54 protein-coding genes and 3 pseudogenes (1 of these 57 only partly in view) are annotated in these 56,040 nt (G+C 63.7%); 29 read left to right on the forward strand and 28 right to left on the reverse strand.

Annotated elements, in window-relative coordinates; genetic code table 11:
- Positions 1-92: 92 nt before the first annotated feature.
- A pseudogene (locus tag FJ943_RS09625) lies at positions 93-359 on the forward strand (TOBE domain-containing protein); the annotation flags it as partial.
- A 7-nt stretch (positions 360-366) separates the two neighbouring features.
- Here FJ943_RS09625 and FJ943_RS09630 read toward each other — a convergent pair.
- Positions 367-666, reverse strand: a pseudogene (locus FJ943_RS09630) (DUF4437 domain-containing protein); the annotation flags it as partial.
- On the opposite strand from FJ943_RS09630, the pseudogene FJ943_RS09635 reads away from it, so the two are divergent.
- Positions 663-890, forward strand: a pseudogene (locus tag FJ943_RS09635) (MFS transporter); the annotation flags it as partial. The pseudogenes FJ943_RS09630 and FJ943_RS09635 sit on opposite strands and share 4 nt — an antisense overlap.
- 38 nt (positions 891-928) lie before the next feature.
- On the opposite strand, the gene FJ943_RS09640 reads toward FJ943_RS09635, so the two are convergent.
- Positions 929-1,276, reverse strand: a complete 348-nt coding sequence (locus FJ943_RS09640) for a GFA family protein (RefSeq protein ID WP_140721045.1) — start codon at positions 1,274-1,276, stop codon at positions 929-931.
- A 115-nt stretch (positions 1,277-1,391) separates the two neighbouring features.
- On the opposite strand from FJ943_RS09640, the gene FJ943_RS09645 reads away from it, so the two are divergent.
- Positions 1,392-2,696: an amidase gene (locus FJ943_RS09645; RefSeq protein ID WP_140721048.1), complete on the forward strand. Its 1,305-nt coding sequence runs from the start codon at positions 1,392-1,394 to the stop codon at positions 2,694-2,696.
- 15 nt (positions 2,697-2,711) lie between these two features.
- Here FJ943_RS09645 and FJ943_RS09650 read toward each other — a convergent pair whose 3' ends face one another.
- The 5 genes from FJ943_RS09650 to FJ943_RS09670 are packed head-to-tail and all read right to left on the reverse strand — an operon-like array spanning position 2,712 to position 6,976.
- Positions 2,712-3,101, reverse strand: a complete 390-nt coding sequence (locus FJ943_RS09650) for a hypothetical protein (RefSeq protein WP_140721051.1) — start codon at positions 3,099-3,101, stop codon at positions 2,712-2,714.
- Positions 3,102-3,141: 40 nt separating this feature from the next.
- Positions 3,142-4,122 carry a hydroxyacid dehydrogenase gene (locus tag FJ943_RS09655; RefSeq protein ID WP_041163666.1) on the reverse strand — a complete coding sequence of 327 codons (981 nt, stop codon included), beginning with the start codon at positions 4,120-4,122 and terminating at the stop codon, positions 3,142-3,144.
- Between the two features lie 14 nt (positions 4,123-4,136).
- Positions 4,137-4,856, reverse strand: coding sequence for a FadR/GntR family transcriptional regulator (locus tag FJ943_RS09660; RefSeq protein WP_015315641.1), 720 nt, complete (start codon positions 4,854-4,856; stop codon positions 4,137-4,139).
- Positions 4,857-4,858: 2 nt separating this feature from the next.
- Complete coding sequence (locus FJ943_RS09665; RefSeq protein ID WP_140721054.1) at positions 4,859-6,028, reverse strand: mandelate racemase/muconate lactonizing enzyme family protein; 1,170 nt, start codon at positions 6,026-6,028, stop codon at positions 4,859-4,861.
- Positions 6,029-6,088: 60 nt separating this feature from the next.
- The gene (locus tag FJ943_RS09670; RefSeq protein WP_140721057.1) at positions 6,089-6,976 is read right to left on the reverse strand and encodes a sugar phosphate isomerase/epimerase; all 888 of its coding nucleotides are present in this window, start codon (positions 6,974-6,976) and stop codon (positions 6,089-6,091) included.
- 400 nt (positions 6,977-7,376) lie between these two features.
- Here FJ943_RS09670 and FJ943_RS09675 point away from each other — a divergent pair, with 400 nt between their 5' ends.
- From FJ943_RS09675 to FJ943_RS09685, 3 genes are all read left to right on the forward strand, one after another.
- Positions 7,377-8,432 carry a sugar phosphate isomerase/epimerase gene (locus FJ943_RS09675; protein WP_140721060.1) on the forward strand — a complete coding sequence of 352 codons (1,056 nt, stop codon included), beginning with the start codon at positions 7,377-7,379 and terminating at the stop codon, positions 8,430-8,432.
- 53 nt (positions 8,433-8,485) lie between these two features.
- Complete coding sequence (locus tag FJ943_RS09680; RefSeq protein WP_140721062.1) at positions 8,486-9,673, forward strand: Gfo/Idh/MocA family oxidoreductase; 1,188 nt, start codon at positions 8,486-8,488, stop codon at positions 9,671-9,673.
- Positions 9,674-9,885: 212 nt separating this feature from the next.
- Complete coding sequence (locus tag FJ943_RS09685; RefSeq protein WP_140721065.1) at positions 9,886-10,737, forward strand: sugar phosphate isomerase/epimerase; 852 nt, start codon at positions 9,886-9,888, stop codon at positions 10,735-10,737.
- A 293-nt stretch (positions 10,738-11,030) separates the two neighbouring features.
- Here FJ943_RS09685 and phnE (FJ943_RS09690) read toward each other — a convergent pair whose 3' ends face one another.
- From phnE (FJ943_RS09690) to phnG, 12 genes are all read right to left on the reverse strand, one after another.
- Complete coding sequence (gene phnE / locus FJ943_RS09690) at positions 11,031-12,398, reverse strand: phosphonate ABC transporter, permease protein PhnE (protein ID WP_140713165.1); 1,368 nt, start codon at positions 12,396-12,398, stop codon at positions 11,031-11,033.
- A 3-nt stretch (positions 12,399-12,401) separates the two neighbouring features.
- A complete protein-coding gene (gene phnE, locus FJ943_RS09695) occupies positions 12,402-13,358 on the reverse strand; it encodes a phosphonate ABC transporter, permease protein PhnE (protein ID WP_140721068.1) in 957 nt (318 codons plus the stop codon).
- 59 nt (positions 13,359-13,417) lie between these two features.
- A complete protein-coding gene (gene phnD, locus FJ943_RS09700) occupies positions 13,418-14,326 on the reverse strand; it encodes a phosphonate ABC transporter substrate-binding protein (protein WP_140721071.1) in 909 nt (302 codons plus the stop codon).
- Between the two features lie 111 nt (positions 14,327-14,437).
- On the reverse strand, positions 14,438-15,295 hold the full coding sequence (gene phnC, locus FJ943_RS09705) for a phosphonate ABC transporter ATP-binding protein (protein WP_015315650.1): 858 nt from the start codon (positions 15,293-15,295) through the stop codon (positions 14,438-14,440).
- A 130-nt stretch (positions 15,296-15,425) separates the two neighbouring features.
- Positions 15,426-16,136, reverse strand: coding sequence for a DUF1868 domain-containing protein (locus tag FJ943_RS09710; RefSeq protein ID WP_140721074.1), 711 nt, complete (start codon positions 16,134-16,136; stop codon positions 15,426-15,428).
- 86 nt (positions 16,137-16,222) lie between these two features.
- Complete coding sequence (locus tag FJ943_RS09715; protein WP_140721077.1) at positions 16,223-16,861, reverse strand: acetyltransferase; 639 nt, start codon at positions 16,859-16,861, stop codon at positions 16,223-16,225.
- Entirely contained in the window at positions 16,858-17,565 is a 708-nt protein-coding gene (phnL, locus tag FJ943_RS09720; RefSeq protein WP_015315653.1) for a phosphonate C-P lyase system protein PhnL, read from the reverse strand. The genes FJ943_RS09715 and phnL overlap by 4 nt, the downstream gene beginning before the upstream one ends.
- Before the next feature lie 319 nt (positions 17,566-17,884).
- A complete protein-coding gene (gene phnK / locus FJ943_RS09725; RefSeq protein WP_015315654.1) occupies positions 17,885-18,661 on the reverse strand; it encodes a phosphonate C-P lyase system protein PhnK in 777 nt (258 codons plus the stop codon).
- The gene (locus tag FJ943_RS09730) at positions 18,658-19,569 is read right to left on the reverse strand and encodes an alpha-D-ribose 1-methylphosphonate 5-phosphate C-P-lyase PhnJ (RefSeq protein ID WP_015315655.1); all 912 of its coding nucleotides are present in this window, start codon (positions 19,567-19,569) and stop codon (positions 18,658-18,660) included. Before FJ943_RS09730 ends, phnK begins: the two co-directional genes overlap by 4 nt.
- Entirely contained in the window at positions 19,566-20,678 is a 1,113-nt protein-coding gene (locus FJ943_RS09735; protein ID WP_140618940.1) for a carbon-phosphorus lyase complex subunit PhnI, read from the reverse strand. The genes FJ943_RS09730 and FJ943_RS09735 overlap by 4 nt, the downstream gene beginning before the upstream one ends.
- Position 20,679: 1 nt before the next feature.
- On the reverse strand, positions 20,680-21,291 hold the full coding sequence (gene phnH / locus FJ943_RS09740) for a phosphonate C-P lyase system protein PhnH (RefSeq protein WP_140721080.1): 612 nt from the start codon (positions 21,289-21,291) through the stop codon (positions 20,680-20,682).
- Positions 21,291-21,752, reverse strand: a complete 462-nt coding sequence (gene phnG / locus FJ943_RS09745; RefSeq protein WP_140721083.1) for a phosphonate C-P lyase system protein PhnG — start codon at positions 21,750-21,752, stop codon at positions 21,291-21,293. The genes phnH and phnG overlap by 1 nt, the downstream gene beginning before the upstream one ends.
- A gap of 111 nt (positions 21,753-21,863) precedes the next feature.
- Here phnG and phnF point away from each other — a divergent pair, with 111 nt between their 5' ends.
- Positions 21,864-22,613, forward strand: a complete 750-nt coding sequence (gene phnF, locus FJ943_RS09750; RefSeq protein WP_140661676.1) for a phosphonate metabolism transcriptional regulator PhnF — start codon at positions 21,864-21,866, stop codon at positions 22,611-22,613.
- 2 nt (positions 22,614-22,615) lie between these two features.
- Here the strand turns inward: phnF and FJ943_RS09755 are convergent, their stop codons facing one another.
- The 6 genes from FJ943_RS09755 to FJ943_RS09780 form a co-directional block, all read right to left on the reverse strand.
- The gene (locus tag FJ943_RS09755; RefSeq protein WP_140721086.1) at positions 22,616-23,632 is read right to left on the reverse strand and encodes a zinc-binding alcohol dehydrogenase family protein; all 1,017 of its coding nucleotides are present in this window, start codon (positions 23,630-23,632) and stop codon (positions 22,616-22,618) included.
- A gap of 64 nt (positions 23,633-23,696) precedes the next feature.
- Positions 23,697-24,662, reverse strand: a complete 966-nt coding sequence (locus FJ943_RS09760; protein ID WP_015315661.1) for an ABC transporter permease — start codon at positions 24,660-24,662, stop codon at positions 23,697-23,699.
- Complete coding sequence (locus FJ943_RS09765; protein ID WP_140721089.1) at positions 24,659-26,212, reverse strand: sugar ABC transporter ATP-binding protein; 1,554 nt, start codon at positions 26,210-26,212, stop codon at positions 24,659-24,661. Before FJ943_RS09765 ends, FJ943_RS09760 begins: the two co-directional genes overlap by 4 nt.
- Positions 26,213-26,363: 151 nt before the next feature.
- On the reverse strand, positions 26,364-27,356 hold the full coding sequence (locus FJ943_RS09770; protein ID WP_015315663.1) for an ABC transporter substrate-binding protein: 993 nt from the start codon (positions 27,354-27,356) through the stop codon (positions 26,364-26,366).
- A gap of 336 nt (positions 27,357-27,692) precedes the next feature.
- On the reverse strand, positions 27,693-28,691 hold the full coding sequence (locus tag FJ943_RS09775) for an aldo/keto reductase (RefSeq protein WP_140721092.1): 999 nt from the start codon (positions 28,689-28,691) through the stop codon (positions 27,693-27,695).
- 61 nt (positions 28,692-28,752) lie between these two features.
- On the reverse strand, positions 28,753-30,258 hold the full coding sequence (locus tag FJ943_RS09780; RefSeq protein ID WP_015315665.1) for an altronate dehydratase family protein: 1,506 nt from the start codon (positions 30,256-30,258) through the stop codon (positions 28,753-28,755).
- A 206-nt stretch (positions 30,259-30,464) separates the two neighbouring features.
- Between FJ943_RS09780 and FJ943_RS09785 the strand changes: the two genes are divergently transcribed.
- From FJ943_RS09785 to gndA, 6 genes are all read left to right on the forward strand, one after another.
- Positions 30,465-31,367, forward strand: a complete 903-nt coding sequence (locus FJ943_RS09785) for a GntR family transcriptional regulator (protein ID WP_140618928.1) — start codon at positions 30,465-30,467, stop codon at positions 31,365-31,367.
- A gap of 115 nt (positions 31,368-31,482) precedes the next feature.
- Positions 31,483-31,839: a DUF2946 family protein gene (locus tag FJ943_RS09790; protein ID WP_140721095.1), complete on the forward strand. Its 357-nt coding sequence runs from the start codon at positions 31,483-31,485 to the stop codon at positions 31,837-31,839.
- 94 nt (positions 31,840-31,933) lie between these two features.
- Positions 31,934-32,476: a copper chaperone PCu(A)C gene (locus FJ943_RS09795; RefSeq protein ID WP_140721098.1), complete on the forward strand. Its 543-nt coding sequence runs from the start codon at positions 31,934-31,936 to the stop codon at positions 32,474-32,476.
- A 37-nt stretch (positions 32,477-32,513) separates the two neighbouring features.
- The gene (locus FJ943_RS09800; protein WP_140721101.1) at positions 32,514-33,032 is read left to right on the forward strand and encodes a YcnI family protein; all 519 of its coding nucleotides are present in this window, start codon (positions 32,514-32,516) and stop codon (positions 33,030-33,032) included.
- Between the two features lie 52 nt (positions 33,033-33,084).
- The gene (locus tag FJ943_RS09805) at positions 33,085-34,719 is read left to right on the forward strand and encodes a copper resistance CopC/CopD family protein (protein ID WP_140721104.1); all 1,635 of its coding nucleotides are present in this window, start codon (positions 33,085-33,087) and stop codon (positions 34,717-34,719) included.
- A 116-nt stretch (positions 34,720-34,835) separates the two neighbouring features.
- Complete coding sequence (gene gndA, locus FJ943_RS09810) at positions 34,836-36,260, forward strand: NADP-dependent phosphogluconate dehydrogenase (protein WP_140721107.1); 1,425 nt, start codon at positions 34,836-34,838, stop codon at positions 36,258-36,260.
- A 50-nt stretch (positions 36,261-36,310) separates the two neighbouring features.
- On the opposite strand, the gene FJ943_RS09815 is transcribed toward gndA, so the two are convergent.
- Positions 36,311-37,243: a LysR family transcriptional regulator gene (locus FJ943_RS09815; protein ID WP_140618917.1), complete on the reverse strand. Its 933-nt coding sequence runs from the start codon at positions 37,241-37,243 to the stop codon at positions 36,311-36,313.
- A gap of 95 nt (positions 37,244-37,338) precedes the next feature.
- Here FJ943_RS09815 and FJ943_RS09820 point away from each other — a divergent pair, with 95 nt between their 5' ends.
- Positions 37,339-38,211 carry an NAD(P)H-dependent oxidoreductase gene (locus tag FJ943_RS09820; protein ID WP_140721110.1) on the forward strand — a complete coding sequence of 291 codons (873 nt, stop codon included), beginning with the start codon at positions 37,339-37,341 and terminating at the stop codon, positions 38,209-38,211.
- Here the strand turns inward: FJ943_RS09820 and FJ943_RS09825 are convergent.
- Positions 38,193-39,242: a LacI family transcriptional regulator gene (locus FJ943_RS09825; RefSeq protein ID WP_140721113.1), complete on the reverse strand. Its 1,050-nt coding sequence runs from the start codon at positions 39,240-39,242 to the stop codon at positions 38,193-38,195. The genes FJ943_RS09820 and FJ943_RS09825 overlap by 19 nt on opposite strands.
- Before the next feature lie 402 nt (positions 39,243-39,644).
- Here FJ943_RS09825 and FJ943_RS09830 point away from each other — a divergent pair, with 402 nt between their 5' ends.
- From FJ943_RS09830 to FJ943_RS09865, 8 genes are all read left to right on the forward strand, one after another.
- Complete coding sequence (locus FJ943_RS09830) at positions 39,645-40,883, forward strand: ABC transporter substrate-binding protein (protein WP_015315675.1); 1,239 nt, start codon at positions 39,645-39,647, stop codon at positions 40,881-40,883.
- 97 nt (positions 40,884-40,980) lie between these two features.
- Complete coding sequence (locus FJ943_RS09835) at positions 40,981-41,874, forward strand: sugar ABC transporter permease (RefSeq protein WP_140713179.1); 894 nt, start codon at positions 40,981-40,983, stop codon at positions 41,872-41,874.
- Positions 41,867-42,802 carry a carbohydrate ABC transporter permease gene (locus tag FJ943_RS09840; protein ID WP_140721116.1) on the forward strand — a complete coding sequence of 312 codons (936 nt, stop codon included), beginning with the start codon at positions 41,867-41,869 and terminating at the stop codon, positions 42,800-42,802. The genes FJ943_RS09835 and FJ943_RS09840 overlap by 8 nt, the downstream gene beginning before the upstream one ends.
- A gap of 5 nt (positions 42,803-42,807) precedes the next feature.
- On the forward strand, positions 42,808-43,905 hold the full coding sequence (locus FJ943_RS09845; protein ID WP_140619015.1) for an ABC transporter ATP-binding protein: 1,098 nt from the start codon (positions 42,808-42,810) through the stop codon (positions 43,903-43,905).
- 55 nt (positions 43,906-43,960) lie between these two features.
- Positions 43,961-44,707, forward strand: coding sequence for a sugar phosphate isomerase/epimerase (locus FJ943_RS09850; protein WP_015315679.1), 747 nt, complete (start codon positions 43,961-43,963; stop codon positions 44,705-44,707).
- 11 nt (positions 44,708-44,718) lie between these two features.
- Positions 44,719-45,876, forward strand: a complete 1,158-nt coding sequence (locus FJ943_RS09855) for a Gfo/Idh/MocA family oxidoreductase (protein WP_140721119.1) — start codon at positions 44,719-44,721, stop codon at positions 45,874-45,876.
- Positions 45,877-46,010: 134 nt separating this feature from the next.
- Complete coding sequence (gene mgrA / locus FJ943_RS09860; RefSeq protein WP_140721916.1) at positions 46,011-47,057, forward strand: L-glyceraldehyde 3-phosphate reductase; 1,047 nt, start codon at positions 46,011-46,013, stop codon at positions 47,055-47,057.
- A 306-nt stretch (positions 47,058-47,363) separates the two neighbouring features.
- On the forward strand, positions 47,364-47,768 hold the full coding sequence (locus FJ943_RS09865; protein WP_015315682.1) for a Fur family transcriptional regulator: 405 nt from the start codon (positions 47,364-47,366) through the stop codon (positions 47,766-47,768).
- A gap of 16 nt (positions 47,769-47,784) precedes the next feature.
- Here FJ943_RS09865 and polA read toward each other — a convergent pair whose 3' ends face one another.
- Positions 47,785-50,742, reverse strand: coding sequence for a DNA polymerase I (polA, locus tag FJ943_RS09870; RefSeq protein ID WP_181174533.1), 2,958 nt, complete (start codon positions 50,740-50,742; stop codon positions 47,785-47,787).
- Between the two features lie 426 nt (positions 50,743-51,168).
- Between polA and FJ943_RS09875 the strand changes: the two genes are divergently transcribed.
- The 7 genes from FJ943_RS09875 to FJ943_RS09905 all read left to right on the forward strand — a co-directional run.
- On the forward strand, positions 51,169-52,554 hold the full coding sequence (locus FJ943_RS09875; protein ID WP_023770650.1) for a M20/M25/M40 family metallo-hydrolase: 1,386 nt from the start codon (positions 51,169-51,171) through the stop codon (positions 52,552-52,554).
- Between the two features lie 78 nt (positions 52,555-52,632).
- The gene (locus FJ943_RS09880; RefSeq protein WP_140661691.1) at positions 52,633-53,253 is read left to right on the forward strand and encodes a ribonuclease D; all 621 of its coding nucleotides are present in this window, start codon (positions 52,633-52,635) and stop codon (positions 53,251-53,253) included.
- Positions 53,254-53,266: 13 nt separating this feature from the next.
- Positions 53,267-53,470 (forward strand): hypothetical protein, encoded by a 204-nt coding sequence (locus FJ943_RS09885; protein ID WP_140661692.1) that lies wholly within the window; start codon positions 53,267-53,269, stop codon positions 53,468-53,470.
- 108 nt (positions 53,471-53,578) lie between these two features.
- Positions 53,579-53,833, forward strand: a complete 255-nt coding sequence (locus FJ943_RS09890; RefSeq protein ID WP_140721125.1) for a GlsB/YeaQ/YmgE family stress response membrane protein — start codon at positions 53,579-53,581, stop codon at positions 53,831-53,833.
- Positions 53,834-53,858: 25 nt separating this feature from the next.
- Positions 53,859-54,005, forward strand: a complete 147-nt coding sequence (locus FJ943_RS09895) for a hypothetical protein (RefSeq protein WP_140661693.1) — start codon at positions 53,859-53,861, stop codon at positions 54,003-54,005.
- A gap of 25 nt (positions 54,006-54,030) precedes the next feature.
- Positions 54,031-54,945 (forward strand): hypothetical protein, encoded by a 915-nt coding sequence (locus FJ943_RS09900; RefSeq protein ID WP_140721128.1) that lies wholly within the window; start codon positions 54,031-54,033, stop codon positions 54,943-54,945.
- A gap of 316 nt (positions 54,946-55,261) precedes the next feature.
- Positions 55,262-56,040: the beginning of a transglycosylase domain-containing protein gene (locus FJ943_RS09905; protein WP_140721131.1), read on the forward strand. It continues 1,489 nt past the right edge of the window; the window shows 779 of its 2,268 coding nt (coding positions 1-779); the start codon lies at positions 55,262-55,264; its stop codon lies beyond the right edge, outside the window.

Below are 56,040 nucleotides of genomic sequence, written 5' to 3' on the forward strand. Positions count from 1 at the left end.
CCCCCCCCCCCCCCCCCCCCCCCCCCCCCCCCCCCCCCCCCCCCCCCCCCCCCCCCCCCCCCCCCCCCCCCCCCCCCGGGGCGAGTGCGGCGACCGACGGTCGCCCGCTCGTCTTCGGCATCCGTCCGGAGGATGTCTATCTGGAAAGCGGCGCACCGGTCGAGGCGCGTGTCCACGACGTCGAGAACCATGGCGTGGAAAAGATCCTGACGCTGCGGGTCGGCGATACAACGCTTCGCGCCACGGTGCCGGCCAGGACCGATGTCGCGATCGAGCAACCGGTGCGCTTTGCCTGGAATCCCGACAAGGTGGTGCTGTTCGACAAGGGCAGTGGTGTCAGCCTGCGGCACGCGTCATAGGGCGCGACTATTTCGGCAGGTAGGTCTCGTAAGGCGTGTCGTTGATCAGCAGGATCACGCATTCCGTCTCCGAGAGGCAGGCGTCATCATGCATCTCATTGGCCTTCTGGGTCCAGTAGGAGCCAGGTGGCAGTTCGACCTTGGTCGCCTCACCGCCTTCCATCTGCCAATGCGCCTATAGTCCCTGGATGACCACGGCGCGATAGTCGGCGGTGTGCGCGTGGACAGGCGCGCGCCAGTTGCCGGGGACTTTCAGCAAGGTTCCGGCAGCGCCTTTGGCCCTTTCGCCCCACAGTGGTCCCAAGCGTGCCGGTAGAGCTGCAGAGCTGGCTGGTGCGGGCAGCGCCCGACCAGGCTGAAAGCGCCGGTGGCCTGATGGTGGCGACCTTCCAGGGAGCGATTGCGATGGGCGCCGTCTTCGGCGGGCTGCTGGTCGACCATGCCGGTGTCGGCAGCGCGTTTGCCTATTGCGGCGCCGCGACGCTGCTGGCGGCCATCGTGGTGTTCCTGCGCGGCCCAAAGGCCGAATAGTCTCTCGCAACGGCCACCGATAGGGGATGATGGGAAGCTTAGACGGCCCGCCCGTCGAACTCGAAGATCGACAAGGTGGACGGGTCGGGACCGATGACGCAATTGATGTTGATGTAGGCGCTGCGTTCGCCGCCTTCGCCGGTGTCCTCGGCAAAAGGATGGATGCCGCAGGTTCGGCAGAAGCGGTGCGCTATCTTCGTTTCGCCGAATGTGTAGCGGCCGAGGTCATCGCCCCAGGCGACGAGCGTAAGCTTGTCGTGTGGCACGGCCCATAGCAGCGCACCCTTGCGGGCGCAGATCGAGCAATTGCAGCGCACGACGCCCTCAAGTTCGCCCTCCACCTCGAACGCAACCTTGCCGCAATGGCAGCTGCCTTTGTACAGCATCAGTATCTTCCTGTCGCTGGCAGGTGCAAAGGCACGCTGGCCGGGTTATCCCTTCTGCAGTCCCAACGGCTGCTTGCCTTAAAGACGTTCCATCCTGGCGGAGTCCGACACCAACATGCAACCAATCCGCGACCGCCTCGAAATCATCCTGTCACGTCTTGCCAACCGTGCGGCGGACGAGAAGGTCTTTACGAAGCTCTATGCCGAAGCGGCGCGGGTCGCGGCTGACGCCAGCGATGCCCGCAAAAGAGTGGGCGTGACACTCGGCCCGCTCGACGGCACCATTGTCTCGATAAAGGACCTGTTCGATGTCGCCGGCGAGCCGACCACGGCCGGGTCGCTGATGCGCAAGACCGCCGCGCCGGCACAGCGCGACGCCGCCATCGTCAGCCGGCTTCGGCAAGCCGGTGCGGTCGTCATCGGCAAGACCAACATGACCGAGTTCGCCTTCACCGCGATCGGCGACAACATGCATTACGGCACGCCAGGCAACGCCGTTGATGCCAGCCGCATTCCAGGCGGGTCGTCCTCGGGCGCCGGCGTGTCCGTGGGCGAGGGGACGAGCGACATCTCGATCGGCTCCGACACCGGCGGCTCGATCCGCATTCCGGCGGCGCTCAACGGCGTCGTCGGTTTCAAGCCGACTGCACGGCGCGTCCCGCTCTCTGGCACCTTTCCGCTTTCGGGCACTTTGGACTCGGTCGGACCGCTTGCCCGAACCGTCTCGATATGCGCCGCCGCCGACGCGGTGATGGCCGGCGAAGCGCCGAAGGAGTTGGTGGCCATTCCACTCGCCGGGCTTCGCATCGGCATTCCGCGCGGCGTTCTTTTCGGCGACACGGAAGGCGAGGTTGGATCCGCCTTCGAGTATTGTCTTGGCAAGATCGAACAGGCTGGCGCACACATTACGGATCTGTCGATCGACGACATGATCGCGGATCTACGCGCGGCCACCAGGCGCGGATCGATCGCGGCGATGGAGGGCGCGGAAGTGCATGCCGACTGGCTGGCGACAGGCGCATCCGTGCCGGTCGACCCGCATGTCAGAGGGCCATTGTCGCGGGCGGCGCTGCTGCCGACGCCGGTCTATATCAGGGCGCTCCGCCGCCGTGCCGCGCTGGCCGCCGCCATGGATGAGCGGCTGGCATCGGTTGACGTGCTGGCGTTGCCAGCCACACCGGTGACGGCGCCGGCCATCGCTTCCATGGCCGAGGATGCCGAGTTGCGTGACCGCATCGAAGGCCTGCTGCTGCGCAACACCCAGGTCGCCAACCAGTTCGACCTTTGCGCGATCTCGTTGCCGATGCCGGGGCCATCGCTGCCAATAGGGCTGATGCTCGTGGCGCGCAACGGCCATGATCGGCATCTGCTGCGGATCGCCGTTTCGGTGGAGAGGCTGCTGGGGGTTGATCGGCAGTGAGTCACGGATGACGGATCAGTGCGATGAACAGTGCTTGCGTTCGCCGTCCTTGGCGGTGCGCACGATGCGGGTCGCGACCAGCCAGGGCAGGCTGTATTCCTTGCCGGTGAAGGTCTGGATGCGGTGCTCGATCGAGCCCCTGACGACGATCTTTCCGCTATAAAGCACGTCGGACTGGGCCGTTATCGCCTTGTCGGCCTGCGGCAATCCGCTGGTGTCGATCGACACGCCCTTGGTGATGGTGCCGGTGGCAAGGTCGAGCGCGCTGTTCGACGGGCAGGGCGCCTTGAAGCAGCGTAGTCCGTTGTCGCAATAGACATAGCTGCTGTCGGCCGCTGCGAATGCCGGCAAGGTGCAGATGGACGAGGTTGCGACAATCAGAACTGCAAGGCGAAGACCGGACATGGCTCGCAACGTCGCGGAGAATTGGGGCGAAACCGCGATGCTATATCTGCGCCGGAAAGCGACGCCGGTAGTGATCGACCACTTCTGGATTGCGCAGATTGACCGGCAGTTTGCCCGCCAGCACCAGCAAGGCTTCGCCGGCCGCGCCGACGCCCATGCGCATCATCGATTCCTCGGTAATCCCCGCCATATGCGGGGTGACGATGACGTTGTCGAAGCCGAAATAGGGATGGTTTGGCGGCAGCGGCTGCGTCGAGAAAACGTCGAGCGCGGCGCCGCCGATGCGACGCCCCCGCAAGGCCTCGATCAGCGCGTCGTCATCGACGACCGGCCCGCGCGACACGTTGATCAGCAGTGCGTTGGGTTTCATGCGGGCGATGCGTTCGCGGCTGATCAGGCCGCGCGTTTCCGGCGTCAGCGGACAGCAGAGCACGATGATGTCGCTCTGCTCGACCAGCGCGTCGATCGACAGGAAGCCGACCTTTTCCGGCGCCGGCTGCATACTGCGTGTCGTTGCCACCACTTTGAGATCGAAGCCGTGTGCGGCGATGTGGCCGACCGCCTGCCCGACGGCGCCGAGACCAACAATGCCGATGGTCTTGCCGGCGAGTTCGATGTTGGCATTGGCGTGCTCGCGTCCGGCCAGCCAGCCCTTGGCGCGCAGGTCGCGGTCGACCCGGCGGAACTGCCGCAGCAGTGCAAGCGCGGTGAACATGACATGCTCGGCCACCGAGCGGGCATTGGCCGCCGGCACGTTGGCCACGAGCACGCCGGCCGCCGCGGCCGCTTCCATCGGGATCATGTCGAGACCGGCGCCATGGCGGATCGCGGCCCTCAGCTTCCATGCACCCTCGAACAGCGCCGGCGGCAGCGGCGCCCGCACGATGACGATGTCGGCATCCTTGGCCTCCCCCGCCAATGTGCCGGGGTCGAGCGCCGAAGCGATGACCAGCTGGCCGGCGCCGGCCAGCTTGGCCGTGGCGCGCGGGTGCAGCGGATGCGTCGACAGGATCTTTGGCACGGTCTGGGTCACGGTCAGGCCTTTTCGAGTGCCGCGCCCGCGGGCGAAGCCGCCATGCCGCCCTCGATCAGGCCCTTCCAGTAGCTTTCCGCGCCCTGCAGATGGGCGCTCATGAGCGCCTGGGCGAGATTGCCGTCGCGGCGCAGCAGCGCCTCGTAGATCTGCACGTGCTCGGCATGCGAGCGCACGCTGCGTTCAGGATCGTTGAAATAGATCGGCAGGCGCTGCTCGCCCATCAGATAGTAGACGCTGCAGATGTTGTGGAAGACGCTGTTCTTGGTGGCGCGCACGATCTCGAGGTGAAACTCGCGGTCTTCCTTGGCCAGACCTTCGCCAGCGGCGATGCGGTCTTCCGAGGCTTTGAGGATTTCGCGCAGGCGCTCGAAATTCTCCTCGGTGGCGCGCGAGCAGGCAAGCTCGGCGGCCTTGATCTCATGGATCTTGCGCAACTCGACCGTTTCATAGATCTGCAAGGGATCGAGCGGCAGGCCGGCACGTGCGAACAGCGCCAGCGCCTCGACGCTGGCCTGCTTGGTGTCGATGTAGATGCCGGACTTGGCGCGGCGCTCGACGATGCGCATGGCCTCGAGGATGGCGAGCGCTTCGCGGATCTGGCCACGGCTGACGCCGAAATGCTCGGCCAGCTCGCGTTCCGACGGCGTGCGGCCGCTCTCCTTGTCCGAGTGGGAGAACAGATAGGCGGCGAGTTCCGCGAGAAGGTTCTTTTCTTTCATCGTCAATTGCGTTGCGCGTGCGCCTCCAGGAATCGCTCCGAAACGGTGAATCCCAGTCCGGGCTTTTCCGGGATCGCTATCATACCGTCCTGGGCTTCGACAGTCTCTTCGACCAGATCGTGGATCATCGGGTTGGCGCCGAGCGAATACTCGACGGTGAAACTCGAAGGCGACGCGGCGCAGACATGCAGCCCGGCGAAGAAGCAGGGCGCGCCGGCCCACAGATGCGGCGCAAAGCGCAAATTGAAGGCGCTGGCGATGGTGCCGATCTTCATCGCCTCGCTGATACCGCCACAGAAGGCAGGATCGGGCTGGAAGATGTCGGCGGCCTTGAGAACGGCGAGATCGCGGAAGGCATAGCGTGTCGCCTCGCTTTCGCCGGTGGCGATCGGAACGGCGCCGGAGGCGCGCACTTCGGCCATGCCTAGCTTATCGTCGGCGATAACAGGCTCCTCGAACCAGGCGAGATCGAGGTCGTTGACGAGATGGATGAAGCGTTTGGCTTCCGCTACCGTATAGGTGCCATGGGCGTCGACCATCAGCTCGATGTCGGGGCCGAGGGCCTGGCGCGCGGCGCGCACGCGGGCGGCGGAAACATGTGCCGCGCCGTCCATGGCGCCGACCCGCATCTTCAACGCCTTGAAGCCGCCTTTGGCGATATAGGATTTCAATTGCTCGCCGATGGCATCGGCGGAGGCCCAGCCGCCCGAGGCATAGGCCTGCATGCGATCGACCTTGCGGCCGCCGAGGAGCCGCCAGACCGGCTGGCCCAGCGACTTGCCCAGTATGTCCCAGAGCGCGATGTCGACCGCGCTGATGGCGGCGACGCTCATGCCACGCCGCGCCAGTTGTGGCATGGCGTGGCCGGCGCGGGCGGCGCTCTCATGGCGCACGCCGTTGTAGAGCATCTCCCAGATGACTCCGATGTCGGCCGGATCGCGGCCGATCAACTGCGGCCCGACCTCGTGATTCAGCATGTGAACGAGTGCGCCGTAGCTGCCGGCACTGCCGGCCGCGTTCTTGCCTTCGCCCCAGCCGACCAGCCCGTCATCGGTTTCGACGCGCAGGATGGCGGCGTCGAAGGTCGTCACCTGGCCGAAGTCGCTGCGATGCTGCTTCGCGGCTTCGATCGGCACGCGGACCCACCAGGCCTGGACTGTCTTGATGCGCATATTTTTCCCCAGCCCTGCCGCCGGTCGGGGCGGAAGGACAAATTTCCCAGCGGCAGTCGACTATTTGATCAGCGGCAGCAGTGTTTCGGCGGTGATGCGCATCTGGTCGGTGTAGAATTTCTCGGTCAGCACGCTGGAGCCATGGTCCTGGATGAACTTCAGCTGCTCGGGCGAGATATCGACCGGATGGCGCTCGACCATGTCGGGATAGGGTGCTGCCGGCGTGCGGTCGACCGGGGCGACGAACTCGTTGGTCAGTGCGCCGTCGTAGCCGACTTCCTTCAAGGTGGCGACGATCCTTGGCCAGTCGATCTGGCCGAGGCCGGCGGCAAAGCGGTTGTTGTCGGCGACATGGAAGTCGAACAGGCGCTTTCCGACCTGGCGGATAGCGTCATGCACGTTAAATTCCTCCATGTGGATGTGGTAGGCGTCGAGGCAGACGCCGCATTCGGGGCTGACCGCGTCAGCCAGCGCCAGCGCCTGGGCGCCGCGGTTGAACAGATAGGTTTCGAAGCGGTTGAGCGGTTCGACGGCGATCTTGACCCCGACCGTCTTAGCGTGGGTGAAACATTCGCGGGTCGCGTCGACCACCCACTTCCATTCCTCTTCCTCGGTACCGTCCGGGACCACCTTGCCGACGGTTGCCGGAACCAGCGTGATGATCTCGCCATCGAGTTCGCCGACCATCGTCAGCACGTCCTTGACGTATTGCACGGAGCGCTCGCGCTGGCCCTGGTCCCTGGCGGCGAGGTTGCGTTCACCCAGCATCAAGGTCACCGCGCCCCAGCAGCGGATGCCATGCTCCTTCAGCAGCGCCCGTGTCTCCTTGGTCTTGTACTGCGCGGGCTCGCCGGAAATCTCGATCGACTCATAGCCGAATTTCTTGATGCGCTTCAGCGTCGTCTCAAGCGGTTCCGCGCGCATCCAGTTGTGCGTCGAAAGATGCATGGTCTGTCCTTCCCAGATTCGTCCGTATGGTTTGCCTGCGACATGCATCGCCGGAAGACGACGCAAGGGTTCCTCCCCAAGGCATCCCCAGCCTTTTACTGCAAACTGGTTAGACCAATTGGGTCTGAAATGAGGTCTACAGCAAATTCCTTGAGACGGCAACAACTGTGGCGACGCAACTTTCAGGGTGAATTAGTTTGTTGATTACATTGCAATATGTGCCGTTATTTTGGGCTTTCGGAGTGCCTTTTCGGCGCATTCCAAGGCTTGACCAGATTGCCTTATTTGGTCATACCAGAATGGCGGTGTCGGCAGAGCGTCCGACGCGATAAAGACCAAAGTGACTGGCCCTGCTTTCATCAGGCGCTATGCTTGGTCGTGACAAACGAGGAGGATGCCGATGCCGACGACAATGAAGGGCCCTGGACTGTTTCTGGCGCAGTTCGCGGGTGATGCCGCACCGTTCAATTCGCTGACGTCGATCACCAAATGGGCCGCCGGCCTCGGCTACAAGGGCGTGCAGATCCCGACCTGGGACGCGCGCCTGTTCGACCTCAAGAAGGCGGCGTCTTCCAAGGCCTATTGCGATGAGGTGAAGGGCATCTGCACTGACGCCGGGGTCGAGATCACCGAACTGTCGACGCATCTGCAGGGGCAATTGGTGGCGGTGCATCCGGCCTATGACGCGCAGATGGATGGGTTCGCGCCGCCGTCGGTGCACAACAACCCGAAGGCGAGACAGGAATGGGCTGTCGAACAGATGAAGTTCGGTGCCAAGGCATCGCGCAATCTCGGGCTGAATGTGTCGGTGTCGTTCACCGGCTCGCTGGCTTTCCCTTACCTCTATCCCTTTCCGCAGCGCCCCGCCGGACTGATCGAGGAAGCCTTCGGCGAACTCGGCAAACGCTGGAAGCCGATCCTCGACGCCTATGAAGACAATGGTGTCGATGTCGGCTACGAAATCCATCCTTCGGAGGACGTGTTCGACGGGGCGACCTTCGAGATGTTCCTCGACGCGGTCGGTGGCCACAAGCGCTGCAACATCAATTACGACCCTTCGCATTTCCTGCTGCAGCAACTCGATTATCTCGAATTCATCGACATCTATCACGAGCGGATCAAGGCTTTCCACGTCAAGGACGCCGAATTCAATCCGACTGGACGGCAGGGCGTGTACTCTGGTTACCAAAGCTGGACGAACCGCGCCGGCCGCTTCCGTTCGCTCGGCGACGGGCAAGTGGATTTCGGCGGCATCTTCTCCAAACTGACGCAGTACAATTACGATTCCTGGGCGGTGCTGGAGTGGGAATGCTGCCTGAAGCATCCGGAGGATGGTGCGGCCGAAGGGGCGCCCTTCATCCAGCACCACATCATCCGGGTGACGGAGAAGGCATTCGACGATTTCGCCGCCGGCACCACGGACAAGAAGCTGCTGCGCGCCATGATGGGATTTTGACGCGGCTTTCCCTCTCCCTCGGGGGAGGGACATCTCACACGAGGGAGAAAAACATGGTTGGTGCATCGAAGTCGGAAACGGGAGGCGGCCCGATCCGCTACGGCATGGTCGGCGGCGGGCAGGGCGCATTCATCGGCGCGGTGCACCGGATCGCTGCGCGCATGGACAATGATTTCGTGCTGGTCGCCGGCGCCCTGTCGGCCGATCCGGCGCGTGCGAAAGCCTCGGCCGCCGAACTCGGGCTCGATCCCTCGCGCAGCTATGCGTCCTACGCCGAAATGGCCAAGGCCGAGGCGAAGCGCTCGGATGGCATCGAGGCGGTGGCCATCGTCACTCCCAACAACGTGCATGTGCCGGCGGCCAAGGCCTTCCTGGAAGCAGGCATCCACGTGATCTGCGACAAGCCGCTGGCAACGACCCTGGCCGAGGCGAAAAGGCTTGCGGCGATCGTCGAAAAGACCGGCAAGGTGTTCGTGCTCACCCACAACTACACCGCCTATCCGATGGTGCGGCAGGCGCGCGAAATGGTCGCCAAGGGTGTGCTCGGCGATATCCGCATCGTGCAGTCGGAATATCCGCAGGACTGGCTGACCGAGGACCTCGCCGCCACCGGCCAGAAGCAGGCTGCTTGGCGTTCAGACCCCAAGCAGGCGGGCGCCGGCGGCGCGCTCGGCGATATCGGCACCCATGCCTACAATCTCGCCCGCTTCGTCTCCGGGCTCGAACTCGACTCCCTGTCGGCCGATCTCGACGCCTTCGTGCCGGGCAGGCTGCTCGACGACAATGTCAACGTCATGCTGCGTTTCAAATCGACGGGGAAAACGCATCCGGCCAAGGGCATGATCTGGGCGAGCCAGGTGGCGCCCGGTCATGAGAACGGCCTGAAGCTGCGCATCTACGGTTCGAAGGGCGGGCTGGAATGGGTGCAGGCCGATCCCAACTATCTCTGGTACACGCCCTTCGGCCAGCCGAAACAGCTGATCACCCGCAACGGCGCCGGTGCGCTGCCGGTGGCGGGCCGTGTCAGCCGCGTTCCGTCAGGCCATCCCGAGGGTTACCTCGAAGGCTTCGCCAACATCTACCAGGAGGCCGCACGGGCCATCCGCGCGGCACGCAAGAAGGGTGGAAAGCCGGCAAAGGATGTCGTCTTCCCGACCATCCAGGACGGCGTCGAGGGCATGGCCTTCATCGAGGCCTGCGTGAAGTCGTCGAAGAAGAACGGGGCCTGGACCAAGCTTTAAGAGGCGCCGAGTAACGAGGTCCCCTCACCCGGATAGCCAACCGAGTTGCGAAAGCAATTCGGGGCAATCCGGCCTCTCCCCGAGGGGGAGAGGAGGCGTTGGCGCAATCTCTTCTCCCTCTCAGGGAGAAGGTGGCCGCGAAGCGGCCGGATGAGGGGAGTGGCGAACACCGGCGGTGCAATCGGCCGGCCGCCAGCAAAGGGAGGGCGTCGATGAAGATCGGCATGTGCATGTTCTTGTGGACGACGGCGGTATCGAAGAAGCACGAGCCGCTGCTTCGAGACATCAAGGCAACCGGCTTCGACGGTGTCGAAATCCCGATCTTCGCCGGCACGCCGGACGACTACAGGAAGCTGGGCGAATTGCTCGACCGTATCGGGCTGGAGCGGACCGCTGTGTCAGCCATGGGCGATCCGGCGATGAACCTGATTTCGGCCGATGCGGCAACACGCAAGGCCGGTGTCGACTACATGAAATGGGCGATCGATTGCGCCGATGCGCTTGGCGCCCGCACGCTGAGCGGACCGCTGCATTCGACGCTCGGCGGATTTTCCGGGTCCGGACCGACCGCCGCCGAAAAGAAGCGCTCGATCGCCTCGCAGCGTGCCATCGGCGACCATGCCGGAAAGCGCAACGTCACCGTCGGGCTCGAGGCGCTGAACCGCTTCGAATGCTACCTCCTCAACACCATGGCCGACCTGTCGGAGCATATCGATGCCATCGACCGGCCGCACATCAAGGCGATGTACGACACGTTCCACGCCAATATCGAGGAAGCCGACCCGATCGGCGCCTATACGAAGCACCGGGGCAATGTCGTGCATATCCATATATCGGAGAACGATCGCGGCGTGCCGGGGCGTGGCAACATTCCGTGGAAGGAAACTTTTTCCGCCATTCGCAAGAGCGGCTATGACGACTGGCTGACGATCGAAGCGTTCGGTCGCTCGCTGAAGGATCTGGCGGCGGCGACCAAGGTGTGGAGGGATTTTTCCGAGACGCCGGAAGCCGTCTATCGCGATGGGTACAGGCATATCAGGGACGGGTGGAGGAAGGCGGCTTAGGCGCCTACGTCTGGTCCATTTTCTATTTGTGTTCGCGTCGCTTGCCAGGTGGTTCCCCCACTCCGTCTCGGCTTCGCCGAGCCACCTCTCCCCCCTCCGGAGGGAGAGGAAGGGGCTGGTGGGGCCGGGACACGAAGAGAGCCTCGGCCTTCGGGGACAAGCGCGGATCGGACAGTCTGGTGCCTTTCCTCTACCCCGTCGACCGGGGGAGAGGTGTCGAGCGAAGCTCGACGGAGTGGGGGTCGACCCCTCGGCGCCGGGCGAGACGATGCTTGCGCTTCTGCGTCACAACACTAACCCTGCCTGGCCTGGATCCTGTTGTAATCGTGGATCGTCCGGCTCAGCCGGCGGCGCAGGAAGTTGGATATGTTGTCGAAAACGAAGACGACGAGCAGAATTAGCAGCACCATGTAGAACACGTTAGCCCAGTTGGAATTGGTGCGCATCGCTTCCCACAGTTTCAGGCCGATGCCGCCGGCGCCGACGGCGCCGATGATGGTGGCGCCGCGGGTGTTGGATTCCCACTGGTAGAGTGTCTGGCTGATGAAGACCGGGATCACTTCGGGCATCACGCCGTAGCGCTGCACCAGGATGCCGTTGGCGCCGGTCGAGAGCACGCCTTCGCGCGGCTTGTCGTCGATGTTCTCCAGGCCTTCCGAATAGACTTTGCCGAGGGTGCCGATCTCGGTGAAAAAAATCGCTGCACTTCCCGCCAGCGGGCCGGGGCCGAAGGCGCGGGTGAAGAACAACGCCCAGATCAGCATGTCGACCGAGCGCATGAAGTCGAAGAAGCGCTTGAGCACCTGGCTGAGCACGCCGTTCGGCGTGATGTTGCGCGCCGCGAAGAAGGCAAGGGGGAAGGCGACGATGCCGCCGAGCAGCGTGCCAAGGAAGGCCATGACAATGGTCTGCAGCAGCTTCGTCCAGACGTCGCCGTGCTGCCACTGGGCGTTGTTCCAGATGTTGTCGCCGGCGAGGGCGAGGTTGGTGGTACCTGGTTTCAGCTCTGGTCCCGAGATGATCAGCGAGATCACTTCCCGCGCTGACTTGCCGAAGAACGGCGAGCGCGTGTCGAAGACGAAGTTCGCCCAGCCGAGGAAGCGCTTGCGCACCTTGACGCGGTCGACAGTGACGCGCACCTCGCCAGCGAAGCCCATTTTGGCCACCACCTCGTCGTCATGGGCGGTGATCCAGTCCGGTACCGCACCCGTGACCACCGGCTTGCCGCTGGTCAGCGAAACAGGCACGGTCTGGCCGTTGGCGACGATCGTCGCCTGCGTCTTGTCGAAGGTGACGGATTTTGCCGGCCCGTCGATCAGCACGGTGAAGGTGCCGTCTGGATTCCTGACCACCCAGTCGGGATTCGGGTTGTCGCCCAGCGCGGAAAAGCGCGGGTATTTGGGCGTGATCTCCGGCTGGTCGAGACGGAATTCCGGCTGCAGATCGTAGCTGATCCATTGTGTCAGGAAGAGCGGCAGGCGCTCCCAGTGCGATTCCCGCAGCACCTGCGGCAGGCTGAAGAACCACAAGGCATAGATCAGATAGAGGAGAGTGCCGACGAACAGAAGGAGCGGACCGAAGCGCTTGTATGCCGGGCGCCGGAACACCTGCGGGTGGCGCGCCTCGATCGACAGCATCTCCTCAGCGGTCATGGTCGCCATGATTTACGCCCCCATCATGAAGGCTTGTTCGCCGACCAGCTTGCGACGAAGCCAGGCGGAAAACTGGTCGATGATGAAGATGGTGGTGAACAGGAGCAGCACCAGTGCCAGCGTCTTGGCGCCGAAGCCGCGCGAGATAGAGAGCTTCAGCTCTTCGCCGATGCCGCCGCCGCCAACGGCGCCGATGATGGTCGAGACGCGGACGTTGATCTCCACGCGCAGCAGCGTGTACGACATGAAGTTGGGCAACACCTGCGGCAGGCCGGCAAAGCGAACCCGCTCGAGCCAGTTGGCGCCGACCGCGCGCAGGCCTTCCTCGGCTCGCATGTCGATGTTCTCGTTGATCTCGTAGAACAGCTTGCCGAGTGCGCCGATGGAATGCAGGCCGATGGCGATGATGGCGGCGATCGGACCGGTCGAGACGATGGCCGCGAACAGCCCGGCGATGACGATCTCCGGAAAGGCACGCAGCAATTCCATGAAGCGCTTGACCACCAGCCTCAGTGCCGGATGAGGCGTCAGGTTGCGCGCCGCGATGAAGGAAAAGGGCACGGCGAAGACAAAGCCGATGAAGGTCGAGACCAGCGCCACGTTCACGGTGGTCAGCATCAGCTCGAAATATTCGGGGATGTAGAAACCGCCCCAGACGTAGACGCGACCGAGCGGGAAGTTGAATTCCTGGGTGCCCGTATCATGCGGCGAGGCAATGTCGAACAGCGCCCGCCAGACGTCGTTCCAGTCCTTGGGGACCAGCCAGCTCAGGAAATCCAGAATATGCGGCAGCCGGTCGAAGAAGTGCCCGGCATTGGCTTCGTCGGCGAACCACATGCTGGAAAGCATCGCAGCAAGCAGCAGGCCGACGCCGAGCACGGTATACAACCTGCGCAGCGACGTCTGGCGTCGCCAGGCATCGGCCATCTCGTGGGTGGCGCCGGAGGGGGCTGTCACGGAAAGGGTCATGATCGGAGATGCAAAAAGGGCGGTACTTGATGAGGTACCGCCCTTTTGCAATTTCGCCGTTAGCCGCCGATGGCTGCCTTACGGGCTTCCACGATGACGCTGTAGAAGTCCGGCTTCACCGGAACGTAGCCGGTGAAATCGCCGCCTTCGACGCCTTCGAAGCAAGCCTTGTCCTTCTTGGGCAGCTCGGTGAAGAAGGCGGCCAGCTTGGCGGTCATGTCGTCGCCGATCGCGGTGCGAACGACCAGCGGGCCATTCGGGATCAGGCCCGAGCGCCAGACTTCGACGAAGTCGTTGGGGTCGACGGCGCCCTTGGCGACTTCCTTGTGGAAGGTGCCGGAGGTGTAGCCGTTCTTGAAGTCGCCGATGCCCGAGGAATCGTCGACTGCGACATCTACCTTACCGTCACGCACGGCCAGAACGTTGTTTTCGTGGCCGCCATTGAACTGGGTCGACGCGAAGTAGGTCTCGTTCGAGGCGCCGGTGGTCTTTGGAATCTGGGTCAGCGGGATCAGGTAGCCGGAGGTCGAATCCGGATCGGCATAGCCGAGCTTCTTGCCCTTGGCTGACTTGATGTCGGTGATCCCCGACGTCTTCAGCGCCAGCCCGATCGAATAGTAGCCGGTGGAGCCGTCGGTCTGCTTGGTGGTGAGGATCGGGGTAACCGCCTTCGGATCCTTGAGATAGACGCTGGCGTAGCCGGAAGCGCCGAGTTCGGCGAAGTCGAGCGTGCCGCCGAGCAGGCCCTGGATGACGCCGTCATAGTCAGCGGCGGGGAACAGCGAAACCTTCTCGAAGCCAAACTCTGCCTTCAGGTGATCGGCCAGGCACTGGTAGTTGCGCAGCCGGTCGGTTTCGTTTTCACCGCCGAGAATGCCGACGCGAAATTCCTTCATGTCGGCGGCATGGGCCATGCTGGTGGCCATGGCGAGCACCGAAACGGCACCGAAAACCATCTTCCTGAACATTGATATCTCTCCTGTAAGTTCCGGCCCCGCGCCGGCAGCGTTCTTGATCTTGACAAGTGCCCTTGACGCGGGCGGACGATCCAGGCTGCTCGCTATTGGCCCTTACTGGGCTCAGTATCCCGGGAATGCGGGCTCGAGCGGTCCGGCGGATGCGGCGATCTTCTGCTTGAAGGCAACACTGGTGGAGGTGATGACCTCCGATATCTCGCCGCCATTGCTGTCGGCGCCATAGACAAGACGCACGGCTTGGCGGTCGAGCTCTTCGGGCGGCCCGTCGAAGACGACCTTGCCGGCGGCCATGCCGATGATGCGGTTGCAATAGGTGCGGGCGGTATCGAGCGTATGCAGATTGGTGACAACGGTGATGCCTTCGCGCAGATTGATGTCCTGCAGAGAATCCATCACCACCTTGGCGTTGAGCGGGTCGAGCGAGGCGATCGGCTCGTCGGCGAGGATCACCCTGGGCTGCTGCATCATGGCGCGGGCGATGGCGACGCGCTGCTGCTGGCCGCCCGACAGCGTGCCGGCGGGCTGAAGTGCGGTGCGGGCGATGTCGAGCCGCTCGAGCGCGGCGACCGCCTCCGCGCACTCGGCGCGCGAAAACATGCCCAGAAGATTGGACAGGGTCGAACGGTGGTTCAATTTGCCGAGCAGCACGTTGGTCAGCACGTCGAGGCGCGGCACCAGGTTGAACTGCTGGAAGATCATGGCGCAGTCGCGCTGCCAGCGCCGCAGCGGCGAGCCGCGCAGCCGGGAGACCTCGGCGCCGTCAAAAAAAATCGACCCCTGGCTGGGGTCGACAAGACGGTTGATCATGCGAAGAAGAGTGGATTTGCCGGCGCCCGAACGACCGATGACGCCGACCATCTGCCCTTGCGGGATCGAGATGTTGACGTCGCTGACGGCGGTGTTCTTGCCAAATCGTCGGCTGACGCCGCGGATTTCGAGCGTGGCAGAGTTTGCTGACATGGGCTGGTTCCAGTCCGGTCCATATTGATCGTCAGGCACTCGCCTAACGCAACCACATGAACCTGCCGTGTCGCGATGATGTCAGTTTTGTTACGCTCCACAGGCGCGGCGACTGGCGCCTTGCGGGCGATCAGCCGAGCACCAGCAATTCCTCGAAATGCTTCATATCGCGGAATGCGCAGAAGGCGGGAGCCTTGATCTCGATCACCGGCGCCTGGCGCGCGAAAAGCGCCAGGCAATCGTCAAACAGCGCCTGCCACGCGGCGGCCCTATCATCATCAAAGCGCTGGATCTGATAGGCGAAGGTGATGTGGAAGACGTAGGTGTCGTGATCGGGATGCCGGTAGCCGAACGGCACCGCGAGCGCATCGCGCCATGCACGCATGATGCGCGCATCCTCGTCGGTCGCGCCGGCAACGGTGAGGCCGGTCGGCAGGACCTCGGCCACCTTGATGTTGAAAGGGCCGAAGCCCTGGAACCCCTTCAGGCGCTCCAGATAGAGGCGGGTCATGGCGTCGATGCTGGTGTCGAGCGGCACGTCCCGCGGCCAGAAGGGCAGGCGACGGCGATATTCGATTATGCCCTGGAAAAGGGTCATGTGCAGGCTGGAAACCGGCGTGAAGGCGAGGCGGTCGGCATCAGGCATTGCCAGCATCTTCTCGCGGACGGCCAACACCACCGCTTCCGAAGGCGAGCCGCTGACCAGATGGCTGACGACGGTGTTGCCCGGCTCGAGGAGGAAGTTGCCTGACGCGTCGTAGCGCGTGCCGAGATGCGCCGGCGACGCCGGATCGGAGCCGGCAAAGAATCCGGCGAGCGAGGGTCTGACAGTGTCGAGCATGGCGATCTCCTTCAAGGAGATCGCGTCCTGTCCGAGTCCTGTGTCAAGGGTATGAACAAGCCGGTGATATGACGATGATGTGAGGGCTATGCCTCTTTGCCCGATGCCCGTTCTTCGTGTTTCTCCAAAAACGCTTCGGCCGTCAGCTCCCGAAAATCATCGAGCGCGGCGCGCAGCCTCGCGTGATCCCAATCCCACCAGGCAAGCGCCTGGTAGCGCTCGGCGGTGCGGCGGTCGAAGCGCTCGCGGATCGGTTTTGCCGGTACGCCGGCGACGATCGTGTAGGGCGCGACGTCCTTCGAGACGACCGCGCCGGCGCCAACGGCGGCGCCGTCGCTGACGGTGACGCCGGGCAGGACGGTCGAGCCGTGGCCGAGCCAGGTGTCGTGGCCGATGATGACGCGCTTGGCGCGGCGCTCGGCGAAGAATTCGCTCTCATGCTCGGCGTCGTCCCAATAGTCGGAGGCGCGGTAGGTGAAGTGGTGCAGCGTCGGCCGCCAGGTCGGGTGGTTGGTGGCGTTGAGGCGCACGCTGGCGGCGATGTTGGCAAATTTGCCGATCGTCGCGCACCAGACCGCGCAGTCCTGCATCATGTAGGAATAGTCGCCGAGCTCGCTTTCCGAAACCCGGCTGCGGTCGGCGATCTCGGTCCAGCGGCCGAGTGTCGAGTTGTGCACCTCCGCCGTCGGGTGGACCAGCGGCGTCTCCGATAGCTTCCTGGTCATGCGGCGATTTTTCCCGGAGCGAAGGCGGTGACGTCGATGATGCGGTCGGCCACCGCCTCGCGCACATCGTGATCGTGGAAGATGCCGAGCAGGGCGACGCCCGCCGCCTTTTTGGCGGCGATGAGTTCGATCACCACGTCGCGGTTCGTCGCGTCGAGCGATGCGGTCGGCTCGTCGAGCAGCAGGATGGGGTGCTCGGTGATGAAGCCTCGCGCGATGTTGACACGCTGCTGCTCGCCGCCCGAGAAGGTTGCCGGTGGCAGCATCCAGAGTTTTTCCGGCAGGTTGAGCTGGGCCAGCAACGCGCGTGCCTTGGCTCGGGCTGCCTCGCGCTCCTCACCGCGTTCAACCAGTGGCTCAGCGACGACGTCGAGAGCCGAGACGCGCGGCACGGTGCGCAGGAACTGGCTGACATAGCCGATCGTTTGCCGGCGTACGGCAAGCACGGTGCGCGGGCTGGCATGGGCGAGGTCGATCAGTCCGTCCTCGTGCCTGACGATGATCTGGCCTTCGTCGACGGCGTAGTTGCCGTAGAGCATCTTCAGGATCGAACTCTTGCCGGCGCCGGACGGACCACCGAGCACGGTGCATTCGCCCGCCTTGATCGAGAACGAGACACCCGCGACGACAGGGAGTTTGATGCCGTCGCGCAGATGCATGGTGAAGCTTTTGGCAACGTCGGAAACAACGAGTGGGGTCGGCATCAGAAGGTTCTCCGATTGTCGTCGGTCGGCGGGAGGATACGGCTCTTTCTCCCCGCCACTATACGGGGAGAAATGTCCGGCAGGACAATGAGGGGCAGCGCCGAGGTCCGGCTGAGCAGTTGCTTTGCGCAGGGCGAAGGTGCCGGGACGACAGATGCGTCCGCAACGCACGTTCCCGCCACGTCAGCGCCGCCCCTCATCGCCCTGCCGGGCACTTCTCCCCGTATAGTGACGGGGAGAAGGGGCTGTGTCGGGCGGTTTCGCCAATCGCCAACGTTGAAAAATTCGCTTGGCAGCGGGTGGTGGCCTGGCGCCATCATCACACCTGCAAAATCGAGGAAACGAGCAATTGCGTGTAGGGCGCGCGCGGGTCGTCGAGGACGCGGTCGGTGAGGCCGCTTTCGACGACGCGGCCGTCCTTCATCACCATCATGCGCTGCGACAGCAGCCGCGCCACGGCGAGGTCGTGGGTGACGACGATCGCGGCAAGGCCGAGGTCCGTGACCAAGCCGCGCAAGAGATCAAGCAGGCGGGCCTGCACCGAGACATCCAGGCCGCCGGTCGGCTCATCCATGAACACCAGCCGTGGCCCGGTGACGAGATTGCGGGCGATCTGCAGCCGCTGACGCATGCCGCCGGAAAAGGCGCGCGGTTCGTCGTCGATGCGGTCTTCCTCGATCTCGACGCGCGACAGCCAGTCGACCGCGGTAGCGCGGATCTTGCCGTAGTGGCGGTCGCCGACCGCCATCAGCCGTTCGCCGACATTGGCGCCGGCCGAGACCGTCATGCGCAGGCCGTCGGCTGGGTTCTGATGGACAAAGCCCCAGTCGGTGCGCATCAGGAAGCGGCGCTCGGCCTCGCTCATGCGGTAGAGCTCGCGGAACTGGCCGTCGCGCATGCGGTAGCTGGCTGTGCCGGAGGAAGGCAGCAGCCGCGTCGACAGGCAGTTGAGCAGCGTCGTCTTGCCGGAGCCGGACTCGCCGACGACAGCCAGAACCTCGCCCGGCCACAGGTCGAAGGAGACATTGTCGCAGCCGACCCGCGAGCCATAGAACTTGGAGAGCGCCGAGACGCGCAGCAGCGGTTCGTCGGTCATTGCGCCGGCTCCATGTTTCCTGCTGCAAGATCGGTTTCGGGGGCAAGGTGGCCGCGATGGCCGTCGGCGCGCCGCTTCTCGCAATAATCGGTGTCGGAGCAGACGAACATGTGGCCGCCATGGTCGTCGAGGATGACCTCGTCGAGATAGACATTCTCGGCCGCGCACAGCGCACAGGGCTGATCGAAAGTCTGCACCTCGAACGGATGATCCTCGAAGTCGAGGCTCACCACATCGGTGAAGGGCGGCACGGCGTAGATGCGCTTTTCGCGGCCGGCGCCGAACAGCTGCAGGGCCGGCGAGCGGTGCATCTTGGGATTGTCGAATTTTGGCGTCGGCGACGGGTCCATCACATAGCGGCCCTCGATCTTGACCGGATAGGCATAGGTGGTGGCGATGCGGCCGTGCTTGGCGATGTCCTCATAGAGCTTCACATGCATGAGGCCGTATTCTTCCAGCGCATGCATTTTCCGCGTTTCGGTCTCGCGCGGCTCGAGGAAGCGCAGCGGTTCGGGGATGGGCACCTGGTAGACCAGCACCTGGCCCGCCGTGAGTGGATGTTCGGGGATGCGGTGACGGGTCTGGATGATGGTGGCGGTGGCGGTATCGGTGGTGACCGCGACGTTAGCGACTTTCTTGAAGAAGGCGCGGATCGACACGGCATTGGTGGTGTCGTCGGCGCCCTGGTCGATGACCTTGAGCACATCGTCGGGGCCAATAATCGACGCGGTGACCTGCACGCCGCCAGTGCCCCAGCCATAGGGCATCGGCATTTCGCGCGAGGCGAACGGCACCTGGTAGCCCGGAATGGCGATGCCCTTGAGGATCGCGCGGCGTATCATCCGCTTAGTCTGCTCGTCGAGATAGGCGAAGTTGTAGGTGGCGATGTCTGTCGGTTGCGCAGTCATTCCGCTGCCTCCTTTTTTTCTTCCGCCTTCGCTGGATTTTCGCGTGCTTCGTACTCGGCGCGCATGCGACGTACGAGATCGAGTTCGGCCTGGAAGTCGACGTAGTGCGGCAGCTTCAGGTGCTCGACGAAGCCGGTCGCCTGGACATTGTCGGAGTGCGAGATGACGAACTCCTCGTCCTGGGCGGCGGCGACGATATCCTCGCCGAGCTCCGCGGCGCGCAGGGCCCGGTCGCAGAGCGCCATGGCCATCGCCTTGCGTTCGCTCTGGCCGAAGACGAGGCCGTAGCCGCGGGTGAATTGCGGCGGCGCCTTGGCCGAGCCCTTGAACTGATTGACCATCTGGCATTCGGTGACGCGCACCGTGCCGAGCGGCACGGCGAAGGGCAGTTCGGGAACGTCGAGTTCCAGCTCGACCTCGCCGATGCGGATTTCGCCGACAAAGGGATGGTTGCGGGCATAGCCGCGCTGGGTGGAATAGCCGAGCGCCAGCAGAAAACCTTCATCGCCGCGCGACAGTGCCTGCAGGCGGATGTCGCGCGCCATCGGGAATTCCAGCGGCTCGCGGGTGATGTCGCCGGGCACATGGTCCTGCGGCATCTGGCCATCGGGCTCGATCAGGCCTTCACGGGCGAGGATCGCCGAGACGCGCGGCATTGCCTGCGCTTCCGTCTCGCGCTGCAAGGGCTCGGCGACATCGGCGCCAGCGGCAAGTTCAGGGTCGAGCAACCGATGCGTGTAGTCGAAGGTCGGACCGAGCAACTGGCCGCCTGGCAGATCCTTGTAGGTCGCCGAGACGCGCCGTTCGACCAGCATGGCGCCGGTGTCGATCGGCTTGCTGTAGCCGAAGCGCGGCAGCGTTGTGCGGTAGGCGCGCACCAGGAAGATCGCCTCGATCATGTCGCCGCGTGCCTGGACGATGGCGAGTGCGGCCAGTTCACGGTCATAGAGCGAGCCTTCGCTCATCACCCTGTCGACGCCGAGCGCCAGCTGTTCGACGATCTGGTCGAGGCGAAGTGCGGGCACCGAGCGGTCGCCGCGCCGGCGATCGGCGAGCAGGCTGTGGGCGTTGGCAATGGCGGCCTCGCCGCCTTTTACCGCGACATACATCTTACACCTCCATCGTCTTGATGCGCGTCGTGCGCGGCAGGCAGGCTATGCCGTCCGATGTGGCGAGGATGATGTCGACGCCGCGCGGAAAGCGCCTGATATTCTGCTTCCACTGCTCGACGAAATGGCGCGGCATCTGTGCCGGCGCGATCGTGGCGCTGGTTTCAATGCCCGGGCCTTCCAGCAAGAGCGGGGTCCCTGAAGTGAGATCGCCGACCTGCAGGATCAGCGTCGTCGATCGGTCGGGATAATCCTGCGTGCCCTGTGAAAAACCGTCGAGCGCCATCATCTCGGCCGGCGTGGCAACAAACGCGAAATGCGCGTCGGCCGGCGTGTTGGCCAGCGGCGCGCCCGTATGGAACCCAAGCCAGGACCCGATCGCGGCGGAGGCATGCAGGGCAGGGTCGAGCCAGAGCGGCGTGTCGTTGTCGCATAGCGCCAGTGCTACGGCGCCCGACGTCGCCGAGAGCGGAGCCGGCGGGCGGGCCAGGGGTGGCAAGGGGTGGACACTGCCCGGCCGCGCCATGGCATCCATGACGGCCCGAAACACGGTCTGAGCGTTGAAGACCGGATCGGCGAAACCGCCCTCGATCGATTGCGCAGCGATATCCATCAATCTTCTCCGCGAACCATGGTGAAGAAATCCACCTTCGTCGCCGCCGTCTCGGCGCGGCGTTTTTCCTGGGCAGCGGTGAGAGCCGAGCGTAAAGGCGTAATGAGCATGGTCTCGACCTCGGTGCGGCGGGCAGGGTCCTGCCAGAGCGCATCGGCTATTGCTCCCAGCTTCGCCTTCTGCTTGTCGCGGCCAAGCGCGTAACAATGGCCGACCTGCCCGGATGGCAGCCGGACAGTGGCACGCGTGACGGTCGCCTCGCCGACATTGAAGGGCGCGCCGCCGCCGCCGATGCGGCCACGAAGCGTGACCAGGCCCGTCTCGGGACCGCGCAGAAGTTCGGCTTGCGAAGGCAGGCCGGACTCGTTCCAGAGCCGGACGATGTCGTCGCCGCTCGATTGCGCCAGCGTCGCCATGGCGGCCTTGCGCTCGGCCTGGTCGCGGCCTTCCTGTCCTCGCATCGCCAACTTCCTCTCAGCTAAATTTGTCTATTGATATAGACAACTATACAAATTATACATATTACCTAACGCGAGTCCATGACGGGTGCGTGACAGGCCGGGGGGCAAAACATGATCGGGCATGATGTGGCCGACAGCATCGAGCGGCGCAGCGGCGTCTCACTGTGGCGCCAGATCGCCGACAGGATCCTGCAATCGATCGCCGCCGGCGATTTCGCCGAAAACGCCGCGCTGCCGCCCGAAGTCGCGCTGGCCGAGCGCTACGGCGTCAACCGTCACACCGTACGCAGCGCCATATCGGCCCTCGTGCAGGAGGGCGTGCTGCGGGCCGAACAGGGGCGTGGCACCTTCGTCCTGTCACGCAAGCGGCTGTCCTATCCGATTGGCGCGCGGACACGCTTTTCGACTGGCCTGCAGGGGCAGACGTCGGAACGGCACATCGTGCTGCTCGCTTCGTCGGTCGAGCCCGCCAGCCAGCGCGTGGCCGAAGGCCTTGGCCTTGCCAGGGGTGCCGAGGTGATCCGGTTGGAGACACGCGGCGAGGCTGACGGACGGCCAGTGTCGCGCGCCGCTGGATGGTTCGATGCCCGGCGCTTTGCCGGCATCGACAAGGCGATGGCGCAAACCGGTTCTATCACCGCCTCGCTCGCACGTTTCGGTATCGACGATTATCTCAGGCAATCGACCGTGCTCTCGGCGCGCCATGCCGACGCCGCCGATCTCGCCGATCTCGATCTGCAGCCGGGCGCCATCGTGCTGGTCACGGTTGCGGTCAACGTCACACCCGACGGCCAGCCGATCCAGTTTTCGGAGTCGCGTTTTCCGGCCGAGCGGGTGGAGTTGAAGCTGTCGGCGCTGTAGGGCTATCCGATCTCGATCACGGCCTTGATCAGGCCCGACTTTTCATGCGCCCAGCGTGCGAGATCTCCTGGCGTATCGGCCAGCGTGGTGCGGTGGGTGACAAGCTTGGCCAACGGCACGGCACCATTGCGGATCGAGGCCGCGACATGGTCGAAGTCGGCGCGCAACGCATTGCGGCTGCCGATCAATGTCATTTCTCGCTTGTGGAACTCGGGATCGGAAAAAACAATATCGTCCTTGACGACGCTGACCAGCACCAGCGCTCCGCCATGCGCGACGTGGGCAAAGGCCGATTGAACCGATCGCGTGTTGCCGGTGGCGTCGAAGACCACGTCGAAGCCTTCGCCGTCGGTCGCATCACGCACCAGATCGGACACGGGTCCTTGCGAGCCGTCGAGACTCGAAAAGCCGAGTTCACTCGCCGCGAAGACCAGTCTTTCGGTGCTCATATCGAGAAGTGTCACATCCAACCCGGCAATGCGGGCGAAGATGGCGGTGCCGAGCCCGATCGGGCCGGCGCCGATGACCAGGGTGCGGGCGCCAGGCTCGGCCCGGGCGCGCCGGACGGCATGCGCCCCGATGGCCAGGAATTCGACGGCGGCGGCGTCGGCGAGCGACAGGCCGTTGGTGGGATAGAGATTCTTAGCCGGCACCAGGATCTGTTCGCACATCGCGCCGTCGCGGTGCACGCCGAGCACTTCGATCCTGACACAGCAATTGGGCTTGCCGTGCCGGCAGGCGATGCATTTGCCGCAGGAAAGGTAGGGGTTGATGATCACCGGTTCGCCAAGGGCGAGGTCGACGCCTTCGCCCCGCTCGATCACGGTGCCGGAGACCTCATGGCCCATGATGCGGGGATAGACGAGGAACGGGTGCTTGCCCTCGAAGATATGGTAGTCGGTGCCACAGATGCCAACATGGCTGACCGCCACCAGAGCCCAGCCGGGAGGTGGGGCGCCGGGAGCCGGGTGGTCTTCGACAGCAAGGTCGCCGGGCGAGCGGCAGACGACGGCTTTCATGCTTTGATCCAGTCTGTTCAAGAAATCGCCGGCCCGCGCCAAGCCGGCGATCGATTGGAATGCGTCATTTGCCGCGGCGGCGCAGTCCGTCGAAGTAGACGATGATGATGATCAGCGCGCCGGTGATGATGCGCTGCCAGAACGAGTTGACGTTGAGCAGGTTGGCGCCGTTGTTGATGGTGGCCAGGATGAAGGCGCCAAGCAGCGGCCCGTGCACCGAGCCGACCGCGCCGAACAGCGAGGTGCCGCCGATGACCGAAGAGGCGATCGCCTGCAGTTCCCAGCCCTCGGCCTGGGTCGGGTTGCCGATGCCGATGCGGGCGGCGAGCAGCACGCCGACGAAGGCCGCGCACAGGCCGGACAGCGTATAAGCCATGTAGATGGTGCGCTGGACATTGACGCCGGACAGGCGCGAGGCCTCGGCGTTGGAGCCGACCGAAAAGAGGTAGCGGCCCCAACGGCTGTGATGCAGGAAGACATAGGCGGGCACACCCACCAGGATCACCATCCAGAACAAATTGGGAATGCCGATAAAGGAATTGCGCGAGAAGGCGGTAAAGCTGTCGCTGTTGATGTTGATCGAGTTGCCGTTGGTCATCAAAAGGCCGATGCCGCGCAGCGAGGTCAGCGTCGCCAGCGTGATGATGAAGGGCGGCAAGCCCATCTTGACGATGCCGAAGCCATGGAAAAGGCCGATGGCGACACCGACGAGCAAGGTGATCAGGATGGCGACCGCGATCGGAACGCCGGCATTGATCAGCATGGCGACGACGACGGTGGCGAAGCCGACCACCGCGCCGACCGACAGATCGATGCCGCCGGTGATGATGACGAAGGTCTGGCCGACCGCCATGATGGCGATCATCGAGCCCTGCCGCAGAAGATTGGCGATGTTGTTGCCCGAAGCGAAGCTTGGCGTCGCCAGGGACAGGACGATCCAGAGCAGCACCAGCAGCGCCAGCAGCGTCAGCCCGAACAGGACGTTGTAGTTGCGCTTCGGTTTTTCGGCGGGGATCGCCTCGATGCTCATGTCTGTCCTCCCAGTTTTTCTTGTTTCTCGGCGAGCGCCTGCGTGAGAATGTCCTCGTGACTGGCGGTGTGGAACCCGTGCGTGGCCACCAGCTTGCCGCGCCGGAACACGTGCAGCGTGTCGGCCAGTTCGTAGACCTCCGGCAAATAGGACGAGATCAGGATGATGCCGGCCCCCTTCGACAACAGCTCGCCGAACAGGCGATAGATCTCCGCCTTGGTGCCGACATCGACGCCGACCGTCGGTTCGTCGAAGATGAACAGCTTGGCGCCGTGCGCCAGCCATTTGCCGATGACGATCTTCTGCTGGTTGCCACCCGAAAGGCTCGACGCCAGCGCCCCGCGCGTCGGCGTCTTGATCCTCAGGCCGGCGATCTGACGGTCGGCCTCGGCCTTCTCTTTCGCATTCGAGATCAACAGATTGCTGGAGATGCGCTTGTAGATCGGCAAATTGAGGTTGAGGCCAACCGGTAAATTGAGGCAAAGGCCTTGGTCGCGGCGGCTTTCCGGCGCCAGTGCCATGCCGAGCTTGATCGCGTCGTGCTCGGAGTTGATCTGGACGTCCTTGCCTTCCCACAGGATCTGGCCGGCCGACTTCTTGTGACGTCCATAGAGCGAGGTGACGAACTCGCTGCGGCCGGCGCCGATCAGTCCGTAGAGGCCGACGATCTCACCGGCACGCACCGTCATCGAGATGTTCTCGAAGCCTTTGCCCGACAGGTTCCTTGTTTCGACGATCGGAGCGCCCGGCGTGAAATGCTCCTTGTGGTAGACCTGTTCGATCGAGCGGTTGATCATCATCTTGACCAGCTCGGCATCGTTGGTCTCGGCGATGTTGCGTGTGCCGACCAGCGTGCCGTCGCGCAGCACGGAAACCCGGTCGGCGAGTTCGAAGACTTCCTCCATGCGATGGCTAATGTAGATGATCGTCACGCCTTCACCCTTCAGGCGCCGGATCAGCGTGAAAAGCTGGTCGGCCTCCTTGCGGGTGAGGTAGGCCGTGGGTTCGTCGAAGATCAGGAATTTGGTGCCCCGCACCGTGGCGCGGGCAGCGGCGATCAGCTGTTGCTGGCCGATGGTGAGATCACCCAGCACGACATGCGCCGGCAGGTCGAAGCCGAGATCGTCGATGATCGTCTGCGCTTCCCTGACCATGGCGCGCTGCTGCAGGATGCCGAGACGGGAATTTTCCTCGCCAAGGAACATGTTGGCGGCGACCGTCAGGTGACGGCACAGCACGACTTCCTGGTGCACGGCATTGATGCCGAGCGCCATCGCTTCATGCGGCGTCGCCAGGGCTGCCGGCTGGCCTTCCCAGAGGACCTCGCCAGAGGTGCGCGGCATGACGCCGGTCAGGAGTTTGATGAGGGTCGATTTGCCGGCGCCGTTCTCGCCGACGATGGCGTGGATTTCGCCTGACTTGAAGGCGAGATTGACCGGCTTCAGCGCATGGGTGCCGGGGTAGCGTTTTTCCAGCCCGCGCAGTTCGAGGATGGTCCTGCCGGGTTCCAGCACGGGGGCCGGATGCAGTTCCTGCGCCGTCGGCGTCATGACAATCCTCCCAGATTGGCCTCGCGGTTGGCATTCGGCGAGGCTGCGGTCGTCTTTCAGGCGAAGGCCAAACGGGCTGATCGCCAAGCCGCTTTGGCGGCGGATGCTTCCGGGGCCTCTGGCCCCGGAAGCGGTTTTGAACGCCGGCTGCTTAGAGCTTGGGATTGAGCAGCGCGTCGATCTTGGGGTCCTTCATATTGGCCTTGGTCACCAGATTGGCGCCGGTGTCGACATTGGCCTCGACCTTTTCGCCCTTCGAGGCGGCGAGCGCGGTCTTGATGCCGTCATAGCCCATCCGGTAGGGATCCTGGACGACGAGGGCGGAAATGACGCCGTCGTTGAGGAACTTGATCAGCTTCTCGTCGCTGTCGAAGCCGACCAGCGCCAGCTTGCCGCCAAGGTTGTTCTCGGCGACGGCCTGGCCGACGCCCTGCGCCATGATCAGGTTGGAGGCGAAGATGCCCTTGAGGTTCGGATTGGCGGTGATCAGGTCGGTGGCGATGTTGAGGCCGGTGGTGGCCTGGCCGTCGGCGTATTTGTCGGCGACCAGCTTCAGGCCGGGATATTTTGCCTTGAGCTGCTCGGTGAAGCCCTGCTTGCGCTGTTCGAGCGAGCCGGCGCCGGGAGCGTTGGTGATCAGGGCGACGTCGCCCTCGATCTTGCCGCCATTGGCGGCGCCGATGGCGGCGGCAAGGCCGTCCGCGGCGACGCGTCCGCCCTGCACGTTGTCGGTGGTCAGGAACGAGGTGAAGGCCTTGGAGTCGGCGCCGGAGTCGATGCCGATGACCTTGACCTTGGCGGCTGCTTCATCGATCGGCTTGCCCAGCGCCTTGAACTCGGTGGGCGCGATCACGATCGCGGCCGGGTTGCTGGCGACGGCGTTCTCGAGGATCGAGACCTGGCCATTGACGTCGGTCTCGGCCTGGGCGCCGAGTTCCGGCACGTTGATGCCGAGATCCTTGCCGGCCTTGCGGGCGCCGGCCAGAACGATCTGCCAGTAGAAGGACGTGGTGTCCTTGACGATGATCGGGATGGTCACATCCGCCGCCGAAACCGGTGCGGTATGCATGACGCCGGTGAGCATCGATGCTGCCGCCAGGGCCATGACGGCGCGGCGGTTGAGAATGCTGGTCACGAATTTCATAGGATCCTCCCTAAGTCGCCCGGTGAACGTTAACGGAAGCTCCGTCCGGATAGGCGTGGCCCAAACAGAACTTTATCAATAAAAAACAGTTGCACCGTTTTGATAGTGCATCGATCCAGCCGATGCAAGCGGTGTTTCAGCCAGTTCTTCCAACTGCCCGACAATGACTCCCCCAGCGGCGGCTCTCCCTTGTCGCGGTCAGGCGCTCCCGTTTCCGTTCTGTGAAGGTATGGAATATTAATTCCATAGATCAGTCAACATGGAATGTTCATTCTTCTCTGGATCGCGACATCGTGAAGGCGGGTCGCGCGCCCGTGCACATCGCGACGATGCGCTTCAATGCAGTTCCTGCACCACCGTGTAGGGACGATACCTGGCATAGCCCGTCTCCGGCACGTCGATATCGAGCAGTTCGAGGTTGCGCGTCAGGTTTGCCAATTTTGCGGTACCGGTCAGCACAGTGGCGACCGCGGGTTCGTGCAAAGGAAACTGGAACGCGGCGGCGGGCAGCGGGTAGCCACCTTCAGCGGCGATCTTCTCCATGGCGTCGACACGGTCGAGAACATCGCGGCTGGCGGGCTGGTAGTCGAAATGCGCCCCTTGCACCGGCCCGGTCGCCAATATGCCTGAGTTGAAAACCCCGCCAATGACAAGCGAGGTCCGTTGCGCCCGGCACAGCGGCAGCAATTCGGCTTCCGCGCTGCGGTCGAGCAAGGAATAGCGGCTGGCGAGCAGGATGCAGTCGAGCGGCGCGCGGCGCATCACGTCGAGGCAGATCTGGACTTCATTGACGCCGAGCCCGTAGGCGGAAATCGTGCCGGCCCGCTTCAGCTCCTCGAGCGCCTTGAGGCCGCCGTCCATCAACTGGCGAAAGTGCAATTTGGTTTTCTCGACACCATGCGTGTAAACGCCGATATCGTGGACAAACAGGATGTCTATCCTGTTTAGCCCAAGGCGCGCATAGCTGAACTCGACCGAGCGCATGATGCCGTCATAGGAATAGTCGTAGTCCAGCGCGAAGGGCAGCGGATCGACATAGGAGTGGTCTGGCACCTGATCTTCGGGCACCGGGTGAAGCAGGCGGCCGACCTTAGTCGACAGCACATAGGAATCACGTGGCTTGTAGCGCAGGAAATCGCCGAAGCGCCGTTCCGACAGGCCGAAACCGTAGAAGGGCGCGGTGTCGAAATAGCGCAGGCCCGCCTCCCAGGCACCCTGCAGCGTTTCCATTGCCGCTTCGCGCGAACACGCCCGGTAGAGGCCGCCGATCGCGGCGCCGCCGAAACTGACTTCGGTGACCTCCAACGCGGTCTGGCCGATGCGGCGTTTTTCCATGCGCAACCTCCCTATCCCGGCCACTTGTCCGGCCGGGCAGTCTATCAGACATCAATCGAAATCAGAGCGTCGCGCCGAGATGCCAGGGCACGAATTCGTTGTCCCCGTAGCCAAAATCCTCGCTCTTGGTCTTGCGGCCCGAAGCCGTCTCGACGATCAGTTCGAAGATCTCCCGGCCCATGCCGGCGATGGTCTTTTCGCCGGAGGCAATGACGCCGCAATTGACGTCCATGTCCTCTTCCATCTGGTGATACATGGTCGAGTTGGTGGCGACCTTGATCGAGGGGGTCGGCCGGCAGCCGAAGCAGGAGCCGCGGCCGGTGGTGAAGACGATGACATTGGCGCCGCCCGCGACCTGACCGGTGGCAGAGACCGGGTCGTAGCCGGGCGTATCCATGAACACCAGCCCATTGCCGGTGACCTTCTCGGCGTAGCCGAAGACGCCGTTAAGCGGCGTCTGGCCGCCCTTGGCGACCGCGCCCAGCGACTTTTCCAGGATGGTGGTTAGGCCGCCGCGCTTGTTGCCGGGCGACGGATTGTTGTCGATCGAGGCGCCATGCTTGGCGACGTGATCCTCCCACCATTTCACGTAGCCATCGAGCTTCTTGGCGACCTCGGGGCTTGCGGCGCGATAGGCGAGCAGGTGCTCGGCGCCATAGATTTCCGTCGTCTCGGAGAGGATGCCGATGCCGCCGACGCCAGCGAGGATGTCGACGGCCGCACCCAGCGCCGGATTGGCGGTGATACCCGACATGCCATCGGAGCCGCCGCATTGCAGGCCGACGACGATCTCGCTGACGGGGATCGGCTCGCGCTTCAACTGACCGACTTCCTCGGCGATCTCGGCCAGCACGCCCATCGCCTTTTCGACCGATTTGCGCGACCCGCCGGCATCCTGGATGTTGAAGTGGCGCTTGCCGGCGGCGGCACCCTTCTGGCCGTAAAGCGTGAGCTGGTTGACCTCGCAGCCGAGCCCGACCATCAGCACGCCGCCGAAATTCGGGTGGCGGGCATAGCCGGCCAGCGTGCGGTGCAGCACCATCATGCCGTCGCCGGTGCCGCTCATGCCGCAGCCCTGGCCATGGACGATGGGCACGAAGCCATCGATCCCGGGATATTTCGGCAAAAGGGTCCGGTTGGCGGTGTCGGCGATCGAATGGCAGACGGTGGCCGAGCAATTGACGCTGGCGATGATGCCGATGAAGTTGCGCGTGCCGGCGCGGCCGTCGGCGCGGCGATAGCCCATGAATGTCCGGGCGCGGTCCGCTTCCGTCGCATGCTCGGCCTCGCTTGGCGGCACCACGGGGAGGCGGCCGGCCTCGAAGACCAGATTGTGCGAATGGACATGCTCGCCGGGCGCGATGTCCTGCGTGGCGCGACCGATCGCCTGAGCGTATTTGACCACGGCTTCACCCGCGGCAATCGGCTTGATCGCCACCTTGTGGCCGGGCTCGATGACGGTGGCAGCGAGCGCGCCACCCGGCAGCGCGGTGCCGATCTCGATGCGCCCATTGGCAACGGCGACATTGTCGGCGGGGGACAGAAGAATGGTATTCGAGACGTTCACGGGCGGTTTCCTGGGTGATCCTGGGATGCGCGGATTGACACGCGCCTGTTAAGAGTTAATGTCTTTTATCGTGAAAAAACAGTTTTGCGTCAATTGTTTTTTCACGGCGGTTCCGCCCTGGGTAAGTGGTGGCGCTGCAGACGATGGAACGTCATATTGCGCTTCAAGCCGGCCGCCGCAAGCGCTGGCGTGCAACGGGTCAGGGGATGTCGAAGAGCAACAACGTCTACAAGGACGCCTATAACCGTTGTCTGAGGCTGCTCGATGAGACGCGCAGCCTGCCCTCGGAACCGGAACTTGGCGCCTTGCTGGGAGTCAGCCGCACGACCGTGCGCAGCATCCTGGCGCGCATGGAAGAAACCGGGTTGATCGCCTGGAACAAGCGCGCCAAGACGGTGCTGCGCGATCCACGTGCGGATGATTTCTTTCCCGAGGAAGAGACCGACACGCTGGCCGAGATCATCGAACGGTCGTTCATGCGCAGGCTGCTGGCCGGCGGCGCCGAGGCCGGCATGCAGATCAACGAGCTCGAACTGGCGCGCGAGATCGGCGTCGGCACCACCAGCGTACGCGAGTTCCTGATCCGCTTCTCCCGCTTCGGCCTGATCGAAAAACGCCGCAACAGCCATTGGGTGCTGAAAGGCTTCACGCGGGCCTTCGCGCTGGAACTGACCGAGATCCGCGAAATGTTCGAATTGCGCTCGGCCGCCGCCTTCACGGCGCTGCCGCAGGACAGTCCGGTATGGGGCGATCTCGATCGGCTGGAAGGGGAACACCGCGTTCTGGCACGCGAGATCGCGACGCGTTTCAATGAGTTCTCGGAGCTGGACGAGCGCTTGCACCGGCTCATTCATCGCGCCTCACGCAACCGCTTCATCGTCGATTTCTACGACGTCATCGCCATGATCTTCCACTACCACTACCAGTGGAACAAGGCACAGGAACGCGAGCGCAACGAAGTCGCGATCGGCGAGCATCTTGCCTATATCGAGGCGCTCAAGTCGCGCGATCTCGGCAAGGTCGATGCCGCCTGCCGCAAGCACCTGAAGTCGGCCCGCCAGACATTGCTGACCTCCATCCCGGAAAGCCGGCCATCCCAAAAGAACTGATCCTGCCGTGTTGCCGCAGCATGGAATTGACGATTTTCGACCTCTGGCTGCCGTGGTAGGGATAGTCATCGATTTGAAGAGGCAAATGGTGAACCGCCGGGAGAGACGCTGGAGCATGCCGGTCGCGCTTGTCGCGGCCTGTCTGCTGTTGCTCCAGTCGACACTTGGTGCGTTCGCCTTCAGCATCGGGCCTGATACCGCGCAGCTCGATGCCTTCGGCAACGTCATCTGTACCCACGATGGCGCCACACAGCTTCCCGGCGGCGACCAGCACCCGTCCCATCCGCCGGCCTGCTGCACACTCGGCTGCAGCATGTTTTCGCCGGCCTATGCGCCGCCGGCCGATGCCAGGCTTGCACTTGCGTCCCTTTCCTTCGAGACCGTCGCCTTCGTCTTCCCGGCGACCACGCATCTCGACTTCGCCCGCGAACGCTCCCCATCGAACCCGCGCGCGCCGCCACTGGCGGCTTGAGCCTGCTTGCTTGCGGAACCTTTCGCGAGCGTACTCATCCAAGATCAAGCATTCGCGACCGGCGACGGCGCGATCATCACGTCGTGGAGCAACCATGTCCCATTCTTTCCGTATATCGGCGGGCACTGTGTTCGGCCGCACCCTGTCCCGCTTCAAAGCCGATTTCGGCATTGCCGCGTTGGCCCTCGCGCTTGTCTTCCTGGGCGCCCAGGCCGTCCTGGCGCATGAATTCAAGGTCGGCGATCTCGAAATCGAACACCCCTGGTCGCGCGCCACGCCAGCCGGCGCCAAGGTGGCCGGCGGCTATTTCACCATCGTCAACAAGGGCAGTACACCGGACCGGCTGCTGTCGATTTCCTCCGACGTCTCGGAAAAGGCCGAGCTGCATCAAATGGGCGTCAAGGACGGCGTCATGACCATGCGGCCAGTGGATGGTGGCCTGGAAGTCCCGGCAGGCGGCAAGGTCGCGCTGGCGCCCGGTGGCTACCACCTGATGTTCATCGGCCTGAAGCGGCAACCCAAGCAGGGTGAAAAATTCGCCGCCACGCTGACCTTCGAGAAGGCCGGCACGGTCAATGTCGAGTTCGCCGTTGAAGGGATGGGCGAAATGGGCGGCATGGACGACCACGCCAATTGATCGCGCCAATCACCAATTTTGAATCTGAGGGACCATCATGAACAAATATCTTTTGGCGGCCGGCGCGTTTCTCGTGCTGGGGACAAATGCCGCCTTCGCGCACATCACGCTCGAGACCCAGGAGGCGGCAGTCGGCTCGACCTACAAGGCTGTGCTGCGCGTGCCGCACGGTTGCGACGGCAAGGCCACGACGGCGGTGCGCGTGCAGATCCCGGAAGGGGTGATCGCGGTGAAGCCGATGCCCAAGTCGGGCTGGACGCTGCAGACCAAGAAGGGCAAGTACGAGAAATCCTACCAGCTCTATGGTCAGGCGGTTGCCGATGGGGTCAAGGAAGTCGACTGGAGCGGCGGCAATCTGCCGGATGAATTCTACGATGAGTTCATCTTCCGGGCGACGCTGACGGCCGACCTGCCCGCCGGCCAGAAGCTGTACTTCCCGGTGGTGCAGGAATGCGGCGATGCCGCCGCCCGCTGGATCGAGATTCCGGCGGCCGGACAGGATGAGGACGCGCTGGAGAACCCGGCGCCCGGCATCAAGCTCACGCCGAAGAAATAGCTTTTCTCCCTGGCGCTCTGCCTGTCGGAGCGCCGCATCCCCATGGCATGGCATGATCGCAATACCTTCCTGGATAGTCGATACGAACAGCAAGCTCGTCGGCTGGATTGCCGGCGGGCTGCTCGCCGCGGCCATGGCGCTCATCGTCATGGCCTCGACAAGCCAGGCCCTTGCCCATGCGGCGCTGATCAAGACCGATCCGGCCGACGGTGCGGTGCTGGCGCAGGCGCCAGCGCGGTTCTCGCTGACCTTCAGCGAGCCGGTCTCGCCGTTGGTGCTGACGTTGATGATGCCCGACGGCACCCCGGTTCCGCTGACCGACTTCCGTCTCGGCGACCAGACGGTCGAGATCGACAATCCGCGGGCGCTCAAATCCGGCACGCATGTGCTGAGCTGGCGTGTCATTTCCGCCGACGGCCATCCGGTCGGCGGCTCGCTGCTGTTTTCCATCGGCGCGCCAAGCGAGCCGCCGGCCGTCTCCGAGGCGATTGACTGGCCACTGCGGTCGGCGATCTGGATCGGCAAGGTTTTTCTCTACATAGGCCTTTTCCTCGGCATTGGCGGCGCGTTCGCCTTTGCCTGGCTGGCCGGGGCTGGCCGTGCCGGCCAGCGCTTTGTCGCGGCCGCGATCTTGTGCGGGCTGGTGGCGGCACCCTTGTCGCTGGGCTTTCAGGGTCTCGATGCGCTGGGGGCGCCGCTCTCCCATCTGGCGCAGCCGGTGATCTGGCGCACCGGGCTCGGCACCAGCTTCGGCTGGACGGTGCTGATCGCCCTGGTCGCCTTGGGACTTGGCCTGCTGTCGCTGGCCGGACCGCGCGCGGCCGCCAGGCCGCTTGCCCTTGCCGGACTGGCTGGCGTCGGCGTCGCACTCGCCGCCAGCGGCCATGCCAGTGCGGCCGAGCCGCAATGGCTGACACGGCCGCTGGTCTTCGTGCATGGCGTCGGCATCGCTTTCTGGGCCGGCGCCTTGGTGCCGCTCGGTCTCGCGCTGAAGCGTCAAGCGGCGGGCGCCGTCGAATTCCTGCACCACTTCTCATGGGCAATCCTGCCTGTGGTGGCCTTGCTTGCCGCGGCAGGCATCGTGTTGGCCGTGATCCAGGTGCAGATACCCTCGGCGCTGGCCGACACAGCCTATGGCCGGCTGCTGCTGGTCAAGCTCGCGTTGCTGGTCTTCCTGTTCACGCTCGCTGCCGTCAATCGCTGGAAGCTCACTGCTTCGGCCGAGGCGGGAGCGACCGAGGTGCAACGCAGGCTCACCCGCTCGGTCGGCGTCGAAGTGCTGATCGTGCTGGCGATCTTCGGGGTCGCCGCGGGCTGGCGCTTCACGCCGCCGCCACGAGCACTGGCGATCGCGGCGGCGCAGCCGGTTTCGGTCCACATCCACGCGCTGCAGGCGATGGCCGATCTCAGCATCACGCCAGGCCATGCGGGGCCGGTGGTCGCCTCGATGATCATCATGACCGGCGATTTCGGACCGCTCGACGCCAAGGAGGTGACGCTGGTGCTGTCGAAGCCCGATTCCGGCATCGAACCGCTGAAGCGCGCGGCGACCAGGCCCGGCGACGGCAGCTGGCGTGTCGACAACCTCATCATCCCGGTACCCGGCCGCTGGATGGTGCGCATAGACATCCTGGTCTCGGACTTCGAGATGGTGAAGATCGAGGCGCCGGTCGACATCAGACCGTAACGTCCCAGCCACACAATTGGGCGAGGCGGTTGACGCGGGCCTGAAGGGCCGTCAATCATTCAAGCAACAATGAGCGCAAGCTCGAAAACACCAGATCCGAAAGCAGGGAAGAAACGATGGAAAAAGCCGAAATCGGGCTGATCGGCCTTGGCACTATGGGCTCCAACCTGGCGCTGAACATCGCCGAGCACGGGCACCGCATCGCCGTCTTCAACCGCACAAGGGCACGCACCGACGCTTTCGTCGAGAATTCCGGTGCGCTCAGGGACATGGTCGTCCCCTGCTACAGCCTGGAGGAACTCACCGCCGCGATCCGGCCGCCGCGTCCGATCATCATCATGGTGCTGGCCGGCAAGCCGGTCGACGAGCAGATCGAAGCGCTGCGTGGCGTGCTGTCCGACAACGATATCGTCATCGATGCCGGCAATGCCAATTTCCGCGATACGATGCGGCGCTTCTCCGAGCTCTCTGGCTCGGGTTTGACCTTCATCGGCATGGGTGTCTCCGGCGGCGAGGAGGGCGCGCGCCACGGACCCTCGATCATGGTCGGCGGCACGGAAGACTCCTGGAAGCGCGTCGAGAAGGTGCTGACCGCGATCTCCGCCAAGTTCAAGGACGAACCTTGCGCCGCATGGCTCGGCACCGACGGCGCCGGGCATTTCGTCAAGACCATCCATAACGGCATCGAATATGCCGACATGCAGATGATCGCCGAAATCTATGGCATCCTGCGTGACGGCCTCGGCATGGGGCCGAAGGAGATCGCCACGGTATTTTCCAACTGGAACAAGGGCCGGCTCAATTCCTACCTGATCGAGATCACCGCCAAGGTGCTCGCCGCCGACGATCCGAAGACCGGCAAGCCGATGGTCGACATCATCCTCGACCGCGCCGGCCAGAAGGGCACTGGCAAATGGTCCGTCATCGAGGCGCAGCAGCTCGGCATTCCGGCGACCGCGATCGAAGCGGCGGTGGCGGCGCGCGTGCTGTCGTCGATCAAGGACGAGCGGCAGGCGGCGGAAAAGGCCTATGGCAATATCGGCGTGGCCAGGATTTCCGGCGACAAGGACGCGCTGCTGAAAGACCTCGAACTGGCGCTGTTCGCCGGCAAGATCGCCGCCTACGCGCAGGGCTTCGCGGTGATGAGCGGCGCTTCGAAGGAGTTCAACTGGAACCTGCCGATGCCGACCATCGCCAAGATCTGGCGCGCCGGCTGCATCATCCGCTCGCAGATGCTCGACACGATGGCCGAGGCTTTCAGTGGTGGCGCTTCCACCAACCTGTTGATGGCGCCTGCCTTCATCAGCCTGATGCAGGAGGCGCATCCGTCGCTGCGGCGCGTCGTGGCGAGGGCTTCCGAAGCCGGCGCGCCGGTGCCTGCACTGTCTTCGGCTCTTGCCTATTTCGACAGCTACCGCCAGGGCCGCGGCACCTCGAACCTGATCCAGGCGCAGCGCGACTTCTTCGGGGCGCATGGTTTCGAGCGCATCGGCGAGCAGGGCGCGTTCCACGGACCGTGGGGCAGCGGCGCGGCTGGCTAGATCACGCTCATGGAGACATCCGGCTTAGCTTGGCTGCCGTGCCGGAATACTTATCGCTCCACATGCGGCTTCTCGATCCCGGGGATGCCGCCGATCTGTTGGGCAAGAAAATCGACCAGCAGCCGGACCCGGGCGATGCCCGCCCGTTCGGGGACGATCAGCATGCTGAGCGGAACCGAAGGCAGCGCATAGTCCGGCAGAATCGCTTCAAGCCGGCCGGACGCCAGGAGATCGCCGACAAGCCATTGGTGGGCGGGCGCAATGCCGCGCCCGGCGAGCAGGGCTTCGCGTGCGGCAAGCCCGTGGTCGACCCGGAGGCGCCCTGCAAACGGCACTGTATGGCGGTTGCCGTCTGGTCCTTGCAGCACAAGGGTGTCGCTGCCGGCAACGTTTGACATCCGGATACCTTCGTGATCGGCCAGGTCCCCGGGACCTTCAGGCCTGCCGCGTTCAGCGAGATAGTCGGGCGCCCCCACGAGCAGTCGCCGGGATTGGCCGAGCGCTCGCAATTTCATGGAACTGTCGGTGAGCGGGCCGAGACGAAGCGCGATGTCGACGCCTTCCATGACGAGGTCGATGCGTTCGTCGGTGAGGCTGAGATCGACGCCGATGTCGCGATAGCGGTCCTGAAACGCGAAGATAAGCCGGCTGACATGCAGCACCCCAATGGCGGCGGTGCAGGAGAGCCGGATCGTGCCCGCGGGCGCCGCGCGCGTGCCGCGAACCTCGTCGCCCGCCTGTTCGACAAGGCGCAGGATCTGCACGCTGTCTGCATAATAGCGGCTGCCCTCATCGGTCATCGTGACACGCCGGGTGGTCCTGCTGAGCAGGGCGACGCCGACGGCCTCCTCCAGTTCCCTCAAATGGCGCGTGACTGTCGACTGGCCGATCCCGAGTTCACGCGCGACCGCCGACAGACTGCCTCGTTCAGCAACGCGCACAAAGGTGCGCATGCGCTCGAGCGTGACAGCTGATTTATCCATTAATCGGCAGAATATTATGCATTCTCGACATGTAGCGGATGATGCGGCTGTTGGCTATCTCAGGGTCAATGTTTCCAACAGAGGATCGACGAATCATGAAAGTCCTACTTGTCTTTGCCCATCCCGAGCCACGGTCGCTCAACGGCACGCTGCGTGACGTCGCCGTCAAGGAACTCACAGCTCAAGGCCACGAGGTTCGGGTGTCCGACCTCTATGCGGACGGTTGGAAATCGGAGGTCGACCGTGCTGACTTCCCCGAGCTTTCGCCAGGCGCGCGGCTGGTGCCGGTGGCTGCCTCCAAACAAGCATACGAATCCAATGCGCTGACCGGAGACGTCAAGACCGAGATCGAGAAGCTGCTTTGGGCCGATGCGCTGATCCTGCAGTTTCCGCTGTGGTGGTTCACCATGCCGGCGATTTTGAAAGGCTGGGTCGATCGGGTCTTCGCCTACGGCTTCGCCTATGGCGTCGGCGAACATAGCGACAAGCGATGGGGTGACCGGTACGGCGAGGGCACACTCGCGGGCAAGCGAGCGATGCTGATTGTGACAGCCGGCGGTTGGGAGGATCATTATTCCCCGCGCGGCGTCAACGGACCGATCGACGACCTGCTGTTCCCGATCAATCACGGAATCCTCTATTATCCGGGGTACGACGTGCTTCCGCCGTTCGTGATCTACAGCGCGGACCGTCTCGATGCAGCTGGCTTCGAGCTTGTCGCCGAGCGCCTGCGCGAACGGATGCGGACACTGGCGACCACTGCGCCTATTCCCTACCGGCGGCAGAATGGTGGCGATTATCTGATCCCGAGCATGCGGCTTCGTGCCGAACTAGGCGATCCGGGAGCAGCCGGCTTCGGACTTCATGTGAACCGCGGGGCTACCGACCAGAACGGTTCCTGGTTTGACGGGATGCATGTGGACTTGCCCGATCAGATCCGGGCAGACGCTCAGTCAGAGCGCCGATAGGCCACGACGCCCTTCGGTTCGCTCAGGCTCTGCAGCGAGCCGGGCGCGGCGCCGCCGATCCAGCCGAGCACCGAGCGGGCGAGTTCGGACCCGGCCAGGCGGAAGTCTTCGTTCACGACCAGCAATTCATGCCTGAACAGATGCAGCAGTTCCGACGACTGCTTCGACACCACGTCGACGTCGCGGCCGAGCTTGAGGCCGGCGTCCTCGATGCCGGCGACGATGGCGAGGGTCGCGGCGGCGGCGCTGCTGACGATGCCGTCCGGCCTGATGTCGCGCCGCATCAGCTGCGCGGTCCTCGTCCTGATCTGTTCGATCGAATGGTCGATCGAAACGGTGTTGAACGGCAGCTCGCTGGCGCCGACTTCGCTCAGCGCATCGGCAAAGCCGTCGACCGTGTGGCGGTAGTAGCTCAAACCCACCGGCGGCGTCACCAAAGCGAGCCGGCGGCGGCCTAGGCCGGCCAGATGGCGCACCGCCTCGGCCGCGAAGGCGTAATTGTCGAAATCATGATAGGGATGCACGAGCCCCATATCGGTGCGGCCGTGGGTCGCGAAGGGAATGCCGCGCTCCAGCATGTAGCGGGCGCGGGGGTCGTTCGGCTGCGTGCGTGAAATGATGACGCCGTCGGCGGAGCCGGTCTCCACGAGATAGCGCACCGGATCCAGCGGATCCTGCGAGCGCGAATAGGGTGTCACGATCAGGTGGTAGGGCGTGTCGGCGATGACTTCCGTGACGCCATAGATGATGTCGGAGACAAAGCTCATGAGTTCGTGCTCAGTGTTGAGCACGAGGCTGATGACATTGGTCTTGCCGGTCCTGAGGCGCACCCCGGCGCGGTTCGGCCGATAGCCGATCTGCTTGGCCACGAGCTGGACTCGGCGTCTGGTCTCGGCGCCGATCTCGGGCGCGTCCTTCAAGGCCCGCGAGACGGTGGTGACGCCGAGCCCGGTCATGAAGGCAAGCGTCTTCAGCGTCGGCCGCTCCTGTGCCGTCGCCCCGTCATCCCTGGCCATGCGCTGTTTGTCCATCCGTCCCGCCCATCAGGCGCATAGCAGCCGCCGGGCAGCCCGGCAATGTTGCGGCCGCTCCCCATGGCGCGTCACCTGCAGTGGAAGCAGTATACTGAAACGTTACAGTTTGTCACGATCGGTGTAAACGGGCGCGGGCGGACGCAAAAAGACGCCGTCAACCGCAGGCCGAAAAAACGTTAGGATTCAGAGGGAAGCGTGCTCTTGGCAAGTTTCTTGCTGCTCTTACCTAGAGAGCGGTGCAGTTTTGCATATTGCGTCGCACAATGCCGCGGCAGCGAGATGATTTTGTTCGCAGCTCGAAAAATGTCAAAGTGACATTCTGCCGGAAGGGGTTGCGTATGGTCTTCAATTGCCGTATCGAAAATCTGTAACGTTTCAGATTTCTGGGAGGAAGCCGAAATGCGATACAAATTCCTGACCGCTGCCTTTGCCGCGACGGTTGCTCTCAACTTTGCCGGGCCGGCGGCCGCGACCGATCTGGAAGTCACCCATTGGTGGACCTCCGGCGGCGAGGCGGCGGCGGTCGCCGAACTCGCCAAGGCATTCGACGCCACCGGCAATCACTGGGTCGACGGCGCCATCGCCGGATCCGGCGGCACGGCGCGGCCGATCATGATCAGCCGCATCACCGGCGGCGATCCGATGGGGGCCACGCAGTTCAATCACGGCAGGCAAGCGGAAGAGCTGGTTCAGGCTGGCCTGATGCGCGATCTCACCGATGTCGCCACCAAGGGCAAGTGGACGGAAGTGGTACGGCCCAAGAGCCTGCTCGATTCTTGCACCATCGACGGCAAGATCTATTGCGTGCCGGTCAACATCCATTCCTGGCAGTGGCTGTGGCTGTCGAACGCGGCGTTCGAGAAGGCCGGCGTGCCGGTGCCGAAGAACTGGAACGAGTATGTGGCCGCCGCTCCGGCGCTGGAGAAGGCAGGCATCGTGCCGCTCGCGGTCGGTGGGCAGGCCTGGCAGGCATCGGGCGCCTTCGACGTGCTGCTTGCCGCGGTCGGCGGAACCGACACCTTCCTCAAGGTCTACAAGGACAAGGACGCCAAGTTCGCAGCCGGTCCTGAAGTCGCCAAGGTGTTCAAAGCGGCCGACGATGCGCGCAAGATGGCCAAGAACACGAATGTGCAGGACTGGAACCAGGCCACCAACATGGTCATCACCGGTAAGGCCGGCGGCCAGATCATGGGTGACTGGGCGCAGGGCGAGTTCCAGGTCGCCGGCAAGACCGCCGGCAAGGATTACACCTGCCTTCCCGGCCTCGGCCTGAACGAGGTCATCGCTACAGGGGGCGACGCCTTCTATTTTCCGCTGCTCAAGGACGCCGACAAGGCCAAGGCGCAGGAGGTGCTGGCCGAGACGCTGCTCGATCCCAAGACCCAGGTCGCCTTCAATCTCAAGAAGGGCTCGCTGCCGGTGCGCGGCGACGTCGATCTCAACGCGGCCAATGACTGCATGAAGAAAGGCCTCGCTATCCTGGCCAAGGGCGCGGTCATCCCATGGACGGACCAGCTGCTCTCGCAGGACAGCCAGAAGCAGAAGGAGGACCTGTTCTCGGAGTTCTTCGCCAAGCCCGACATGAGCCTCGAAGAGGCGCAGAAGCGCTTCGCCGACATCATCGCTTCGGCTGATTGACGACCGACGAGCCGTCCGCTCCCGACCTTGCCAGACAGGGCCGGGAGCCAAGGCGTGCTGACTTTCCGCCCTTATCCGATCCAGCACGGCTGTACCGATGAGCAAGAGCGAACGCCCGAGCCAACTCTTCCGCAATCTCAACGCGAAGGTCGCTTCCATCCCGATGATCCTCACCGCAATGGTGGTCTTTGTCGGCGGCACCGCGTGGACGGTGCTCTATTCCTTCACCAATTCGAAGCTGCTGCCGCGGCTGAATTTCGTCGGGTTCGACCAGTATTACCGGCTGTGGGCGACGCCGCGCTGGCTGATTTCGATCGAGAACCTCTTGATCTACGGTGTGATCTCACTGGTGTTCTCGCTGGTGATCGGTTTTCTGCTGGCGGCCCTGCTCGACCAGAAGATCCGTTTCGAGGACACGTTCCGCACCATCTTCCTCTACCCCTTCGCGCTCTCCTTCATCGTCACCGGCCTTGTCTGGCAATGGCTGCTCAATCCGGATTTCGGCGTCCAGGGCGTGGTACGAAGCCTTGGCTGGACCAGCTTCGATTTCAATCCGCTCTACAATTCCAGCATCGTCATCTACGGCATATCGATCGCGGCGCTTTGGCAAGGCACGGGGCTGATCATGTGCCTGATGCTGGCGGGCCTGCGCGGCATCGACGAGGACATCTGGAAGGCCGCACGGGTGGACGGGATTCCCATGTGGAAGACTTATCTGTTCATCATCATCCCGATGATGCGGCCGGTGTTCATCACCACGCTGGTGATCATCGCGTCCGGCATCGTCAAGGTCTATGACCTCGTCGTCGCGCAGACCAGCGGCGGGCCGGGCATCGCCTCCGAAGTGCCGGCCAAATACGTCTATGACTACATGTTCTTCGCCCAGAATCTCGGCCAGGGCTTTGCCGCCTCGACCATGATGCTGCTGTCGGTGATGATCGTCATCGTGCCGTGGGCCTATCTCGAATTCGGAGGCCGCAAGCGTGTCTGATCATGCCGTCTCCTTGTCCGCCACGTCGTCAAACCTCCGGGCTGGCGCCTCCGGCCCGAGCGGACCAAAGCCGCGGCACATGTTCTCGCGCCGTAACATTTTCCTGTACGGCACGCTCATCGTGGTGGCGCTCTACTATCTCCTGCCGCTCTATGTGATGGTCGTCACCTCGCTGAAGGGCATGCCGGAGATCCGCCTCGGCAACATTTTCTCGCCGCCGCTCGAGATCACCTTCGAGCCCTGGGTCAAGGCGTGGTCGCAGGCCTGCACCGGCCTCAATTGCGACGGGCTTTCGCGCGGGTTCTGGAATTCGGTGCGCATCACCGTTCCCTCGGTGATCCTGTCGATCGCCATCGCCTCGGTGAACGGCTACGCGCTGGCCAACTGGCGCTTCAAGGGCGCCGACACCTTCTTTATCATCCTGATCGTCGGCGCCTTCATTCCCTACCAGGTGATGATCTATCCCATCGTCATCATCCTGCGCGAGATCGGCCTCTATGGCAGCCTTACCGGCCTGGTGATCGTGCATTCCATTTTCGGCATGCCGATCCTGACGCTTCTGTTCCGCAATTATTTCACCTCCATGCCGGAGGAACTGTTCCGGGCGGCGCGCGTCGATGGCGCCGGCTTCTGGGGCATCTACCTGCGCATCATGCTGCCGATGTCACTGCCGATCTTCGTCGTCGCCGTCATCCTGCAGGTGACCGGCATCTGGAACGACTTCCTGTTCGGCGTCGTCTACACCCGTCCCGACACCTATCCGATGACGGTGCAGCTCAACAACATCGTCAATTCGGTGCAAGGCGTGAAGGAATACAACGTCAACATGGCCGCCACCATCCTGACCGGGTTGGTGCCGCTGATCGTCTATTTCATTTCCGGCAAATTGTTCGTGCGCGGCATCGCCGCCGGCGCGGTGAAAGGGTAATGGCGATGGCGGCGAACGGCACCAGCGTTTCGATCCAAGACCTGTCGCTGAACTTCGGCGCGGTCTCGGTGCTGCAGACGCTCAATCTCGATGTCGCCGAAGGCGAGTTCATCGTGCTGCTCGGACCCTCCGGCTGCGGCAAGTCGACCTTGCTCAACTGCATCGCCGGCCTGCTCGACATTTCGGAAGGCCGCATCTTCATCAAGGGCAAGAACGTCACCTGGGAAGAGCCCAAGGACCGCGGCATCGGCATGGTCTTTCAGTCCTATGCGCTCTATCCGCAAATGACGGTGGAGAAGAACCTGTCCTTCGGGCTGCGTGTCGCCGGCATCGCCAAGGACGAGATCGCCAAGCGCATCGCGCGCGCCGCCGAGATCCTGCAGATCGAGCCGTTGCTGCAGCGCAAGCCGGCGGCCCTTTCCGGCGGCCAGCGCCAGCGCGTGGCGATCGGACGGGCGCTGGTGCGCGATGTCGACGTCTTCCTGTTCGACGAACCGCTGTCCAATCTCGATGCCAAGCTGCGTTCAGAGCTGCGCGTCGAGATCAAGCTTCTGCACCGCAAGCTGCAGAACACGATGATCTATGTCACCCACGACCAGATCGAGGCGATGACCCTGGCCGACCGCATCGCGGTGATGAAGGGCGGCGTCATCCAGCAGCTCGACGCGCCGCAGACCATCTACAACCGCCCGGTCAACCGGTTTGTCGCCGGCTTCCTCGGTTCGCCTGCGATGAATTTCGTCGAGGGGCAGCTGGAGACCGGCACGACGGCGGTGTTCAAGACCGGGGATTTGACCATACCGCTCGAGCGCTATGGCTTCGATGGCGCCGGCAACAAGAGCGGGCCTTGCGTGTTCGGGATTCGCCCCGAGCACGTTGCCTTTGGCGAGGCCGCGAATTCCATGCCCTTCGCCACCGATGCCGCCGTCGAGATCGTCGAGCCGATGGGCTCCGATACGCTGGTGTGGACGAAGCTCGGCGGCCGCATTTTTTCCTTCCGTGTCGAGGCGGAAAAAACGCTGCGCAATGGCGACCCGATCAGGATCGGCTTTGATCCTGCCCGCGCCTCGCTGTTCGATACTCCATCCGGCAACCGCATGTAGCTCCCAAGAAAACCATCCTCCCAAGGACAATCCCCAAGCAGAACGGACAAAGACGATGAACTGGTCATTCCAACTTTACAGCGCCCGCAATTTCTTGCCCTGGACCGATGTGCTCGAAATGCTCGGCAAGCTCGGCTATGCCGAGGTCGAAGGGTTCGGCGGCGTCTATGACGATCCCAAGGCCTTCCGCGCCGAGCTCGACAAGAACGGCCTTGCCATGCCGACCGGGCATTTTTCCATCGATGCGCTGGAGAATGATTTCGACGGTGTGCGCCGGATCGCCGAAACGCTCGGCGTCAAGCTTTTGATCTGTCCCTATCTGATGGCCGAGGACAGGCCATCCGACGCCGCCGGCTGGCGCGCCTTTGGCGAGCGCCTGGCCAAGGTCGGCGAGGTCGCCTCGAAGGCCGGCTATGGCTTCGCCTGGCACAACCATGATTTCGAGTTCAAGACACTCGCCGACGGCTCGGTGCCGCAGGACCATATCCTGTCGTCCGCGCCCAATATAGGCTGGGAAATGGACGTCGCCTGGGTAGTGCGCGGCGGCTCCGACCCGCTGCCCTGGATCGAAAAGCAGGGCCAGCGCATCGTCGCCGTCCATGTCAAGGACATGGCGAAGGCGGGCGAGGGGCTGGATGAGGATGGCTGGTCGGATGTCGGCCACGGCACGATCGATTGGGCCGGCCTGATCAAGGTGCTGCGGGCCAAGAGCGCGGCGAAATACTTTGTCATGGAACAGGACAATCCCAACGACATCGAGCGCTTCGCCCGCCGCTCGATCGCAACCGTCAAGAGCTACTAGGAACAACCACCATGGCAAAGAAGCTGGGTACTGGGAAATTGGGTGTTGGCGTCATCGGCTGCGGCAACATCTCGAAGGCGTATTTTTCGCTGGCGCCGTTGTTTCGCGGCATCGAGATGCGCGCCTGCGCCGACATCAACATGGACGCGGCCAGGGCGCGGGCGAAGGAATTCAAGCTGCGCGCCGAGACCGTCGAGGATCTGCTCAAGGCCGACGATATCGACATCATCGTCAACCTGACCATTCCGGCCGTGCATTACGAAGTCTCGAAGCAGGTGCTCGATGCCGGCAAGCATGTCTATTCCGAAAAGCCGTTCGTGCTGTCGCTCAAGGAGGGTCAGGACCTCAAGGCGCGGGCCCAGAAGAGGGGGCTGCGCATAGGCTCGGCGCCGGACACGTTCCTCGGCGGCGCGCACCAGCTGGTGCGCGAACTGATCGACGAGGGGAAGCTTGGCAAGATCACCAGCGGCACTTGCCACGTCATGGGCCACGGCATGGAGCATTGGCACCCCAATCCCGACTTCTTCTTCCAGCCCGGGGCGGGACCAGTGCTGGACATCGGACCGTACTACATCACCAATCTGATCCAGCTGATCGGGCCGGTGAAGCAGGTGGCGGCCTTCGCGACGACCCCGGCCAAGGAACGGACCATCAGCTCAAAGCCGCGCGCGGGCGAAAAAATCCCGGTCAACACGCCGACCACCATCCATGGCCTGCTGGAATTCGAGAACGGCGCCGTGGTGACGCTGAACACCAGCTGGGATGTGTGGGCTCACGGCCACGCGCCGATGGAACTCTATGGCGAGGGCGGGACGGTGTTCGTGCCGGATCCGAACTTCTTCGGCGGCGACGTGCGCTTCACCGAAGAAGGCAAGCCGGTCAAGAAGCTGCCGAAATGGAAGCATCCGCTTGGCGTTCCCAATGAGATGCATGGCCAAGGCATGATGGCCAATTACCGCACGGCGGGCCTGGCCGACATGGCGCTGGCGATCGCCGAAGGGCGGCCGCACCGCTGCTCGATGGAACTCGCGCTGCATGCCGTCGATGTCATGACCGGCCTCCTGCGCTCCGGCGAAACCGGCAAGTTCGTCGCCATGCAGACCACTTGCGAGCGTCCGGCCGCGCTTGGCGTCAAGCATGCCAAGGAGCTGCTGGCCAAGAAGACGTAGTCGCATGGATTATCGATAATTTTGCCTTACCCCTCTCCCCGTTCCTCCGGGGAGGGGGTAAAGGATGGGGTCCGGGCATGCTCATCGCCTCTGCGATGACGGTGCCCTGTCCGTTCAAATTCGAGGATTTCCCCATGCCCTATATCGCCGCTGAAAACCGCTACGAGAAAATGATCTACAACCGCTGCGGTCGGTCCGGCCTCAAGCTGCCGGCGATCTCGCTCGGGCTGTGGCACAATTTCGGCGACGACACGCCGCATCGGACCAAGCAGGCGATCGTGCGAAAGGCCTTCGATCTTGGCATCACCCATTTCGACCTCGCCAACAATTATGGGCCGCCGCCCGGCTCGGCCGAGACGGCTTTCGGCGAGATACTGCGTACTGATTTTGCCGCCTATCGCGACGAACTGATCATCTCGACCAAGGCCGGCTACGAAATGTGGGCCGGCCCCTACGGCGAATGGGGCGGGCGCAAATACATGCTGGCGAGCCTCGACCAGAGCCTGAAGCGAATGGGCCTCGATTATGTCGACATCTTCTACTCGCACCGCTTCGATCCCGATACGCCGCTCGAAGAAACCATGGGTGCGCTCGACCAGGCGGTGCGTTCGGGCAAGGCGCTCTACGCCGGCATCTCGTCCTACAATTCGCAGCGCACCCGCGAGGCCGCCGACATATTGAGGCAACTCGGTACGCCCTGCGTCATCCATCAGCCGAGCTATTCGATGCTGAACCGCTGGGTCGAGGAGGACGGACTGCTCGACACGCTCGAGGGGCTCGGCGTCGGCTCCATCGTGTTCTCGCCGCTGGCGCAAGGCATGCTGACCGACAAATATCTCGGCGGCATTCCCGATGGCAGCCGGGCCTCCCAAGGCAAGTCGCTCAAGACAGCTTTCATCAACGACCGCACCATTGCCAACATCAAGGCGCTCAACGCGATCGCCGGCAAGCGCGGCCAGACGCTGGCCCAAATGGCCTTGGCCTGGGTGCTGCGCAGGGGCCGGGTTACTTCGGCGCTGATCGGCGCCAGCCGGCCCGAGCAGGTCGAGGATTGCGTCGGGGCGCTGAAGGTGCTCGACTTCAGCGACGCCGAACTGGCCGAAATCGATACATACGCGCGCGAGTCCGACATCAACCTGTGGGCTGCTTCCGCCGAACGCAAAGGCCCGCCGAGGAAATAGCTGAAGCCGGCTAATAAAGGCTGGCGGAATTGCTCGCGCCGGCCTTCGCGGATGAAGTCCAGTCAGGGCGTGGCCGGCCTCCCTGAGGCGGCGTTGATCGCCGCGTGGGTCGGCAGGCCAATGGTGCCTGGCACACCCTTGGCTACCCTCGTCGAGATTTCTGCCAATGTGCCCGCGCGTCATCGATTGGCCCGGGACAACAACAGAAGAGTAGCAAAGAGGGCGGTTCGTCGCTATCTGAATGGGATCGGGCCGTTTGCATGCGCAGACAGCCCGCCAACAGTGCAGGACAAGTGGAACAGGACCATGGCGGCAAGGGATGTGCTGACGAAAAACCAGTTGTGCGTGCTCGAGAAACTCGAGATCGCCAGCGGGCCGCTCAGCGCCTACACCTTGCTCGATCAGCTTCGCGAGCGCGGTTTTCGCGCCCCATTGCAGGTCTATCGCGCGCTCGACACGCTGGTGAAATCAGGTTTCGTGCACCGGCTGGAAAGCATTAATTCCTTCGTCGCCTGCGCCGAGCCGCACGACCATAGCCACTCGATGACCGCCTTCGCCATATGCGATACTTGCGGGCAGGTGACCGAAATGTCCGATCACGACGTCGACCACCGGCTGAACGAATGGGTCAACTCGACCGGCTTCGCCGCCAAGAAGGCGGTGATCGAATTTCGCGGGACCTGCGCGAAATGTTTGGCGCAAGCGGCCTGAGGGCCTCGCTAGCGCGTCAGTGTGCCTCGTCCCAGTTGTTGGCGGCCCGCGCGTCGACATGCAGCGGCACCGACATCGAGACCGCCGGCATCGCCGCGTTTTCCATGACATGGCGCACGACGGGGATCGTCGCCTCGACTTCCGCCTCGACCGTTTCGAAGATCAGTTCGTCATGCACCTGCAGGAGCATGCGGGCCGACAGCTTGGCCTTGTCCAAGGCTTCCTCCATGCGGATCATGGCGCGGCGGATGATGTCGGCGGCGGTGCCTTGCAGGCGGGCGTTGATCGAGGCGCGCTCGTTGAACGCGCGCAGCGACGGGTTCGAGGACCTGATGTCGGGATAGTGGATGCGGCGGCCGAAGATCGTTTCGACGAAGCCGTGCTCGCGGGCATAGGCCTTGGTCTCCTCGATATAATCGCGGATGCCGGGAAAGCGCTCGAAGTATTTCTTGATGTAGGCGCTCGCCTCCTCGCGCGGGATCGACAGCTGGTTGGCGAGACCGAAGGCCGAGATGCCATAGATGATGCCGAAATTGATCGCCTTGGCACGGCGGCGCACTTCCGACGGCATACCCTCCACGGGCACGTTGAACATTTCAGACGCTGTGATGGCGTGGATGTCGGCGCCATCCGCAAAGGCCTGCCGCAATTGCGGGATTTCAGCGACATGGGCGAGCACGCGCAGTTCGATCTGGCTGTAGTCGGCTGACACCAGCCGGAGGTTCTTGTCGGTGATGAAGGCGGTCCGGATCTTGCGGCCTTCAGCCGTGCGCACCGGAATGTTCTGCAGGTTCGGGTCGGAAGACGACAGACGGCCCGTCGTCGTCGCGGCGAGCGCGTAGGAGGTGTGGACGCGTTTCGTGTCGGGATTGACGAAGCCGGGCAGGGCGTCGGTGTAGGTCGATTTCAGCTTGGTCAGCTGGCGCCAATCGACGATCTTACGCGGCAGTTCGTGCCCTTCCGCGGCAAGGTCTTCGAGCAGCTGCGCCGAGGTCGACCACTGGCCGGTCTTGGTCTTGGAGCCGCCGGGCAGGCCCATGCGGCCGAACAATATGTCGCCGAGCTGCTTGGGTGAGCCGATGTTGATGCGCTCGCCGATGAGCAGGTAGATTTCCTCCTCGAGCCGGGCCGCACCTTGCGCCAGTTCCCCCGACAGCCGCGACAGGATCTGCCGGTCGACCGAAATGCCGCGCTGTTCCATGCGCGCCAGCACCGGCACCAGTGGCCGCTCCAGGCGTTCATAGACCGAGACCAGGCCCTTGGCGGCAAGCCGGGGCTTCAGCACCCGCCACAGCCGCAACGTCACGTCGGCATCCTCGGCGGCGTGAGCGGTCGCCCTGTCGATATCGACCTGGTCAAAACCGACAGAGTTCTTGCCGGAACCGGTCACGTCCTTGAGTTGAAGGGGTTTATGGCCAAGCCATTTGTCGGCAAGGGCATCCATGCCGTGGCCATGCGGCGTGCCGGCGTCGAGCACGTAGGAGATCAGCATGGTGTCGTCGAACGGCGCGACATCGATGCCGTAGCGGCTCAGGATGACCAGATCATATTTCAGGTTCTGCGCGATCTTCAGCACCGACCTGTCCTCGAACAGGGGTTTGAGGACCGCCAGAGCCTCGCGAAGCGGAACCTGGCTTTCGAGCGTGCCGCCGCCAAGCAGGTCGCCATTGCCGCTCTTGTGGGCGAAGGGAATATAGCCGGCGCGGCCAGGCGCTGTGGCCATGGCCAAGCCGATCAGTTCGGCCTGCATCGGATCGGTCGAGGTGGCCCTGACGTCGAAGGCAGCGATACCGGCCTCCCGCGCCTCCGCGACCCAGGCTTTCAGCGTCGCGATATCGCGGATGCACTGATAGGCCGCGGTATCGATCTTGGCGGTCGCCGCTCTCTCCAGCCGCAATGCGGCCAGGAGGGAAGGGGTGTCACCTTGTTTTGGCGTCTCCGTCGTCTCGATTTCAGCAGCCTGGCCAGGCTCGGAGCCCGTCCCGTTCCGGGCAACGGGCGGTGTTCCGGCGCCGACATCGGGGCCATGTGCATTATCGGCGCGTTCGACGGGCACCGCGACGGCCTGGACGTCGCCGGCCTCGGTGCCGGTCGCTTCCGCCACACGGCGGGTCAGCGAGGTGAACTCCATGGTCTTGAGGAAGCCGATCAGCTTCGGTCCGTCGGGGGCATGCAGGACGAAATCGTCCAATCCTTCTGCCACCGGCACATCGTTCTTCAGCGTCACCAGCTGGCGCGAGATGCGCGCCTTGTCGGCGTTGGCGATGATCGATTCCCGCCTTTTTTCCTGCTTGATCTCGCCGGCGCGGGCGAGCAATCCGTCGAGGTCGCCGAACTGCTCGAGCAGTTGCGCCGCGGTCTTTGGCCCAATGCCGGGCACGCCAGGCACATTGTCGACGGAGTCGCCCGTCAGCGCCTGCAGGTCGATCATCTTTTCCGGCGGCACGCCCCATTTCTCGACGACTTCGGGGATGCCGATCTGCCGGTCCTTCATCGGGTCGTACATGCCGACCGTTTCGCCAACCAGCTGCATCAGGTCCTTGTCGGAGGAGATGATGGTGGTGTCGCCGCCGGCCTCGCAGGCCAGCCGGCAATAGGTGGCGATGAGATCGTCGGCCTCGAAGCCTTCCATCTCGACGCAGGGCAGGTTGAACGCCCTGGTAGCCTGGCGGATCAGGCCGAACTGCGGGATCAGATCCTCGGGCGGAGCCGAACGGTTGGCCTTGTATTCGGGATAAAGGTCGTTGCGGAAGGTTTTCGAGGAATAGTCGAAGATGACGGCGAAATGCGTCGGCACAATGCCCACATCGGTGTTGCGGGCGTCCTGCATCAGCTTCCACAGCATGTTGCAGAAGCCGGAAACGGCACCGACCGGCAGGCCGTCCGACTTGCGGGTCAGCGGCGGCAGCGCGTGATAGGCGCGGAAGATGTAGCCGGAGCCGTCGATGAGAAAGAGATGATCGCCTTTTTTCATGCGGGCAGGGATAGCGCGGCGCGATGGCTTGGTCCATGCCAAAGACAGCGCCAGATACAACACCCTGACAGATCGCGACCTGACGGATCAAAGGCATACAGGCCCGCTCACGGGCACGTTACAAAAGTGTAACGTTGACGCCCTTGAATCGCCACGTTCACAGACCCAAATACACGTCATCGGCAGTTTTCGCCGAAGTCCGGAGCAAGGCCCGTCCCCCGCCTATACCGGACAATTGCGGCAGCCTATCCCCCCTCTCCGGGCTGCCGCATCGTTTCGAGTAAAAGGCCGCCGTGGTTCCCCCTCCACCACGGCGGCATTTTTTTGCCCGCGGCGGCCATCCGGGTCGTGGTCCAATCGTCCCGGGCTTTTCGTTTCGCCGCTCTGCCTTTACGGTTCCGACACTGAACCGAAAGGCTATTGCAAATGTCCGCAGTCTCCCCCGTCCTCGACCGTCTCGACAAGAATCTCGACCAGAGCCTGGAACGGCTCTTCGGCCTGCTCGGGATCAAATCGATCTCCACAGATCCAGCCTACGCCGCCGACTGCCGCAAGGCGGCGGAATGGCTGGTGGCGGAACTCAAACTGATCGGCTTCGACGCCAGCGTGCGCGACACGCCGGGCCACCCGATGGTGGTTGCGCATCATGATGGGCCGGCTGGCGCGCCGCATGTGCTGTTCTACGGCCATTACGACGTGCAGCCGGTCGACCCGATCGAACTGTGGGAAAACGATCCCTTCGCCCCCGCGATCAAGGAGGTCGGACCTGGTCACAAGATCATCACCGGGCGCGGCTCGGCCGACGACAAGGGCCAGCTGATGACCTTCGTCGAGGCATGCCGTGCTTGGAAACAGGTGCACGGCAGCCTGCCGTGCCGGGTCACCATCCTGTTCGAAGGCGAGGAGGAATCCGGCTCGCCCTCGCTGAAGCCGTTCCTCGAAGCCAATGCCGAGGAGCTCAAGGCCGACTTCGCGCTGGTCTGCGATACCAGCATGTGGGACCGCGACACGCCGTCGATCTGCGTCGGGCTACGCGGTCTGGTCGGCGAGGAGATCACGGTGAAGGCCGCCGACCGCGACCTGCATTCGGGCCTGTATGGCGGGGCTGCCGCCAACCCGATCCGCATCCTGGCCAAGGTGCTGGCCGACATCCACGACAAGGACGGCCATATCACCATCCCGGGCTTCTATGACGGCGTCGAGGAAACGCCCTCGCAGGTGCTGAAATCATGGGAGACGCTGGGCGAGACGGCCGAGACCTTCCTTGGGCCTGTCGGCTTGTCGATCCCATCGGGCGAAAAAGGCCGCTCGGTGCTGGAACTGACCTGGGCGCGACCCACCGCCGAATTCAACGGCATCATCGGCGGCTATACCGGCAAGGGTTTCAAGACAGTCATCGCGGCGGAAGCCTCGGCAAAGGTCTCGTTCCGCCTTGTCCACAAGCAGGATCCGGCAAAGATCCGCGCGGCCTTCCAGAAATTCGTCAAGGAACGCATCCCGGCCGATTGTACGGTCGAATTCCATGCTCATGGCGGCTCACCCGCAATCCAGCTCTCTTACGACTCGCCCTTCCTGGCCAAGGCCAAGACGGCGCTTTCCGACGAATGGCCAAAGCCCGCGGTGACGACCGGCAGCGGCGGCTCCATTCCGGTGGTGGGCGACTTCCAGACCTATCTCGGCATGGAATCGCTGCTGGTCGGGTTCGGCCTCGATGACGACCGCATCCACTCGCCCAACGAGAAATACGAGCTCAGCTCCTTCCACAAGGGCCAGCGCTCCTGGGCGCGCATTCTGGATGCGCTGACACGCTGAGCGCGGAAAACACGTTTTCTTGTTGATTTTTCACCGGATCGCGGCGAGGACGGGTAACGCCGCGACCCGGAGAAAACGATGAGCGATATCCGCTTCCATAAAAACGATCTGCCCGACCTTTCGCATTACGATGTCGCGGCGGTGGCGATCGATACGGAGACGCTTGGCCTCAACCCGCACCGAGACCGGCTCTGCGTGGTGCAGATCTCGCCTGGCGACGGCAGCGCCGATGTCATCCAGATCGCGCCGGGCCAGAAGGAAGCACCAAACCTGGTCAAGCTGCTGGCAAACGACAGGGTGACCAAGCTGTTCCACTACGGTCGCTTCGACCTCGCCGTGCTCTACCATGCGTTTGGCGTGATGGCCGAGCCGGTGTTCTGCACCAAGATCGCCTCGCGGCTGACGCGCACTTACACCGACCGGCACGGGCTGAAGGACATCTGTTTCGAGCTTCTCGGCATCGGTCTGTCCAAGGCGCAGCAATCGTCGGATTGGGCGGCCGAAACGCTGTCGCCCGAACAGCTCGAATACGCCGCCTCCGATGTGCTCTATCTGCATCGTTTGCGCGATGCGCTGGCGGGACGGCTGGCGCGCGAGGGCCGCACGAAGGAGGCGGACGCCTGTTTCCGCTTCCTGCCGACGCGGGCCAAGCTTGACCTGATGGGTTGGGACGAAGAGGATATCTTCGCTCACAGCTGAGAAAAGGGATGAGATGGCGGACAGAAAGCCGATATCGAGCGCGCCGACCGATGGCTCCAAGGTCACCGTCACCTGGAAGGACAGCGACGGAGTCCTCAATGAATCCTTAGCGCAATACCGCGACGGCGGCTGGTGGGTCTACACCGACAGCCATACGCAGAAGAAGGTCGAGCCGACCAGCTGGCGGCCCGCTGCCAGCGACGACGACGACCAGTGAGCGCCGCTGGCGAGGCCGGCTGCTTTCGACTAGCCTGAAGCCGTTGATATCGGGGCCGATTCGGAGCCTTCCGCTCCGCACCCGCCCTCTTGCACGGAGGAACCCGCCATGGGCGTCGAAAGCCTTCTCGTCTTCATCCTCATCGGTGCCATCGCCGGCTGGCTCGCCGGTCTCATCGTTTCGGGTTTCGGCTTCGGCCTGATCGGCAACATCATCGTCGGCATTATCGGCGCGTTCATCGCCGGCTGGCTGTTTCCGCGCATCGGCTTCTCGATCGATGGTGGCATCATCGCCTCCATAATCCACGCCACGATCGGCGCCATCATCCTTTTGGTTCTGGTCAGGGTGCTGAAACGAGCCTGAGGTTCGGCACGACAAAAGGCGCGCCATGAAGCAGAATACGCTCTATCTCATCATTGGCGCGCTCATCGTCGTGGTCGTCGCGCTGGGCGCCTACGTCTACCGCGAGCAGGCCAGGCCGAAAGGCGTCGAACTCAAGATCGACGACAAGGGCATTTCAATCCAGCAGAACTGAACCCGCCGGGATCCAGGAGCGTGACATGGGGGCTTCCGACGCGTGGCAGAGCGGAGAGCGGCCCAGGATTACCGTGGCGGAATGGGAGAGGCTGAACCGGCCGCCACGACGCGAGGCGTTGCTGCGCTATTACTGGCGGACTTTTCGCTTCCTGAGGACATCCGCGCCGGTTAGCGAATTGCAGGGACGACAGCAATCGTTCCGTGACGCGGTCGTCGCCAGCGTTGCCTTCAACCGGCCTGATGTGATCGCATGGCAGATCCACCTCGTGCGCCGACACCTGGCCGAGCACGAGAGCTATATCGTCTTCGACAACAGCAAGAAGGAGGAGGCGAGGGAAGCCATCCGCGACCTCTGCCTGCGCCAGCACGTCCCCTATGTAGCGTTGCCGAGGAACAGGCTGACGGTCAGCAGATCGCACGGCCAGGCGCTCAACTGGATCGTGCGCAATTTCATGACCGGCTTGGCCCCGAAGGTCTTCGGCTTCATCGACCATGACATCTTTCCGACGGAATCTTTTTCAATCCGCGACCGGCTGAAGGGCAAGAGCGTCTACGGCAGTGTCCGGCGCGACACTCCGACGCCGGGCGGCTGGTTCTTGTGGCCCGCCTTCTGTTTTTTCGACGGAAGCCTGTTGCGGCAGCGGCTGGATTTCGCGCCGAGCTACAAATTCCGTATGGACTCGGGTGGCGGCAACTGGCCGCTGCTCTACCGCACGATCGACCAGGCGCTGGTCAGATTTACCGAGAACAAGTTGCTGCGCTGCGGCGAGGGCGATGACGAGCACGAGGATTTCTTCATGTCGGTCGACGGCTGGCTGCATGTAACCAATGCCTCGAACTGGCGAAGGCAGCCGGTTGACAGGCGCGAACAACTTGTCGCCTTGTTGCGGCAAGCTGCGGGTCCTGACCAGCTGGATGTGAAGTTCGAGCCGATCTAGAAGGATCGGGGTCCGTCGACCGCTCGAACAATGTCGTTGCGGTCACCTGCGAGGAGCAGGCGCTGGCCTTCTATCCGCCGGCGTCGATTGTCGGAACGGCAGGCTCGGGGATCGAGCCAGGCTTGGCGCGCTTTTAAGCGCAGGCCGGGCGCCGGCCGTTTCCCGGTGGCGAACCGACGGTGTCGGAGAGAAGAGGATTAACAAATCCCTACGGAATTCAGAGGTTTGGCCGAAGGCCTGCTTAACCCGCCCTTAAATCGCCGCATCTACTCTTCAACCCGAGCGCCATTGGCACCGGGGACATCAAGCGCAGCGCATGGCGAACCGCAGAGACAGTCGCATCGAGCCCAGCTTCGAGGGACCGCCGCGAGCGAGATCCCAGACGGGTCTTTCGGTGAGCGAGGAGGACCGCGTCGTGCCGAGCAACCGCAAAGCCTCCGCCAAACGCAAATCATCGAAGGCGAAATCGCCGCGGGGGAGGCGCGGCGGAGGCGGGCGCGGGCTGTTCGGCGTGCTCGGCCGGCTGTTCTACTGGTGCTTCGTGCTCGCCATCTGGGGCGGCATCGCGGTGGCCGGCGTCGTCATCTACTATGGCGCCAAGATGCCGGCGGCCACGACCTGGTCGATCCCCGATCGTGCGCCCAACATCAAGATCGTCTCGGCCGATGGACAATTGCTGGCCAATCGCGGCATGAGCGGCGGCGAGGCGGTCGGCCTGCACGAAATGTCCCCCTATATTCCCGAGGCGGTGATCGCCATCGAGGACCGCCGTTTCTATTCGCATTTCGGTGTCGATCCGATCGGCCTGTCGCGCGCCATGGTCACCAACCTCATCGGCGGGCATTTCTCGCAAGGCGGTTCGACGCTGACGCAGCAATTGGCCAAGAACCTGTTCCTGACGCCGGACCGTACGCTGGAGCGTAAAGTGCAGGAGGTGCTGCTGGCCCTATGGCTCGAGCACAAGCACAGCAAGGACCAGATACTCGAAATGTACCTCAACCGGGTCTATTTCGGCTCCGGCGCCTATGGCGTCGAGGCGGCCTCGCGGCGCTATTTCGGCAAGAGCGCGCGCGACGTCACGCTGTCCGAAGCCGC

The organism is Mesorhizobium sp. B2-3-10 (assembly GCF_006442275.1).
Lineage (GTDB): Bacteria > Pseudomonadota > Alphaproteobacteria > Rhizobiales > Rhizobiaceae > Mesorhizobium > Mesorhizobium australicum.

Excerpts from the sequence above, each read along its gene's own strand:
- FJ943_RS09640 (WP_140721045.1), bottom strand. The coding sequence starts at position 1,276 with ATGCTGTACAAAGGCAGCTGCCATTGCGGCAAGGTTGCGTTCGAGGTG.
- FJ943_RS09645 (WP_140721048.1), top strand. The coding sequence starts at position 1,392 with ATGCAACCAATCCGCGACCGCCTCGAAATCATCCTGTCACGTCTTGCC.
- FJ943_RS09650 (WP_140721051.1), bottom strand. The coding sequence starts at position 3,101 with ATGTCCGGTCTTCGCCTTGCAGTTCTGATTGTCGCAACCTCGTCCATC.
- FJ943_RS09660 (WP_015315641.1), bottom strand. The coding sequence starts at position 4,856 with ATGAAAGAAAAGAACCTTCTCGCGGAACTCGCCGCCTATCTGTTCTCC.
- FJ943_RS09665 (WP_140721054.1), bottom strand. The coding sequence starts at position 6,028 with ATGCGCATCAAGACAGTCCAGGCCTGGTGGGTCCGCGTGCCGATCGAA.
- FJ943_RS09670 (WP_140721057.1), bottom strand. The coding sequence starts at position 6,976 with ATGCATCTTTCGACGCACAACTGGATGCGCGCGGAACCGCTTGAGACG.
- FJ943_RS09675 (WP_140721060.1), top strand. The coding sequence starts at position 7,377 with ATGCCGACGACAATGAAGGGCCCTGGACTGTTTCTGGCGCAGTTCGCG.
- FJ943_RS09680 (WP_140721062.1), top strand. The coding sequence starts at position 8,486 with ATGGTTGGTGCATCGAAGTCGGAAACGGGAGGCGGCCCGATCCGCTAC.
- FJ943_RS09685 (WP_140721065.1), top strand. The coding sequence starts at position 9,886 with ATGAAGATCGGCATGTGCATGTTCTTGTGGACGACGGCGGTATCGAAG.
- phnE (WP_140713165.1), bottom strand. The coding sequence starts at position 12,398 with ATGGCGACCATGACCGCTGAGGAGATGCTGTCGATCGAGGCGCGCCAC.
- phnE (WP_140721068.1), bottom strand. The coding sequence starts at position 13,358 with ATGACCCTTTCCGTGACAGCCCCCTCCGGCGCCACCCACGAGATGGCC.
- phnD (WP_140721071.1), bottom strand. The coding sequence starts at position 14,326 with ATGTTCAGGAAGATGGTTTTCGGTGCCGTTTCGGTGCTCGCCATGGCC.
- phnC (WP_015315650.1), bottom strand. The coding sequence starts at position 15,295 with ATGTCAGCAAACTCTGCCACGCTCGAAATCCGCGGCGTCAGCCGACGA.
- FJ943_RS09710 (WP_140721074.1), bottom strand. The coding sequence starts at position 16,136 with ATGCTCGACACTGTCAGACCCTCGCTCGCCGGATTCTTTGCCGGCTCC.
- FJ943_RS09715 (WP_140721077.1), bottom strand. The coding sequence starts at position 16,861 with ATGACCAGGAAGCTATCGGAGACGCCGCTGGTCCACCCGACGGCGGAG.
- phnL (WP_015315653.1), bottom strand. The coding sequence starts at position 17,565 with ATGCCGACCCCACTCGTTGTTTCCGACGTTGCCAAAAGCTTCACCATG.
- phnK (WP_015315654.1), bottom strand. The coding sequence starts at position 18,661 with ATGACCGACGAACCGCTGCTGCGCGTCTCGGCGCTCTCCAAGTTCTAT.
- FJ943_RS09730 (WP_015315655.1), bottom strand. The coding sequence starts at position 19,569 with ATGACTGCGCAACCGACAGACATCGCCACCTACAACTTCGCCTATCTC.
- FJ943_RS09735 (WP_140618940.1), bottom strand. The coding sequence starts at position 20,678 with ATGTATGTCGCGGTAAAAGGCGGCGAGGCCGCCATTGCCAACGCCCAC.
- phnH (WP_140721080.1), bottom strand. The coding sequence starts at position 21,291 with ATGGATATCGCTGCGCAATCGATCGAGGGCGGTTTCGCCGATCCGGTC.
- phnG (WP_140721083.1), bottom strand. The coding sequence starts at position 21,752 with ATGCGAGGACAGGAAGGCCGCGACCAGGCCGAGCGCAAGGCCGCCATG.
- phnF (WP_140661676.1), top strand. The coding sequence starts at position 21,864 with ATGATCGGGCATGATGTGGCCGACAGCATCGAGCGGCGCAGCGGCGTC.
- FJ943_RS09755 (WP_140721086.1), bottom strand. The coding sequence starts at position 23,632 with ATGAAAGCCGTCGTCTGCCGCTCGCCCGGCGACCTTGCTGTCGAAGAC.
- FJ943_RS09760 (WP_015315661.1), bottom strand. The coding sequence starts at position 24,662 with ATGAGCATCGAGGCGATCCCCGCCGAAAAACCGAAGCGCAACTACAAC.
- FJ943_RS09765 (WP_140721089.1), bottom strand. The coding sequence starts at position 26,212 with ATGACGCCGACGGCGCAGGAACTGCATCCGGCCCCCGTGCTGGAACCC.
- FJ943_RS09770 (WP_015315663.1), bottom strand. The coding sequence starts at position 27,356 with ATGAAATTCGTGACCAGCATTCTCAACCGCCGCGCCGTCATGGCCCTG.
- FJ943_RS09775 (WP_140721092.1), bottom strand. The coding sequence starts at position 28,691 with ATGGAAAAACGCCGCATCGGCCAGACCGCGTTGGAGGTCACCGAAGTC.
- FJ943_RS09785 (WP_140618928.1), top strand. The coding sequence starts at position 30,465 with ATGTCGAAGAGCAACAACGTCTACAAGGACGCCTATAACCGTTGTCTG.
- FJ943_RS09790 (WP_140721095.1), top strand. The coding sequence starts at position 31,483 with ATGCCGGTCGCGCTTGTCGCGGCCTGTCTGCTGTTGCTCCAGTCGACA.
- FJ943_RS09795 (WP_140721098.1), top strand. The coding sequence starts at position 31,934 with ATGTCCCATTCTTTCCGTATATCGGCGGGCACTGTGTTCGGCCGCACC.
- FJ943_RS09800 (WP_140721101.1), top strand. The coding sequence starts at position 32,514 with ATGAACAAATATCTTTTGGCGGCCGGCGCGTTTCTCGTGCTGGGGACA.
- FJ943_RS09805 (WP_140721104.1), top strand. The coding sequence starts at position 33,085 with ATGATCGCAATACCTTCCTGGATAGTCGATACGAACAGCAAGCTCGTC.
- gndA (WP_140721107.1), top strand. The coding sequence starts at position 34,836 with ATGGAAAAAGCCGAAATCGGGCTGATCGGCCTTGGCACTATGGGCTCC.
- FJ943_RS09815 (WP_140618917.1), bottom strand. The coding sequence starts at position 37,243 with ATGGATAAATCAGCTGTCACGCTCGAGCGCATGCGCACCTTTGTGCGC.
- FJ943_RS09820 (WP_140721110.1), top strand. The coding sequence starts at position 37,339 with ATGAAAGTCCTACTTGTCTTTGCCCATCCCGAGCCACGGTCGCTCAAC.
- FJ943_RS09825 (WP_140721113.1), bottom strand. The coding sequence starts at position 39,242 with ATGGACAAACAGCGCATGGCCAGGGATGACGGGGCGACGGCACAGGAG.
- FJ943_RS09830 (WP_015315675.1), top strand. The coding sequence starts at position 39,645 with ATGCGATACAAATTCCTGACCGCTGCCTTTGCCGCGACGGTTGCTCTC.
- FJ943_RS09835 (WP_140713179.1), top strand. The coding sequence starts at position 40,981 with ATGAGCAAGAGCGAACGCCCGAGCCAACTCTTCCGCAATCTCAACGCG.
- FJ943_RS09845 (WP_140619015.1), top strand. The coding sequence starts at position 42,808 with ATGGCGGCGAACGGCACCAGCGTTTCGATCCAAGACCTGTCGCTGAAC.
- FJ943_RS09850 (WP_015315679.1), top strand. The coding sequence starts at position 43,961 with ATGAACTGGTCATTCCAACTTTACAGCGCCCGCAATTTCTTGCCCTGG.
- FJ943_RS09855 (WP_140721119.1), top strand. The coding sequence starts at position 44,719 with ATGGCAAAGAAGCTGGGTACTGGGAAATTGGGTGTTGGCGTCATCGGC.
- mgrA (WP_140721916.1), top strand. The coding sequence starts at position 46,011 with ATGCCCTATATCGCCGCTGAAAACCGCTACGAGAAAATGATCTACAAC.
- FJ943_RS09865 (WP_015315682.1), top strand. The coding sequence starts at position 47,364 with ATGGCGGCAAGGGATGTGCTGACGAAAAACCAGTTGTGCGTGCTCGAG.
- polA (WP_181174533.1), bottom strand. The coding sequence starts at position 50,742 with ATGAAAAAAGGCGATCATCTCTTTCTCATCGACGGCTCCGGCTACATC.
- FJ943_RS09875 (WP_023770650.1), top strand. The coding sequence starts at position 51,169 with ATGTCCGCAGTCTCCCCCGTCCTCGACCGTCTCGACAAGAATCTCGAC.
- FJ943_RS09880 (WP_140661691.1), top strand. The coding sequence starts at position 52,633 with ATGAGCGATATCCGCTTCCATAAAAACGATCTGCCCGACCTTTCGCAT.
- FJ943_RS09885 (WP_140661692.1), top strand. The coding sequence starts at position 53,267 with ATGGCGGACAGAAAGCCGATATCGAGCGCGCCGACCGATGGCTCCAAG.
- FJ943_RS09890 (WP_140721125.1), top strand. The coding sequence starts at position 53,579 with ATGGGCGTCGAAAGCCTTCTCGTCTTCATCCTCATCGGTGCCATCGCC.
- FJ943_RS09895 (WP_140661693.1), top strand. The coding sequence starts at position 53,859 with ATGAAGCAGAATACGCTCTATCTCATCATTGGCGCGCTCATCGTCGTG.
- FJ943_RS09900 (WP_140721128.1), top strand. The coding sequence starts at position 54,031 with ATGGGGGCTTCCGACGCGTGGCAGAGCGGAGAGCGGCCCAGGATTACC.